The organism is Rhodococcus sp. IEGM 1409, from assembly GCF_030056735.1.
Lineage (GTDB): Bacteria > Actinomycetota > Actinomycetes > Mycobacteriales > Mycobacteriaceae > Rhodococcus_F.
Map to the genome: position 1 here is coordinate 227,016 of NZ_JASHKN010000008.1, position 56,249 is coordinate 283,264.

Below are 56,249 nucleotides of genomic sequence, written 5' to 3' on the forward strand. Positions count from 1 at the left end.
GAGGTCCAACAATCGATAGCAACGCAGTACGGCATACCTCCGACGCACGAGAATGTGGCGGGGATCGCGGACGACCACGTCTTCGAGCTCGGTGACCGCACTGCGACGGTCATTCATCTGCCAGGGCATACCCGCGGACACTGCGGTGTACTCGTCGAACCCGACGGCTTCTTCTACGTCGCCGACATCGACCTCACGTCCTTCGGCCCGATGTACGGCGACCTGGGTAGCAGCGTCAACGACTTCCTCGACTCCATCGATCACGTCGCAACGATCGACGCACGATGGTACGGGACCTTCCACCAGAAAGGCGTGGTCGAGGGCAGCGACGAGTTCCGACGCCGGTTGTCCGCCTACCGCGACAAACTGCTCAGCCGTGAAGAACGTCTCGTTCAATTCCTCAGCGAACCAAAAAGCTTGGAAGACATCGTCGCCCATCGACTCGTCTACCGCCCCCACGTCACGGCCCCGTACGTCGACGCCGTCGAACGACGGACAGCACAACTGCACCTCGAACGACTCATCGTGTCCGGCGCCGTCACCACAAACGAAGACAAGGTGTTTCGACGTGCCCGCTGACGTTCGAGCAGGCAGTCTGTCGTTCAAAGATCACTCGTAGGATAATCGTCGACATGAATTGGAACAGTTCCACAGAAGCCGGGTGGTCCGTAAATCTTGCCGAAGACGGCTCTGCCATAGTCATTTTCGATCCATCGGGAAGTCTGTACAGCAAACTGTTCCCCACGCACACGGACGAGAGCGATCGAACTCCCGGTAGCCGGAAGCGGGAATCGTCGGTAGCCGATCAGGATCGACAGGTACTCACGTTCCGCAAAGGTCATCCCGCAACACTTCACTTGGCCGACGGAACGATCGGAACCGTGACTGATCAGAAGCCCGGGGCTATGCGCCGAAAGAACAAGCGATGTGAGGTCGCCATCTCCGGCAGGACGTACACCTTCGCGCATTCCTCGAGCCGGAGAGCGACAGCCCTGCGTGACGGAATCGTTCTGGCACATATGGCCCGCGGCCGCTGGTCCAACCGGAACACGGTCACTCGGAAAACTGTGTCGGTGACCGACGCCCTCGACGAGTGCGTACTGACGATATTCCAGAAAGTAGTCACACCGGGCCGTACCGGCGCACTGGATCAGGTGATGACCGACCTCAGCAACGTCTGAGACAGCGGTGCCGCCAGGGGTTGACCCCGCCCTCGCCCGCTGTGACTCGAAGTGAACACAATGGACGGAATGTGCCGTACGCCACATTCAGTGGATCTCAACCGCACTCGAGACACTAGCTTCAACCACGAGGTCCACTCGCATACCCGGGATGAAAACAAGGCGCCCAGCCACATTGACGATGTCCACGCGGTCGGCGGGTGACCGACCATCGGTACCCCTCAGGTTCAACCTATTTCGGTAGAACATCTCGGATCGGAAGGCTGAAATTCGAATCATGGCCAATGTCGACGACTTGAATCTGCTCACCCAACGATTGTCACAGGGTGCGATGACCACCGATCCGGATCTACTCCAATCCTACCGACAGGACTGGAGTTTCGACCCCGCAGCAGGCACACCGGTGGCCGTCGTACGTGCATCGACGGCATCCGACGTCCAAGAAACCCTCCGATTCGCCGACAGCCGACGGATTCCGGTCATCCCACGAGGCGCAGGGACCAGTGTCGTCGGCGGATCCACAGCCATCGACGGCGCGATAACCCTCAGCCTCGAACGAATGCGATCGATTCGCATAGACGTGTCATCACGCACCGCAATCGTCGAACCGGGAGCCCTCACCAACGACGTCAAAGTCGCTGCCGCAAAAGAGGGTTTGCACTATCCGCCGGACCCGTCGTCGTTTGAAATCTGCTCGATCGGCGGCAACGCCGCAACCAATGCAGGTGGCCCTTGTTGCGTAAAATACGGCGTTACCAGCGACTACGTCCTGGGAATGACCGTTGTGCTAGCGGATGGGTCCATCGCTGAATTCGGCGGAGATCGCATCAAGGACACCCCGGGCCTCTCGTTGACGAAGCTGTTCGTGGGCAGCGAAGGCACACTGGGCGTGATAACCGAGTTGACACTTCGTCTCATCCCCCAGCCTCCGACACCTCACACAGTTGTGGCATTCTTCCCGTTGATGTCCGGAGCCGTCGCCGCAGCGAAAGACATCACAAATCTCGTGCGCCCTTCAGAACTCGAAATCCTCGACAACGCTGCCATCAAGGTGGCTGAAGAGTTTCTCCGCATGGAACTCGACACCGACGCCGGGGCACTCCTCATCGGGCGGTCCGATGCGGGCAACGCCGCAGAGGCCGAGATGGAACTGATGCGCACGCACTGCGAAAAACGGGGAGCCTCAGCTGTATTCGTCACCGACGACCCTCACGAAGGTGAGCTGTTCATCCGTCCGCGCTACGCCGTCTACGAAGCCTTCGAGCAGAAAGGCGTGGTTATCGGCGACGATGTCGCCGTCCCGATCGACAAGCTCCCTGCGCTCACCGACGGTATCGCCGACATAGCAAATCGCAACAACACCACTGTCGTCAGCTACACCCACGCCGCGGACGAGCTCACTCACCCCGTCCTCAACTATCCCGTCGGAGACGAAGCGGCCGCAGCATCTGCCGCCGCGGCGAGACAAGAGATCTACGAACTCGTGAGAACTCTGGGAGGAACCGTGACTACAGAATATGGCGTGGGACAACACAAACGAGGAGCCCTGTCGAATGCCTTGGACCCGGTCGTGGTCAAGCTGAACAGGGCAATCAAAAACGCCGTCGACCCCAACAACATCTTGAACCCGCGCGTTCTGATCCCCTAGAGGCCCCAAAGGTCGAGTAATCGGCGACCTGAACTCGCCTCACATCCTCCCGAATCTCGGCCTGAAGTCTCAGCCGAAAAATCTGGCACTCGAGGTTGCAGAGTGCCAGATTCACTGGTTATCATGTTCTCGCACAGTGAGTTCGGTCGCCGTCGAGGTGACGGTGACCTTTCTTCGACGATACGGGAGGTGTGTTGCTGTGCTTCGTTTCGATCCTTTCACCGACATCGACGCGATCACCAAATCCTTGCTTGCTACCGGAACCGGCAGCAGCCGAAGTCCTCGCTTCATGCCGATGGACCTCTACAAGATCGATGACCACTACGTCTTGCATGCCGATCTTCCCGGCGTCGACCCGGGATCGGTGGACGTACAGGTAGACGGCTCGACTCTGACCTTGACCGCGCACCGTAGTGCCCTCTCCGAAGAGGGAGTGACGTGGCTGGCCGGTGAACGTTTCACGGGAACGTACAGAAGGCAGCTGTCCATCAGTGAGGATATCGATTCCGAGCGGATCGTCGCCTCGTACGACAACGGCGTATTGACCGTGAGCTTGCCGATCGCAGAGAAGGCGAAACCGAGGCGAATCGAAATCTCGTCGGCGGCTCCTACCCGATCTGCACACTCCGAGGCCGAAGCTCAGGGACAGATCGAAGCCTGACCTGATCGGTCTGTAGCGCTACCCACGCCTGGATCACACTGCAGAATTCTGCAGTGCTTGGCGCGAAATCGCCTGCACAAGAACCTTTCACCCCAGGAGGTCTACTATGTCCGCGACAACCACGGTCCCCGCACCCACTCTCGCTGAACCGGTCGTCTGGAACGAAGACCCGCAGCGGCAACGGTGGTGGAAGCGCATTCTCTCGGCCAACCCGCCGGAAAATCCAAACAACGAAGAGTTTCAACCCTGACAAGGCGACACAAGTTTCGCCAAATATGCTGTCCAGCAAATGGCACGATGCCTTCCGCCCGGTCGACCGGACGGAAGGCATCGTGCCAGAGTTGGATTCTCTACTTTTACAGGTTGATGACGTCACCGACGAAGATCTGGTCGGGATCGACGATCTGAGGGTTCATGTCCCAGACCTGCTGCCAGGAAAGCCCACGTTCTGCACCGAGACCGGACAACGTATCACCGGCCGCGACGATCACCTCTTCGCCCGACACACGAGGTTCAATCTCCGGAATACTTTCTGCCGGTGCAGATTCGGATGACACGGGTTCGACAACCGGAGCGGAAGCCAGCTCTTGTGCGGATTCGATTGCCGTTTCCAGTGCAGGTGCAGGTGCAGGTGCAGGTGCAGGAACAATGCTCGAACCGGTATCGCACGCACCGACCGAACTCAGGAAGGCCATCGGATCGACGGCCCCGCCACTGTGGATCCGCAGATGCAAATGCGGACCGGTTGAGCTACCGGTGTTGCCGGTTGCCCCGATCTCATCGCCGACCTCGACGTGCTGACCCACTCCGACCCAAGTGTCGGAAAGGTGTCCCATCTGGATCTGCTCGCCGGTGTCTGCTTCCAATTGGATGTAAGTCCCGTATCCTCCTGGATCATTCGGCCCTGCAACAGAAATCGTTCCCGACGTCGGTGCATGGAGCGCAGTACCGACGCTTACGGCGAAGTCGACGCCGTCATGGCCCGCGTGGTAACCCTGCGAGAGTGATCCACCTACCGGCCACTCCCAGCCGCAACTGGCCGACCAGCCTTGTGCACCGGCGATACCTGCGTTGGCTACTGCTCCGGCACCCACGAGGGCGCTTACTCCCGCAGTTAGGGCGATGAATCGTTTTGTGTTGGAGGGCTTGTGTTTTCTGTGCTTACTCATTGTTTCCTGACTGGATATGGACGGTGAAGGTGCAGCCTCTGCCGGCTGACAGCACTCGAAACGTGCTGACTCATGGCGAACAGCACCGACTCCGTTGTGTAGAACTTTGCGAATGCGCCCAGAGCGAGGCGCGTAAATGACGACTCTCGCGATCGAGGGCGCCTGGCGATCAAACGGACCGATCAGACTCTGATGAGTTCTGACTTCGCGGCGGTTCGCTCTGCCGTGCGCTGTGAATGTTGCCGCACCGAACTTCAAGTTTTTCGGCAGACCGATCGAGGCGGGTGTCTACCCGGACGGTCGAGAAAGGGGTGGAACATGCAGATCCTTGCGTTGCGGATGAGGAATCACCTCATACGCTGTCGCTTCACGACGCTGCACGCGACGGTTGAACTACCTGGGTACGTACCTGTTTCTGCACGTTCGACCCGACCGGTCGTGACATTCTCCCGGGCTGACAACGCCGCCACCAGCAAAATGCCGAACGGGAGACCAGCGCACGTTCCGGTATCGGAAACGCGCGCTGATCTCCCGTCAGGTAGATCTATTGTGTGGTCGAGCTACCGCTCTGCGGCGTGATGGGCAGCGATGTAGCCGTAAACCAGCCCCTGGCCAATCGTCGCGCCGGCGCCCGGATAGGAGTGACCGAATGCGTTGGCCGCGGTATTGCCGATCGCGTAGAGGCCGTCGATGATGCTGCCGTCCTCACGAAGCACGCGGGCACGCGCGTCGGCCTGTACGCCACCGCAGGTGCCGAGGTCGCTCAATGTCATCTTCACCGCATAGAGTGAACGACCGTCGACCGGCCTCAGGTTGGGGTTCGGAGACACTGTCGGGTCACCGTAGTAGCGGTCGTACGCGCTGGCTCCACGGCCGAATTCCGAGTCGCTACCTGCTACTGAGGCCTCGTTGTACGTCCGGAAGGCCTCGGTGAACGCGTCCTCCGGCAGTCCGACCTTGCGAGCGAGTTCTGCCGGGTTGCTCGCTTTGTGCGCGATACCGGACTCGAAGAATGCCGGCGGAAGTGGCTGACGCGGGAAGATGCCGCCGGCGAACACGTAGCTGTTGCGGTACTCCTGGTCGAAGACAAACCACATGGACTCGGCCGGGTCGCCCGCCTTCTCCCTCTCGAGCACCCGCTGACCGAAGGTCATGTAGTCGGTTGCCTCGTTCACGAATCGACGGCCGGTGTGGTCGACGATGAACGAGCCAGGCAGCGCACGCTCCGCGAGCATCACCATCGGCGGCCGTCCCTTGATGCTCGCGACCGCAGGGAACCACCACGACTGGTCCATTGAACCGATACCGGCGCCCAGCTCCTGCGCGGCCTCGATGGCTTCGCCTATGTTGCCCTCGGCACCGAGGCTCTCGTGCTCTCCGAGGCTCTCCGACTGGTACTTGTGGCGCCACTCCATGTTGTGGTCGAACCCGCCGGCGGCCAGAACGACGCCGCGCCGGGCCGTCACCGTCACCTCGCGGCCGTCTTGAACGACGACTGCACCGGTCACGCGGTCGCCCTCGGTGACGAGCCGAACCAACGACGTCTCGGTCCACACCGGGATACCTGCTTGCACCACACCGGCGAACAGACCTGCTGCGAGCGCCTGACCACCGGCGATGTATTCACGATTGAGGACGTATTTACCGTAAACGCCCTGCGCCAATCGGCGAATGATGCGCGGAAAAGCCTTGGTCGGCTTCTTCACCATCAGGTTCATCCATTTGTAGTCCGCGCCGGTCACCGGCATCGGCAGCCCAGCTTCCATCAAGCCGGGACGCAGGCGACCGCGTTCCGCACCCAACACCGACGCGTCGAACGGCTGGCACTCACAGGTGCGGCCGGCGGCGCTACCGCCCGGCAGTTCGGGGTGGTAATCGGAGTATTCCTTGGCCCAGAAGAACTTCATGGGCGTCGTGCGGTGGAGCATGTCGACCGTGGCGGCACTGTTGTCGACGAACGCCTCACCACGTGCGGCGGGTGCCGTATCACCGACCGCCGCATGCACATACGTCTTCGCGCGCGCAATGGTGTCGCCCGCACCGGCTTCCGCCAGTACCGGGTTGGCAGGCATCCAAAACGCCCCACCGGACCGCGCCGTCGAACCGCCGACGTACTGCGTCTTCTCCACGATCAGCGTGGACAAGCCGAGCTCGTTCGCGGTGAGGGCCGCCGCCATGCCGGTGCCGGACCCGATCACAAGCAGGTCGACAGCGATGTCATGGGCTCGTGTCGCGGGGGGTGCCTGATTCTTAGCCATTGAACGAATCCCTTCACGTGGTTTATCGACGCAAACGCTAGGGCAGTCGCAGCGGAGTAGGGTCCGGATGCCCATTCAGCGGGACACTGCGAGCGGGTTGACTCGAAGAGCATCCGGTCGGAGTTGGCGCAGTGCGGCCGTCACCGCAGGACAGCCAGGTCCGTGAGTGACATGTTCGCGGCGGTTGATGCCGGGCGTCGGGAAGAACCGCGAGTGCGTTTGATCGTTTTTCGGCATTGTCGATCAGTTCGCAGGCCGATCCACCATCACACCAGCGCGGCCTCAATCCACGAAATTCTTCTATTCGAGCGGATATGGTGAGTCCGTCCCTTCGCTCACGACCGTGGTGGAAAGTGGTAACCACAAACGACATTGCCGGATACTGGAGGTCTCTCGTGGTGAATCTCGTTCGTCGACTCAGCGTCTGCGCATCCGTCGTGATCGTTTCGGCTCTGACGCCGGTAGCGCTCGCATCCGCGGCGGTAACCGTTCCATTCCAGATCAACCCTGCGCCCTACGGCAACCCGAACGGCAGTTTCGACGCGCCCGCAGTCCGCTGTGTGGCTGTAGTCGGCGAACAACCTGGCACGGTGACTATCACCGGCGGCAAGGAGGACCGCTGGGGATGCCTGCTCTCGTCCGAAGTGCGCTGGCTTAACCTCTCGACCGGGGCCTCGGGTTCCGCCCGGCTCTCGGACGGTCTGCACGGATTCCCGGCAGAGGCGGTCGTCCAGACCGGAACCGGCCAAGTCGCCGTAGCCGTCTTGTCTGTGGCAGGAACGATCACCCCAGGCGTCGCATCGTTTTACGTGCCCTAGCACCCGAAGTCCGAATCACCCGCACGGTGGGACCTGAGGTCCTGTTTGCCGGCCCGTCATCCCGGTTAGCCTGAAAAGACGCTACCGAGAGGACTCTCATGACTGCGTCTGTATACGAAACAATCTCCGTCGCTCCAGACCTGATCGACGTTTACAAGGATCTCCACAGCCACCCGGAGCTCGGGTTTCACGAGGATCGCACGTCCAAGATCGTCGAAAAACATTTGCATGCATTGGGATTCGACATCACAACCGGCGTCGGAACTACCGGAGTCGTCGGAGTCCTGAAGAACGGATCAGGACCCACTGCGCTGCTGCGTGCGGACATGGACGCCCTCCCGGTTCGGGAAGAAACCGGATTGGACTACGCCAGCACCGTGACAACGACCGACGATCAGGGGAAGTCCGTCTCGGTCAGCCACGCGTGTGGCCATGACCTGCACACGAGCTGCTTACTCGGTGCGGCTCGGATCATCTCGCAGGACACAACGACGTGGTCCGGCACTGTTGTCCTCGTCTTCCAACCGGCCGAAGAACTCGGCGCGGGTGCCCAAGCAATGGTCGACGACGGCCTGTTCGAACGATTTCCGAGACCCGACATCGTCCTCGGACAACACGTAGCTCCGCTACCAGCAGGCACGATCGCTGGGCATGCCGGCCCCTCGTACGCGGGATCGGATTCATTGCGCGTGCGACTGGTCGGAAAGGGGGCCCACGGTTCGATGCCGGAGAACTCGGTCGATCCCGTAGTCATAGCAGCCGAAACCGTGTTGCGTCTGCAAACTGTCATCTCACGCGAGGTGCCGAGCACTGCGACGGCTGTCCTCACCGTCGGCTCCATCCATGCTGGGGATGCCGCCAACGTGATTCCCGGCGAGGCAGAACTGCAACTCAACATCCGCAGCTACGACGCGGCTGTGCGTCAACGCATCCTCGACAGCGTCGACCGCATCGTCCGGGGCGAAGCGGCCACCGCCGGCGCACCCACCCCACCTACCATCACCGAGACAGAGCACTTTCCGATCGTCGTCAATGATCCGGCAGCGCTGGACAAGACCCTCGATGCTTTTGCCGAATGGTTGGGGACAAACAAGATTCTCGACCCCGGTGCGGGAGCAGGTAGTGAAGACGTCGGCATTCTCGCGACTAATGCCGGTGCGCCACTGTCATACTGGCTGTTGGGCGGCACCGACCCTTCACTGTTCACTACAGGTGGCATGACCGATCCGGCCCTGCGAACCGTGCCGTCGAACCACTCTCCGCACTACGCTCCCGTGATCGAGCCGACCCTGACAATCGGTGTGAACGCTTTGGTCGTCGCGGCCAGGACGTGGCTCCCAACTCCCTAGTGCGAGACGGGTCCGCAATCGATCGATCGTCCACACGATCAATGCTGCAAACGCGTAGGCACCGCCGAGAATGCTCGCAGCACCCCACCCTGCCGCGTCGAAAACCATAGTGGCGGAAACCGCTCCAGCCGCGCTGCCCAACGAATAGAACACCATGTAACTGCCGATGATCCGCCCAGCCGATTCCGGTTCGTCCGCGACGATCAGATTCTGGCTCGTAACATGAACAGCCTGTACGGCGAAGTCCAACGCGACAACACCGACTACGAGCAGGACAAGCGAATGCGTCGCCTGCGCGGTCAATACCCACGACAGTAAGAGAACGACCAATGACACCCCGGTGACACGTTGTGCCTTCCCCTGATCGGCCCAACGTCCGGCGCCGATCGCGCCCAATGCTCCGACCAATCCGGCGATTCCGAAGAGCCCGATCTGTGTGGTCGACAACCGCCACGGTTCCTCGCTCAACGGCAGGGCCATTCCGCTCCACAACGCACCGAAGGACGCGAACAGGAACAAGGTGATCAGAGCCCTCGTGCGAAATAGTCGGTCTGTAATCGCCAATGTCACGACCGACCCCATGGCACGCGCATACGAGCACCGATTCGAGTGCGAACGAATGTCTTTCGGCAGCATCGTCAACGCGACAGCCGCGATCACGACCGAAATCAAGGTGGATCCCGAGTAGACCGCACGCCAGCCTGCCAGATCCGCAACTGCGCCTGCGACAGTTCGAGCGAGGATGATGCCGACAACAACGCCGCTGGTGATTACACCGATGTTTGCGCCCCGCTCGTCCGGGTCGCTGATTGCCGCAGCGTACGCGACTATGACTTGAACGACGACGGAGAACGTGCCTGCGACAGTCATGCCGATCAACAGTTGCACATTCGTGGTGGCCAGAGCAACAACCATCGTTCCCGTTGCAGCAGCGACGATCTGGAGTGCGATCAGTCTCTTGCGATTCACGAGATCACTCAGTGGCACCAACACGATCAACCCCGCCATATAGCCGAGTTGGGCGAGTGCCACGACGAAGCCGAGACTGGCCGGAGGAATGGAAAGATCCGAGCCGATCTGTCCGAGTAGCGGCTGCGCGTAGTAGATATTGGCTACCGAGACCCCGCAGAGCACGGCGAGCAACAGGCGAAGTCCGCGAGGCATTTTCGGCTCTACCGGTGTGATCGCGACTGCATGACGTTCGGACACTTCCACCTCAACTTGGTTGCGTTTTGATACCATTCGAAGACTACGACAGTTCGGTTTCAAAACGCAACCAATGGGGGATCCAATGCCTGATCGCACACAGTGGACGGACTCGCGCTGCCCAGCGGCCCGAGCAGCCGACATCATCGGCGACCGATGGTCGTTGTTGATCGTGCGAGACGCCTTCGATGGAGCAACCAGATTCAGTCAGTTTCAACGAAACCTGGGCATCGCAAAGAACATTCTCACGGACAGGCTCAAAGTCCTTGTCGAGCAAGGAATCTTCGAGGTTCGATCAAACGCGCAAGGGACCCGCAACGAGTACGTCCTGACCGAACGTGGCATGGATCTGTTCGTGGTGATCACGAGCCTGCGACAGTGGGGCGAACGCCACGCTTTCGATGACGATGAACTCCATTCGACGTTGATAGACGACACCACGGGAGATCCGGTACCCAGACTTCGACTGGTCAACGCACGGAACATCGACCTGAATCCGACCAATACACATGTCGAGAAGGTCGTGGAAGGTTGAACGGCAACTCGGCACATTGAATGGTGGCCGCGCTGGGTTCGAAGTACGCGCATACTCCAGTCATGACAGTCGATCTCGAGTTTTCTTGGCCGCAGTTTCTCTGGAGCGTATTCATCTTCGTCGGCGTGCCCACGGCTATCGGTGCGAGCATCATCTGGACGATCTGGCGTTCGGAACGAACTGGCCTGGAGCACTCCACGACCGGCCCCGGCGCCGGGCACACGGGGTCGGGCTCACTCGGACTGTGGCGCACCGGTCTGTTGGCTTTTACGCTGGGCGTTCTGTCTTGCGTGGGCTGGCTCAGCTGGTCAGCCGACTACAAAGGCGGATTCCGCGGCCCCAGCCTGCCTGCCCCGACGCAGTTTCCTACCTGGCAGGTGGTTGCCTGTGGACTGACGGTGATTCTGGCGTGTTTCGTTTCCGCGCATTGCTCGCGATGGATGACGGCGGGCGGTCTGACTGCGGCCACAGGCACTGCTGCAGGATTCACCACAGCCTTCAGTATCGACGCCAGCACCGATGTCACCGGCCAAGCGGGCGTGGGCGTCGCGCTGTCCACCATCGGATGGGGGCTCACCCTTACCGCACTGATGCTTCTTCGCGGCAAATGGTCGCGACGACGCTGAATCTGGCCCTCAGTGCTGTTCACCCACGGCGCGATTCAGTGGCCACGACAGCGTCGTCAAGGCGACAGTCGAATCCTGACGAAGGAATGGAGGTGATGTCCAGACGGATCAGTATCGCGAGTAGTGCTGTATTTCCTCGCGATCAGCGGCGCAGATGCACTTTCGGTCGAGACCGCGGTCGGCAGTCACTGCGCAGAACCGAACTCCGAGCGGATCGTGGGATTCCATACTGTGCCGACACGCCGGGCAGATGGACGGCGTTTTCTGATCCGCGTCAGTCGACTCGGCTTGCCCTCGTGCATTCGAAACATCGGACGGGTTCGACGCCATACAGGCGCTCCAGTTCTCGGCCGTTCGACCACAGACCGGGTTGGCGCCGAGGACGACATGGCTTGACCGCGCATATTCGAATGACCCTCGACGTACCCCACGCTACTCGCTTCGGCGCACCGGTTTGTACCAATTTCTGCCCACGCGACAATCCCGGTCGAGCAGGATAGAACTACTGCACGCAGTAATTCCGTGCAGGATTCGATTTCGTGCAGCAATCGATGTGAAAGGGCTTCTCGTGAACACTTTCCAACGTGTATCCGCCGCCGTGAACGTAGTGGTCCAACCACTGATCGGCGCTCCGATCGTAGGCAAGCTTCTCGGCCGTTCGATGACCGTCATCACCTACGTCGGACGCAAGTCGGGACGCACCTTCAGCGCGCCCGTGTCCTACAAGCGCAAGGGCGACCATGTGACGATCGGCGTTGCCATGCCGGACAAGAAGAGTTGGTGGCGCAATTTCTATCCGGAACAAGGTCCGATCGTTCTCCAGCTGGACGGTATCGATCGTCCTGGTGAGGCGCTCGCACACCGAAAAGGCAAGGGTGTCTACGTCTCCATCGAACTCGCTCCCGTCGACTGAACGGTTCGAACAGCTACCGGCGCAACCACATTCAGCTCGCGCCCACCACCTCGCGAGATCGCGGTGATTCAGATCTCGTGACGGTCGGGACCTTTGGCCCTGTGCAATCGACACTCGCTCTCGCACCCTTCGACGCGGGTTTCTTGTCGATCATCGGTCGAACAATCCGACCCTGTCGGGACATTACCGTCCGGTAACATCGATGGCAGGCGTGAGATGGAAGAGGTGACCACCGTGACGATCGGCATCTATCTGGTCGACGACCACGAGATCGTCCGTCGTGGATTGGCAGACCTGTTGAATCAGGTATCGGGATTCAACGTTGTGGGCGAGGCGTCGTGTGTTCGCGAAGCCTCGGTCGGAATACCCAAATGCCGACCCGACGTGGTTGTCATGGACGTCAGACTTCCCGACGGCAACGGTGTGGAACTGTGCCGAGAATTGGCGTCGACCTACCCGGACGCGGCCACCTTGATGCTCACGTCGTACTCCGACGACGATGCACTGCTCGACGCCTTGATCGCCGGCGCACGTGGATTCGTCCTCAAGAACATTCGCGGCCATGACCTGGTTTCGGCGATCCGTACGGTTGCTACCGGGAAATCGCTGTTGAATACCCAGGCGGTGATCGGTTTGGTGCGGCGCATCCGTTCCGAGCAGGAGTCGGGTACTGCGGCAGCACTGTTGACCGATCAGGAATTGTTGATCTTCGAGTTGATCGGCAAGGGGCTGAGCAATCGAGAGATCAGCACGCACGCGGAACTCTCGGAGAAAACAGTCAAGAACTACGTCTCACGCATCCTCGAAAAACTGGGCCTCGAACGTCGAACTCAGGCTGCAGTTCTGGCGACGAAGCTTCGTGCGGGCACTGCTCACCCGGATCCTTCAGGACAGGCGACCACTCACCTACTGACACCGTCCGGTTCGCCATTCTCCGCCACTACGGGCACACACCATGCCAGGTAGCCGCGACGCGCTCATGCTCAGCCTTTTCGGCGACATCGCCGCAAGCGCCGAAGTCGCTGCTCTGAACCCGACTGCGATTCCCAAACTGCTCAGTGCCGTATTGACTGTCGGGTCCACGCTCCAGCTCGACGAAACCCTGCAACAGATAGTCGACGTTGCGCGGCATCTCCTCGAGGCGGATTACGGTGCCCTCGGCGTGAAGTCCCCCGACGGCCGCTTGTCGCGATTCATCCACTCCGGTTTGGATCAGGGTCAAGTTGCCGAGATCGGGCACCTTCCCGAAGGCCACGGGCTACTGGGCCTGGTCGTTCAAGAACCCTGCCCGGTTCGAACCGACCGCATCTCCTCCCATCCGTCCTCGGCAGGGTTTCCAACCAATCACCCACCGATGGACACGTTTCTCGGTGTTCCGATCTTCGTCAGGGGCGAGGTGTTCGGGAGCATCTACCTCGCGGACAGCTCGGACCGGACTGCATTCGACGACCGCGACGAGGCGGTACTCCAGATCCTGGCAAATGCTGCGAGCATCGCAATCGACAATGCGCGCCTGTTCGAGGAATCCCGCACGCGGGAAGCCTGGCTCAAGGCCGTCGCCGCCGTCAATGCCCGTCTGCTCGGCGGCGGATCCCGCGACGAGACGCTAGCCGAACTTGTTCGGACGACGCGGCATCTCACGGATGGAAATCTTGTGTGCGTCGTTCGCTACGACCTCGGCAGAGAGCCGGTAGTCCACGTCGCCGATGCTGCCGATTCCCAGCCTGCCGCCACGACCGGCTCAGCCGTCGATCTGTCCGGGACCGTGGTCGACGACGCTGCGCGCAGCCGGCGGCCGATCTCTGCCCTACGTGGCAGTTCCGTTCCGGCACTGAATGTTTCCGACGACGAATCGGTGATCGCACTCCCCCTCTCCGGGACTTCGTTCGGCGGCGGAGTTCTCTTCGCGTCACGCCGCAGCGACCGACCGTGGGGCGTCGAGGAGATCGAGCAACTGACGGCAATGGCAGACATCGCTTCTGTCACTGTCGAATTCGCAGAACAGCAACGGAAAGAAAGACTGGTCGACGTCCTCGAAGATCGCGACCGAATCGCGCGTGATCTCCATGACCACGTCATCCAACAGCTGTTCGCCACTGGATTGAGTTTGCAGGGGGTATTGCAACGTCCAGGCGACGAGGACACCGTTCGAACCGTATTGGACACATCTGTAGATCAACTCGACCGGACAGTCCGCGAAATTCGCACCGCAGTCTTCGACCTCCACACGAGCGAAATGTCCACTCCCGCAAGTCTGCGGCGGCGACTACTCGACGCGGTTAACGGCCTGTCCGGCCACTCGTCGATCACTCCCAGCGTCACTTTCGAGGGAACCATCGACAGTTCCGTCCCGGCTCGACTTGCCCCGCACGCCGAAGCCGTTGTGCGCGAAGGCTTGAGCAACGCTCTGCGACATGCGCATTCCGACGCCATCGACGTCACCATCCGGGCCACCGAGGAGCTTGTCATCAGCATCGTCGACGACGGTGTGGGTATCGACCAGGCAACCAGAATTCACGGACTCGACAACCTTGCGACCCGCGCTCGTCAGTGCGGAGGCTCGAGCAACATCACCAGCGAGAACGGTGTCACCGAATTGGTCTGGCGTGTTCCGCTGAGCCCCAAGCGAAGTCCGATACCGAGCCATGGCCGTTGAGCATCAGAGTGGATCGAGTTGAGCCTTCAGCAGGCAGAACTCATTACCCTCGGGGTCCGCGAGGACATGCCACTGTTCCTGCCCTGTCTGGCCGATGTCAGCCGGGCGAGCACCGAGACCCAGTAGGCGTTCGAGTTCGGCCTCCTGATCGCGATCGGTAGCATTGACGTCGATATGCAGGCGAGGCTTGCCCTTCTCCGGTTCATCTCTGCGACTGAGGATGATCGTCGGCTGTGGACCACCAAAGCCTTCGCGTGGGCCGATCTCCAACGAACCATCGTCCATTCGATCGAGGACGACGAAGTCCAGAACCTCGCACCAGAACCGCGCCAGCACCTCGGGATCCCGGCAACCGAACACCAGTTCACTGATACGACACGCCATGACAAACTCGCTTTCTTTCCGCCTGTGAAGACAACTCTCTCGACCGTACCGGACCACGTGATCTACGCCATGCCTCTGTTCCGATCCTAAGGACCTTTTCCCCTCGTCCGAGTTCCCTGCCGCCACGATCATTGCGTTATGTTCCACAGTCCCAGGCATTCTCGGTATTTCGTCACGTCGATTCGCGTAGGCGGCCGTCGTGGTTGATCTAGCACCCCGGCCGGTCGGTGAGGTCGATTCCCACGCCGATGCAATCCCCCGAACCGCTCCGAAGGGTTCGAAACTGGTTGAGATTCTCAGGACCACCGATCACAAGATGATCGGCCTGATGTACATCGTGACATCGTTTGCCTTCTTCTTGGTCGGCGGACTGATGGCGCTGCTCATGCGCATGGAATTGACCGTTCCGGGAATGCAATTCCTGTCCAACGAGCAGTACAACCAGTTGTTCACCATGCACGGCACGATCATGCTCCTGCTGTACGCGACCCCGGTCTTCTTCGGATTCGCCAACTACCTCATGCCACTGCAGATCGGGTCGCCGGACGTGTGTTTCCCGCGACTCAATGCCTTCAGCTACTGGCTGTATCTCTTCGGCGGCCTGATCGCCTCCGCCGGATTCGTAACACCTGGTGGTGCGGCGGATTTCGGCTGGACCGCCTACGTGCCACTCACCAGCGAACTTCACTCCCCCGGCATGGGCGCCGACCTGTGGATCATCGGTCTCGCGCTCGGCGGCGTCGGCACCATCCTCGGCGCAGTCAACATCGTTTCGACGATCGTCTGCCTGCGCGCCCCCGGAATGACGATGTTCCGCATGCCGATCTTCACGTGGAATGCGCTGGTCGCCAGCATGCTGATCCTCCTCGTGTTTCCGCTGTTGGCTGCCGCTCTGATCGGCCTCTGGGTGGATCGTCACCTGGGAGCGCACCTGTTCGACCCCGCCACCGGTGGAGTCATGTTGTGGCAGCACCTGTTCTGGTTCTTCGGCCATCCCGAGGTTTACATTCTTGCGCTACCGTTCTTCGGCATAGTCTCCGAGATCTTCCCCGTCTTCAGCCGCAAGCCGATCTTCGGGTACACCGGATTGGTCTACGCAACACTGGGAATTGCGGCACTGTCGATCGCGGTGTGGGCGCACCACATGTACGCAACCGGTGCCGTTCTCCTCCCGTACTTCTCGTTCATGACCTTCCTGATCGCAGTTCCCACCGGAGTCAAGTTCTTCAACTGGATCGGAACGATGTGGAAGGGGCAGTTAACCTTCGAGTCCCCCATGCTGTTCTCCGTCGGCTTCCTGGTCACATTCTTGTTCGGCGGACTCTCCGGCGTCATTCTTGCCAGCCCGCCCTTGGACTTTCATGTCACCGACACGTACTTCGTCGTCGCACACTTCCACTACGTCCTCTTCGGAACAATCGCCTTCGCGACGTACGCCGGAATATATTTCTGGTTCCCGAAAATGACCGGCCGGATGTTGGACGAGAAGCTCGCCAAGTTTCACTTCTGGTTGACCCTGATCGGCTTTCACGCAACATTTCTCGTCCAGCATTGGCTCGGCGCTCAGGGTATGCCTCGGCGGTACGCGGACTACCTGCCGTCGGACAATTTCACTCTACTCAACACGATCTCGACCATCGGCGCGCTTGTGCTCGGAGCCTCGACGATTCCGTTCATCTGGAATGTTTTCAAGAGCTATCGGTACGGCCGAATTGTGACCGTCGACGATCCCTGGGGATTCGGAAACTCGCTCGAATGGGCGACGTCTTGCCCGCCACCTCGACACAACTTCACCGAACTTCCCCGAATCCGCAGTGAGCGGCCCGCATTCGAACTGCACTACCCCCACATGGTCGAGAGAATGCGCGACGAGGCGCATGTCGGACTGCTTGGCCACAAGTCGGTTTCCGAGGTAAGCACTGAGGTGAAACAACATGAATGACGGCACGAAGTACCGAGCCTGGGCAAAAAACCAGCATCTCGAACGCCGAGCGAAACCCGGCCATCTTCTGGTGCCGTTGCTCATCCTCATGTTCGCGGTCACGACGCTCGTGTGGTTGCCCCTGACGACTGCCGCGTGCTCGATAGTAGTTGCAGGAATGCTGTTCGGCACTGTCCTGCAAGCCAGTTCGCGTTCGACAGACATAACTCGAGGAGTTCACGGAGAACACCGCAATCACTGCGCTGACAGCTGAGGCCGCCTTGATCGTCAACCCACAGGGCGATCTCGCGGCACCTGGCCCGACATGTTCGTTCGCAAGAGTTGGAACACCGCGTGAAAGCATGGCTGCGGCAGCCTTGCCGGTTGTCGTCGGTTTGGACGGAAGCGCCTACAGTGAAAGCGCTTTGGCAATTGCATTCACGGAAGCCGACGCCGCTGACGTGGCAACTGTCAGAATGGGCCACGCTCTACCCTGGCGTCGCCATCCAAAGCTCAGCGCCCGGTCATCGTTGCGAGCGAAGCCTGAATTCGTTTCTCACTCGGTCAGAATCCGTAGCTGTGGATGGGTGCGAGCTGACCGGCGTGGTGGGCTTCGATCACGAAACGCTCGTGGTCGACCAGCTTCTCCGGGAGTTCGTCAACCGGCCACCACCGCAGATCTGCAGATTTCAACGGCTCCATCCGGCGTGGTTCACCCGACCACGTACGGCATTCGTAGAAGAAGTCCACTCGATGATCCACCGGTTCGCTTCCTTCCGCGTGGCGGCGATGCAACACGGTCAGCGGCTTCAGTTCCGAGGAAAGCAACTCGACGCCAAGTTCTTCCGCAGCCTCCCGAACGGCAGCGTCGAGTGCCGACTCCCCCAGTTCGACGTGTCCCGCAGCAGCGTGAGCCCAGTATCCGTCCATGAATCCCGTACCCTCGCGCAGTTGCAACAGCACCTCCGGCCGTTGTACCGGGTTGCTTCGACAGAACATCACGTACACCGCTGGTACCAGCGCAAATTGATCGGCCACACGACCACGCTATCGTGGGCATGAAATGACGGCGCCCCGCGAGAACAAAGCTCGCGGGGCGCCGTCGACAATCTGCTGGATCAGTTGACGTCGAACCGGTCGAGGTCCATCACCTTGGTAAAGGCGGCGGCGAAGTCCTCGGCGAACTTCTGCTTGGCGTCCTCGCTGGCGTACACCTCGGAGAGTGCGCGCAGTTGCGAATTCGATCCGAAGACGAGGTCCACGGCAGTTGCCGTGTACTTCGGATCGCCAGTCGCACGATCAACCCCGTCGTAGACGTTTTCGTCCGTCTTCGACGGCTTCCACTCGGTACCCATGTCGAGAAGGTTGACGAAGAAATCGTTGGTCAACGTCTCGGGACGATCGGTGAACACCCCGTGGCCGGTCTTGCCGAAGTTCGCGTTCAGCGCGCGAAGTCCGCCGACCAGCACTGTCACCTCGGGCGGGGTCAGAGACAGCATGTACGCGCGGTCCACCAGCAGAATCTCTGCCGGAATCTTCTCCCCACCCTTGAGGTAGTTCCGGAATCCGTCGGCCCGAGGTTCGAGTACCTCGAACGACTCGACGTCTGTCTGCTCCTGCGTTGCATCCGTACGTCCCGGCGTGAACGAGACCGTGATGTCCTGTCCCGCGTTCTTCGCAGCCTGTTCGACGGCCGCTGTGCCACCCAGAACGATCAGGTCGGCAAGTGAAACCTTGGCTCCACCAGCCTGGTTGAAGTCCTGCTGAACCCGATCGAGAGTCTGAAGCACCGCCGACAGAGCTGCGGGCTCGTTGACTTCCCAGTTCTTCTGCGGCTCCAGTCGGATTCGCGCACCGTTGGCGCCGCCGCGCATGTCGGTGCTGCGGAAGCTCGCAGCCGACGCCCACGCGGTCGACACCAACTGCGAGATGGACAGCCCGGAGTCCAGAAGTCGACTCTTGAGGATCGCGATGTCTGCGTCCCCGATCAGTTGATCATCGGCCGAGGGAACCGGGTCCTGCCACAGCTGCGGCTCGGGAACCCAAGGCCCCAGGTAGCGCGTGACCGGTCCCATGTCACGGTGAAGGAGCTTGTACCAAGCCTTGGCGAACTCTTCGGCGAATTCTTCCGGATGATCGAGCCAGCGCCGGGTGATCTTCTCGTACGTCGAATCCAGGCGTAGGGAGAGGTCGGTCGTCAGCATCGTCGGTGTGCGTCCGGCCGACGAATCGAACGGATCCGGGATCGTGCCCGCCCCCGCACCGTCCTTCGGTATCCACTGCCAAGCACCCGCTGGGCTCTTGGTCAGCTCCCAGTCGTAGCCGTACAGAATTTCCAGGAAGGTGTTGTCCCACTTCGTCGGAGTGGGAGTCCACACGACTTCGAGACCACTGGTGATCGCGTCCTTACCCACACCCGTGCCGAAGGCACTCTTCCAGCCCAGCCCCTGCTGCTCGATGGGTGCGCCTTCGGGTTCCGGTCCGACGAGGTCGGCCGGTCCGGCTCCGTGTGTCTTGCCGAAGGTGTGGCCGCCTGCGATCAGCGCGGCTGTCTCCACGTCGTTCATCGCCATGCGCGCGAACGTTTCTCGGATGTCGCGGGCGGCCTCTACCGGATCCGGTTGCCCGTTGGGTCCTTCGGGATTGACGTAGATCAGGCCCATCTGCACGGCGCCGAGCGGTCCGGACAGCTCACGGTCTCCGCTGTAACGCTCGTCGCCGAGCCAGGTGTCCTCAGGGCCCCAGTAGATCTCCTCGGGCTCCCAGATGTCTTCTCGACCGAAGCCGAAGCCGAAGGTCTTGAACCCCATCGACTCCAGGGCGCAGTTGCCCGCGAACACCAGCAGGTCGGCCCAGGAAACCTGCTTTCCGTACTTCTGCTTCACGGGCCAGAGCAGGCGCCGCGCCTTGTCGAGGCTCGCGTTGTCCGGCCAACTGTTGAGCGGGGCGAAACGCTGAGCGCCTTGACCGCCACCACCGCGACCGTCTGCGATGCGATAGGTGCCGGCAGCATGCCAGCTCATACGCACGAAGAGTCCGCCGTAGTGCCCGTAGTCGGCCGGCCACCAATCCTGCGACGCCGTCATCAACGCGATAACGTCGCGCTTGAGTGCCTCGACATCGAGTTTGGCAAATTCCTGGACGTAGTCGAAGTCGGCACCCATCGGGTTCGACTTCGACGAATGAGAATGCAGGACCGACAGATCCGGCTGATTCGGCCACCAGTCGCTGTTCGTTCTCGGACGATTCCCACTGGGTGTCGGCGACGGGATTGCGGGGTTTTCACTTTCGCTGGTGCTCTCGGTGTTTCCATCGTGAGCAACCGGGCAACTATCGGACACGGTAATCCCTCCATGAGCAAGTAGAACGGACTTCGATCACGTTTGTGATCGCAAACTCTGAGTTGTCGAGCAGTCGGGACACAGCCCCCAGTAAATGACCTCGGCTTCGTCGAGAACGAAGCCGTTGTGCGCCGACGGCGTCAAACACGGCGCTTCGCCTACGGCGCAGTCGACGTCCTCGACTACGCCACACGACCTGCAGACCACGTGATGGTGGTTGTCACCGACGCGAGACTCGTACAGCGCCACCGATCCGGGCGGTTGTATCCGCCGTATCAATCCGGCGTCGGTGAGAGCGTGCAACACGTCGTAGACCGCCTGCCGTGACACCGCCGGCAGAACAGCCCGCACAGCATCGAAGATTGTCTCGGTGGCTGCATGTGGGCGTGTATGCACAACCTCGAGCACCGTGACTCTGGGACGAGTCACGCGAAGCTCAGCGGTACGCAGTTGGGCTGCATAATCCGGCGTCGAAGGCACCTTTCCACTATTGCGCAATCTTCTGGACTGAACCCAGACTTTCGCGAAAATCCTCGTCGACGCAGATTTACCGACCGATTCGTCTACGCTCCGACCGGGACGAACGGGCCTGGGAATCATTGGAGATGAAATACGCCGCCTCGTCGGTGCGCGCGAGGTTCCTGAGCGTTCGAGATCAGCGTTGCGTAGAGGCTGCCACCCCCTGGTTCCACAAACTCCAACAATCTCCCGTTTGTCCAACTACCGTGAAAGAGAGAATCCGCCGAGGTCAGGAGTGATCGTGCCCAAATTGGAGATCAAAAGGAAGTCAGAACTCTCGCGGCAGGAAGTCGCCGAACGACTCATCGCCCTCGGCCAAGCCCTCGCCAGTGGATCGGAAGTGGAACTGGGATCGGGTGGGGACTCGATCGAAATCAGTGTTCCGGAACAGGTTCGGTGGGAACTCGAGATCGAAGTCGACGGCAATGAAGTCGAGATAGAAATCGAGATCCACTGGCGCGACGCCCCTCAGGAAGAATCAGAAGAGAAGTCTCCGCCTCCCGCCAAAGCCGTTCGTCGCAGCCGACCACGCAAGAGCACTGCCAAATAGGCCAACTCGAACACGGTTGTCAGGCAATTACGGAGACGCCGACACCTCGAGGGACACAACGCGTAGCAGTGCTCGGAGATCTCTTTCGATTCGTCGAAACAGTTGGTAGACAACGATGAATCCGGCGATCCCGCCCAAACACAGCGCGCGGACGGTTGCGTTGAGTTCTTCACCGGCACCCGAACCGACAAAACTGAGCCCCGCGATTCCCACCAGGGGAACCGAGGCTGCCACCGCGAGGTACCGCGTGCTACTCCGACCCAGTGAACGAATATCGCGGCCGTCGTCGCTTCGTAACTCTCCGTGTGACAACAAGATCGGATACAGACATCGAACCGAGTAATAGGTCAGGATGAAGAACGGATAGGCGACTGCGACGGCACCACACACGGCCAACGACGACATCAGGTGCACGTAGGCTCGCTGCGGAATGCCTCCGGCCGCAATCTGCAATGCAACTGGATATGCGATGCCGGCCAGAACCCACAGACCGAAAGCGATCACCACTGCGCGGTGTCCGACGTTCAGCGTCGCGGTACGCGCCTTGTTCAAGACCTCCGCGCTGTACGTCTGACCGTTACGCAGTCCGTGAGGCACGGTGAGCGCGAGCCGACACCAATACAGGATCGCCGCGGCGCCGAGAGAGAACGCAGCCACCCCGATGACCAGATGAACCTGCTCGAGATGCTGTTGAGCCTGCGGCGAGAGCTCCGAGATGATCAGCATCTTGTTGTAGTAGTAGTTGTAGCCCGCCGCCAGTAGATTCGGAATTCCGATCGCGGCCAGCAGAATCGGCAGTGCCCACTTCCACAACGTGGAACGTGGGCTCCCTTCCGGTGGGTCCACCAGATTACGGGCAGACCGGTCCAGACACAGTGCGAATTGACGGGCCAGCTTTCGGCCACCAGACCACCTTCCGTCTTTCTCCGGCGAGAGAGACTTCACCAGAACTCGGCGCAGCGCCGGTGGACAGTCGTCAGGTAGCCGTGCCTCCGCCGCGGGATCCACTCCGCGCCGGCGGGCCTCGAGCGCCTTCTTGGGCGACGGTGGGTTCTCCCCCGTTCCGTCGTCCGCGAAAGGCCGACTCCCGGTGAGAAGTTCCCAGAGCATCACGCCGAGTGCGTAGATGTCGCTGCGAGTGTCCAGGGTGCCAGGCACCCCGACGGCACAGGCCTCCAACTGCTCCGGGGACATGTAGGCAAGCGAGCCACCGACAAAACATGCAGCGTCCTCGGTCGAGACCTCCTCGCTCGAGCTGACGTTGAAGTCGGCGAGTTTGGGGATGCCTTCGACGCTGAGCAGTACGTTCGCCGGCTTGATGTCCCGATGCAGAACGCCGTGCTCACGCGCGTACTCCAGGGCGTCGGCCAGTCTCATTCCCATCCAGGCCACGGTCTCCGGCCACGACATCGCAGCGATCTCGCCCCGCAAACTCGTCTCGCTCGGCTTCATCTCTCCCTTCTTCGCCAAAGTCTGATCGATGGCGTCGAGAAGAAGCTGTCCGGAGCGCTGGGGCTGCGGTGTCACACGGACAAGTTTGACCACGTCGAGCAGAGTTCCACCTGGCACGTATTCCATGAACAGGACTCGCAGCGCGCGTTCCTCGAGCAGTCGCTGATCGAAGACCCGGACGATGTTGGGATGGTCGAGCTGGGCGAGAGTTTGCGGCTCGACTCCGACGTTGCGCGAGATTTTCAACGCAACCCACCGCTGCATCGAGAGTTGCCGAGCGAGGAACACTCGGGCAAACGCGCCGTGCCCGAGTTCCAACACCAGTTCGAAATCGTCCAGGTGCTGCCCGATTTCGAACTCGTCGAAACCCGAGAGACCCAGCATCATGACGTCTTCGCGACCGGCCATCGAATCACGGTCGAACATCTGCTCGAAACTCTCTGCCTGCAAAGGGAACTCGGTGACGTACTCGGCCGCCACGACGTCCTCGCCGCCCTGCTTCCGTAGCCGGAACTCCTCGTACAGGAGCTCGGCCGGTAGTGGTTCTTCGAGTAATTCCGGATACTCGGCGCAATACTCCGTGAGCCGCTTGAGGCGATCACTTTTCAGCCAGCGGTACTCCATGTCGATTCCGACCAGTTCGATCAGCGCGGCCCGACGAATCTTGGCGGGATCGGGCAGATAGTCGCTCAGCTCGGACGGGGTTCCCGCCTCCCAATCTCCGACCAGGCGCCCGAGCCCGTCGGCACCGTTGCGCCCGTCTTGCCCTACTGGCAGTGTGGACGGGCGCAACTCGGTGACGGTGCCCCGTTCGGTCAGGGGCCCGCTCGCGATTGTCGCGTCACTGGCCTGCGCACCACGTTCATTCATGACACTTCTGCTCCGCACCTCGAGCACGATGAATCGAGGTGACTCACTTCAGCGTAACCCCGGCGGTACCCCAGACCCCAGCGAATCTATTCGGGGTGAACCGGCAGATTCGTGCCGATGCGGACCAGGTCTTCGCGATCTTTGATCTTGACGCGATCACGCCCGTGCCTGACACCGAGGTCACGTTCGGCGGCATCGATGCGAAGCCATCCTTCCCAATCGACGGGCAGCAGATTTCCGGCCGCGAGGAGTGCAGCGATCGGGCTACGGTCTATTCGACGTTCGCCTACCGAATCCAGCTGTCGCAGCATCGTTTCGACAGTTTGGCGAGCATCGGGCCGCGCCGCACCGATCAGACCGACGGCACCTCGCTTCATCCATCCGGTCACGAACAGGCCGGTGATCGGTAGGCCGCTCTCGTCGACCACCGCGCCGCTCCGGTGCGGAACGATGCCGCGTCCGTGATCGAAGGGCACCCCGGCAAGCGGTGTGCCGCGAAATCCGATTGCCCGGTACACAGCTTGAACCGGATAGTCGGTACAGGCCCCCGAAGCGGTGACGTGACCGTAGCCGTCAGGGTCCGTGTGCTCGACGCGCAGTGCTTCGACTTTCCCGTTACCCAGAATCTCCGCAGGCTGTCGGTAAAAGTGCAGGTGAACTCGGCGCTGGGCAATTCGGTCGGCAGAAACAGCGTCCGCGAAAGTGCGGAGCGTTTCGACAGCCAGTCGGGTGTGGACCAACTGTTTGGTCATCCGCTCGATATGCCGATCCGGTGCGACATCGGCAGCGTCGACGACAACATCGACACCGGGCAGTTCACCGAGAGCGCGCAACTCGTTCGGGGAGAATCGAGCGTCGGCGGGTCCGCGCCGGACGAAGATGTGCACCTCCCGAACGAGACTGTCGGCGATCCCTTCCTGAACCTCGGCGGATACGTCCGTGGCCCGTAGCGATTGTGCCTCGGCGAGGAGCATCCGCGTGACATCGAGTGCGACGTTGCCACCTCCGATCACTGCAACCGATTCGGCGTTCAGCGGCCACTGCGGCGAACTGTCCGGGTGATCGTTGTACCAACCGACAAAATCGGCGCCACCGAAAGAGCCTGGAAGCTCGACGCCGGGAACGTCGAGCGGCGCATCCTTCAGCGCGCCGGTGGCAATGATCACGGCGTCGTAGGAAGAACGTAGATCCTCGACGGAAAGGTCCTTTCCGATCTCTACGTTGCAGAACAGCCGGAAGTCACTGGCGCCCAGCGCGGTGTGCAGAGAATGGGCGAACTTTTCGGATTCGGGGTGCCCTGGCGCGAGGCCGTAACGCACCAGTCCGTACGGCGTGGGTAGACGCTCGAACACGTCGGTCTTGGTGCCGGGCGCCAGTTCAGCGAGGGCGCCCGCAGCGTAGATTCCCGCCGGCCCCGCTCCGACGATCGCAACACTGCGCGGAGGTGAGAACACCCGGGGCGACGCAAGCGGGGATACCGCTCTCACACTGATCATGCACCGAGGCTAGGAGCTCAACTGCGCTAGAGATCAAGTCCTCCGCTTTTCAGTAACCCTGCGATGCGGGCTTGTGCTCGGTTGTGTAGCGGTAGAACTCCGCGAGTTCGAGTTCACCGGCAGCTGCCTCGTCGACGATGACGGTCACGTGTGGGTGCAGCTGAAGCACTGACGCCGGGCAGAACGCCGAGACCGGACCTTCGACCGCCGCCCGGACCGCGGGCGCTTTGCGTGCGCCGTTCGCGATCAGGACGAGATGCCGTGCATCACTGATGGTTCCGAGACCTTGTGTGATCACATGATGCGGCACGTCGGCCGGGTCTGCGAAGAACCGTGCGTTGTCGGCGCGGGTCCTCTCGGTCAAGGTCTTCACTCGGGTGCGCGACGCGAGCGAGGAGGAGGGCTCGTTGAAACCGATGTGTCCGTTGAGGCCGATGCCGAGGATCTGCACGTCGATGGGACCGTTTTCGGCAATGGCAGCGTCGTAGCGCCGGGCAGCTTCACTGGGATCCGAGGCTCCGCCGTCAGGGCTGAACACTCGCGCATTGTCGATGTCGAGGTGATCCACGAGTTCCGTGCAGATGGTGTGCGCGTAGGACTGTGGCTGATCGGACGTGAGACCTACGTACTCGTCGAGAAGATACGCGCTCATCGCAGCGAACGACACTCCCGATTCCCGATGCCGCCTGATCAGCTCTCGATACGTGTGCAGCGGTGACGATCCCGTCGCGAGGCCGAGCGTCCGCGCTCCGTTTTCCATTGCGCCGCAAACAATATCGGCAGCGATTCGCCCGCCGTCTTCCGGACTGGGAACTATGACGATTTCCATTCAGGCTTCCTCTCTGCTCTTGCCGGCTCCGACGATGGCATCTCGTACCGAACCCGAAGCGCGAGCCAACAATTCGGTTGCTTCGGCGAAGTCGCATTCGGCCAACAACATGACGACCGCTGCCTTCACATGACCGTCGGCATTCTCGATGGACTCCGAAGCGATCTCGGTATCCACTCCGGTGGCTGCCGCGACGATCCGGTTTGCACGATCGACAAGTTTGGCATTGGTCGGCCGAAGATCGACCATCAGATTGTGGAATGCCTTCCCGGAGCGGACCATACTGGCCGTGGAGAGCATGTTGCACACCATCTTCTGCGCAGTCCCGGCCTTGAGCCTCGTCGAGCCGGTGAGGATCTCGGGGCCGGTCTCCACTTCGATGGCCACGCCGGCGTGAGAACTCATTGCCGCACTCCGATTGCACGAGACTGCCACTGTTGCGGCGCCGAGTTCGCGGGCATGATCCAGTCCCCCGATGACATAGGGGGTACGACCACTAGCCGCCAAGCCCACCACGACGTCCGTGGCGTTCAACGAGATTGCGTCCAGGTCGCCCCCAGCCGCTCTCGGATCGTCTTCTGCTCCCTCGACTGCGTTCAGAAACGCTCCCGGGCCACCGGCGATGATGCCGATCACCTCGCCCGGATCTGTCCCGAACGTCGGAGGACATTCCACTGCGTCGAGAACTCCCAGGCGCCCACTAGTCCCGGCTCCCAGGTAGATCAGTCGACCACCTTGTGCCCGTGCGGCGACGATCAAGTCGACTGCGGCTTCGATGGCGGGTAGTACCGCCGCGACCGCGTCGGCCACGATTGCGTCCTGCTGGTTCATCACGGTGAGCAGGTCCGACACCGACATGACGTCGAGATCGCGGGTGAGAGGGTTGGGTCTCTCGGTGGAGAGCATATCCAATTGCATTGTGGCGCGTCCTCCTCGATCAGATTTCACTACGAAGACTCCTCGTCAGTATTCACGGTGACGACTCCTCGTCAGTATTCACGGCGACGACTCCTCGTCAGTGACGCTTCGAAGCAATGGCATCATGGCTTCGTTGTAGAGCAGAGAGTGCGCTGGGCAGCGAGTGCGCCACCATCGCAAAAATTGTGTCGACTACCAACAGCTGACCGGTGCGGCTTGCCATCGCAGCCGATCGGAATCCGAATTCTCTACCGGCAGTGAGTAGAACGTGGTGTGACTGCACGGCGAGCGTCGATCGCGCCCCACCGGTGATCGCAGCGGTCGACGCCCCGGCACGACGGGCAAGGGCAAGTGGCTCGACAACATCGGAAGTCTCACCTGAATGTGAGATTCCCACTGCGATGTCGTCCGGTCCGAGCAAGCTGGCACTGACCATCGCCGCGTCTCGGTCGAGATGAACCCGGCAATTGACGTCGATACGCGAGAGCTTCAACGTGAGGTCTTGCGCGACGATGCCTGACGCACCGATGCCGTACACCTCGACGCGGCGGGCGGATCGAATCCGGGACACAACTTCTTCGAGCGCAGCAGGATCGGTCAATTGCGCCGTGCCCTTGAGCTGTTCGGATTCGAACTCGGCGAGCTTGGCCATCACCTCGCCGGCCGAGTCGGCGGCAACGATGTCCACACCGAGCGGGATCGTGTCCCCTGCGCCAGACCCGCTGATCGCCGCCAGCGCGAGACGAAGCTGTGGATAGCCCTCGAAACCGAGCCGTTTGGCTGTGCGGACCACTGTTGCCGTGCTTGTCGACGCTCGCTCGGCGAGATCGTTGACCGTCAGGGTGGAGGCCAGACTGGGGTCGGCTTCGATGATTTCGGCGATCCGCAGCTCGGCAGGCGAGAGGCTGCTCAGTGATGCGCGAATACGAGCAAGCAGGTCGACGGACGCCGGAGCACTCCGGTCCAAAGTCATAACGCCTCGATTCGCATCGTTTTCGGAGCTGACGGCACCGATGTGATTCTAGGCAGCCCACGGCTTCCTGGCGTCAGAGATCCGAGCACACTGGCGTGACGTGCGCCGGTGCACGAAGCAATGCTTCCGGGCAATCCGTGTGCGGTGAGGAAGCCGAGAACCGCGAAAGCCAATGCTTCCTTGATGTCGGAGGTGACGCCGAGTTCGTCCGAAGAGACAAGCGCGATGTCGCCCAGTTCGTCACGGAGCATCGCCATCAACGTCGGGTTCTTGGTACCACCGCCTGACACCACCACTTCGGTGGCTGCCAGTCCTCTGACGGAATCGGCGACGGTCCGGGCGGTCAGTGCAGTCAGTGTCGCGACGATGTCGGCCAGAGACAAGGATTCGTAGCCCCGCAGAGCGGCGAGTAGATAGTCCCGATGGAACAATTCCTTGCCCGTGCTCTTGGGAGCGGGCTGCGCATAATACGGTTCGCTCAGTAGATGTGCGAGCAGATCGACGTTCGGTGTGCCGGCCGCGCCCAGAGCGCCACCGAGATCGAACCACTGCTCCCCCGCGGTGAATTCGCTTACCGCAGAGTCGATCAGCGCATTTGCGGGGCCTGTGTCGAAGGCAATCGGTACTGCGGCACCATCTGCCGTCGATGTCGGGGCGCCACCCGGAGCAGTGACGTTCGCGATGCCACCGAGATTGAGCGCGACGGAACCCGAAGTTCTTCCGTTGAGCCACAATACGTCGAACGCGCTGACCAGTGGTGCACCCTGACCACCTGTCGCCACGTCGCGCGAGCGCAGGTCCGACACGACCGTGCATCCGGTCTTCTCGGCTATCCAGGCCGGCTGCCCGAGCTGAAGAGTGCCCTTTACCTGCGCTCCTTCGACCCAGTGGAACATCGTCTGACCATGTGAGGAGATCAATTCCGCACTGCCACCGCACAGTTCCGCGTTCGCCCGCGCAGCCACGGCCGCGAATGCCTGCCCGATCTCGGTGTCGAGTTGGCAGATCTGACCGACAGTGGTGGACGCAGGCGGTACCGCAGCCGCCACCGCAGCCCGCAACTCACCGGAATATGGTTCGCTGACCATCCCCAGTGGGGTCAGCACAAGAGTGTCCCCGTCGATCCGGATGTCTGCCGCGGCAGCATCGATAGCGTCGTACGAAGTACCGGACATCAGACCGATGACTCTCATGAAATATCCCTTACTCGGATCGTTTCGGCATTCGGAAAAGCTGCGTTCAGTCGACGAGTGCCCGCTTGTGGGCATTTCCTCGCAAGGTACTCAAGGCAATCGCGCTGACGGCACACGTTGCCATCACGAAGTAGGCCGGAATATCGAGATTGGAAGTTTCCTTGATCAGCCACGTGATGATCAGACCGGCGCAGCCCGAAAAGACCGCGTTGGACAGGGAGTATGCGAGTCCCAATCCGGTGTACCGAACCGACGTGGGGAACATCTCGGAGAGCATGGCGGGTCCGGGTCCGGCAACAAGTCCCACTGCAGCGCCGGCGGCAAACACTGCAAATCCCTTGGCTGTCAAAGATGTCTGCTCGTTCTGCAGGACGTTGAGCAGCGGCAGAGCCAGGACCAGAATTATCAAAGTGCCGGTGAGCATGACCACGCGTCGTCCGATGCGATCGCTGAGTCCACCCGCGATCGGAATGGTCACCGCGAAGCCAGCATTGGCGAGTACAGAAGCAACAAGTGCCTGATGGAAAGTCGCGTTGAGCGAACTCTGAAGATAAGTAGGCATGACGACGAGGAAGGTGTAACCGGCAGCAGACCAACCCATCAACCGCCCGATTCCGAGCAGAATCGCCCTGGCTGTCTCGCCGACAGTCGGCTGCACTACCGGCGCCGCTGCATCAGCCGTCGGTTCGGACTGAACTGCGCGGGAGCGCTCGAACGACGGCGTTTCTTCGAGCCGGAGCCTGAGCCACAGAGCGACCAGACCCATCGGAAGTGCAAGGAGGAACGGGATGCGCCAGCCCCAGTCACTGAGCTGTGACGGGTCGAGGACAGTAGCGAGGAGTGCTGCGATACCCGCACCGGCGAGCAGTCCGAGTGCGACGGTGAACGACTGCCACGAGCCGTACAGCCCACGTCGTCCGGGCGGAGCGAACTCGGTCATCACCGACACTGCACCGCCGAACTCACCACCGGCCGACAATCCCTGCAGAATTCGGAGGACCGTCAAGAGCAGCGGTGCCAGAATTCCGACACTCTCGTAGGTGGGGAGCACACCGATCAGGGTCGTCGCACCCGACATCAGCAGAAGAACGATCACTAAGGTGGGGCGTCGGCCGATGCGGTCACCGAGTCGACCGAACAGCGCGGCACCCACTGGGCGGAAGAAGAACGCCAGCGCAAACGACGCATAGGTCTTGATCAGGCTTTCGAGATCGCCGGAGCCGTCGGCGCTGAAGAAGTTCGACGCGATGATCGTCGCGAAGAACCCGTACACGCCGAACTCGTACCACTCGATGAAATTTCCGACGGAGCCGGCGACGAGCGCCCTGCGCCGTTTGAGCTGCACACCATCGTTCCGTGTCTGCACTGTGATGCCCATGCCGTCCTCCGTTGACGAAACCCGAATATGCAACAAAGTTTCATCTGTACGGAGTGTAAATGTCAAGAAGTTTCACGATTGGATCTTTGTGGCCCCGGAATCCCTATGCTCCCGCGAACGTGAATGCCTCCGCCTGTTCGAACTGGCCAGTGGAGTCACCGGAATAGACGATGCTCTCGTTCGGGCCGAGCCCGAGCTTACGGACGGGCGTCCCCTCCGCGAGATCCATCGACGCCACGTCCACCCAGAAAGTATTCGGTGTCATCGCCGACTCGAAGAAATAGAGCGTGCGTTTGTGATCGACGACCGTACGCCAACGGGTCGACGAGATGTTGGGCTCGTCGGGAGTCGAAATACCCAGGGGCACCGATACATTCCGAATAACGCTGAAGGTGGATGCCAATGCCGACCGCGGATCGTCCGTTTGCGGTATCGCATCCACATAGAACGATGCCCGCGCGAATCGGTCAGCGGCACGGTTGGTTCCGGGCAGCATGACGGTTCCGTTGATCTGCTTCCAGTACTCGTTGACGGCGAGTTGCTGATCGAAGATCGGCGAATTGGTCATCACTTGGTACTCGCGGCTGTGATGAATCGTCGGGCGTCCGCCGATGTACTCGATGATCGCGCTGTCTCCTCCAGCATCCGAGAGCGACATGTGCAGCGCCGCGAGGCGGTCTTCGCCGGGAACGGCAGCGGTCACCACGGTGAACGGTTCTGACGCCAACACGTCGACCGCTTCCTGAACTGTCGCAAAGCAATCCAGGACGTATTGTGCCCACGCCGCGATCGACAATCCAGGGCTCGAACCGTCGTAGGTCGGGTACTCGGACTCGACCAACCACAAGAGATTGGCAGACAGCCCAGCCTCGTTGACCCCATCGGTCGTGCACATGTCGTACGCCGTCGCGACAACACTTCCGTATTTCGACGTCCACTGTATCGAGTTCGGACCCGCGCAGCCCTCTCTGGTCATGCCGCGCGGGAATGCCCAGAGGTTTGTTCCGAGGTCGACCTTCCAATCCATCGATCGAGCAGTGATCACAGTGTCGTTGGGCCCCAAGTAGACCAAGCGTGTACACATCGAAAACTATCCCTTCTTTACGGCGTGACGATATTGAAGCTGGGATCGAAAGTGTCCAGCACCCCTCCCAGCGTCTCCAGCGCCGATTCGTCTCCGTCGAGCGAAACCTTCCCAGCCTTGGCCAGTTCAGCGGCCGCGCCCAGCTGTAGAAGCGCTCCCGCCAGTGCAGCTTTCCCACCCCATCATCTGTATCGGTTGGGCATGCGCTTGGAATCACCCGCGCAGGGTGAAGCTCGCACGGACACGCGAGGTGGTCAACCGGGGAGTTCCTCGGAATTACGAGATACGAGTGCAATTGCCAGGACTGCGATCCCACATCCGGCAACCAGGATCCATCCCGGCCTCGATGCTTGCGCGACATCTACCGGTGCACTGCCGCCGATAATGCCACCAGCCAGCGCCACACCGAGAGCGGCACCGAATTGGCGTGCACTGGAGGTTATTCCACCTGCAAGCCCCGCCTGCGATCTCGGCAGCCCGTTGACGGCGGTGTTGGTGATGGGGGCATTCGAGAAGCCGAATCCGATACCGAGAAACAGGTAAGCGGCCAACAGCATCGGAATCGCCGTGTTGTTGTCGAGCGAGACCAGGCACAGCCCGCCGAGTGTCGTGAAGCTACCAGCGATCAGCAGCGGCCGCCGCGGGCCGAAGCGTCCGACGAGTATTCCGGACAACGGCGCGCAGACCGTTGCCGCAACAGCCATCGGGAGGGTGATCGCGCCGGCCAGGGCCGGACTCATACCGCGGGAGTGCTGCAAGTAGAACGTGCCGAGCAGTAGCGTCGCGTTCAACGCTACGAACACCACGACGGCGCCGACCACAGCCGACGAGAACGGTCTGCGGCGAAAAAGAGCGAGATCCATCAGTGGCTCGCGCTTGCGTGATTCGACGCGAATGAAGGCGGCCAACGCTGCAGCAACAACGACGTACCCTGCCGTCGCCGCAGCAGAGAACCATCCGATTCGCGGACCCTCGATCAGAAGGGCGACCGCACCGCCGACAAGAATCACCAGCAGCAACTGACCGGGAAGATCGAGACGTCGCGACTTCTGCGCTCGGGACTCCGGTACAAACACAGCAGTCAAGGCGAGCACGGCCAAGATCACCGGCACGTTGATCCAGAAAACCGATCGCCAGCCGAAACTTTCGATGAGCACCCCGCCGACTATCGGCCCTGCCGCCATACTCAGGCCGAAGACCGCGGCCCACACCCCGATTGCCTTGGCCCGCTCCTTCGGGTCGGTCATCACGTTGACCACGATCGCCAAGGCAACCGGGCTGAGCATCGACCCGCCGACGCCTTGGAGGATCCGCGCCGCGATCAGCACCCCCACGGACGGAGCGAGTGCGCAGGCAATAGACGCCACCCCGAAAACGACGAGACCGATCTGAAAGACTCGTCTCCTGCCGAAACGATCGGCCACCGCGCCGGACGAGATCAGCAAGCTCGCCAAGACAAGTGTGTACGCGTTGACGATCCATTCGAGACCACGGGTTCCGACGCGAAATCCCTCACCGATCGTCGGCAGGGCTACGTTGACGATGGTCGTGTCCAACCCGACGACGAACAGGCTCGTGCAGCAGATCACCAGGATGCCCCATCGCCGCCCTGCATCAAGTCCGATCACTTGCGATTCGTCGATCCCGCTCGAAGGTTTCATGGTCGGACTCCATCTCTCGAAGTGCTCTGCCGTACTCGACTGCCGAAAGGATCGTTGCCTTCCAGCGTCCGAAGCCGGTAGAAAATTTGCGGAAACTGCAAAGATGGGCGGCATGGATGCTGAATTCGAGCAGTTGATCACCGGTATCGGACCGAGGCTGCGCACGCTTCGACGCGATCGTGGATTGACTCTCGAGGCGCTGTCCGAGTCCACCGGCATCTCCGTCAGCGCACTCTCACGCCTCGAATCGGGTAAGCGTCGTCCCACCCTCGATCTGCTGTTGCCGCTCGCCCGAGCGCACCGGGTCGCGCTGGACCAACTCGTCGGCGCTCCCGCTACGGGCGATCCCAGGGTCCACCTCACCCCGAGCCGACGCAAGAACGGCAGTGCCGTTGTTCCGTTGACGCGCTATCCCGGCCGCGTGCAGGTCTTCAAGCAGGTGATCGGTCCGCGTCCACCGAAGCTCGTCACCCATGCCGGTTACGAATGGCTCTACGTCCTCGCCGGGGATCTGCGCCTCATTCTGGGTGCGAACGAGGTTGTCCTGCACCCAGGTGAAGTCGCGGAGTTCGACACTGCCGAGCCCCATTGGTTCGGGCCTGCCGATGAACAGGTGGTGGAGATCTTGCATCTGTTCGGCCCGCAAGGCGAGAAGGCACATGTGCGTACGAAGGTAAAGCATGCTCCTGCGCAAGGCATGGTTCCCGAAAGTTAGTTCACTGCATGTGTTTTCAGTCGGTTCGACAGTGTATGAGCGTACTCGAGGAGTAGCGTTCCCAACTCGGCATGACGCGCAGGCCGGAAGCGTGTTTCCACTCCGGTCAGGCTCAGCGCCCAGGCTGGTCGACCGTTGCGGTCGAACACCGCGGCACCCATCCCCCAACTTCCCTCGACGATGAGAGCTGGATTGACGGCGTAGCCGGTGACACGCGTCGACTCGATTCGTTCGCGGATTGATGTCTCACTGTGGATCTGACCCCATTCCGATTCCAGATTCACCCGGGCGAAATAGTCGTCGACGTCCCGCGCAGGTAGGTGGCTCAAGATGGCAAGGCCGGCCGACGCGACTCCTAGAGGGAAACGCTTCCCCTCGTGCAGAACGTGAGATCGCAGCGGAAAACTGCCTTCCTGACTCAGGACGCAGACGGTCTCGTCACCGCGACGTGCCGACAGGAATGCGCTCTCCCCCGTGACCCGGGCAAGTTCGTCGACGACGTCGCGAGCGCGGTCGGTGATGTCGTACCGATTTCCGGCCGCCGCCCCCAGGAGGTACAACTCCGGACCGAGAGACCACCGACCGGTTCGTGCGTCACGGTCGACCAGTCCTTCGGCAGCCAAGGACGTGAGCAGTCGGTGCGCGGTGGGCCGAGCGAGGCCAGTGACCTTGCCCAATTCCGTGGTGGAAGTGCCCGTTGGTTCGGACGCGCCGAGGGCTCGCAGAAGTGCCGCCACCCGCGCGACCATGGCCGGCGATTGCTCGTGAGTTGGCATGTCTTCATCCTAGCGTCCACTCAGTGAACGAAATTCCTTCAGATGGTCAGTAGTCGATCAGTTCCCTGTCGATGTTCGAGATTGCTTGAACCTGTGAACTGGAGATAGTTCACTGGATACAGAAGTGAGTGAGTGTCTACTCAATGAACGCCTGGCAGGGAGAGAACATGACAGCAAAGGTGTACGAGTCCGCAGCGGACGCGGTCGCCGACATCGTCGACGGCGCAACGCTGGCAGTCGGCGGATTCGGTTTGTGCGGCATCCCCGACATATTGATCGACGCGATCGCAGCTACGAGTGCAACCGACCTCGAGGTGTTCTCCAACAACTGCGGCGTCGACGATCACGGTCTCGGAATTTTGCTGAGCGCGGGACGTATCCGACGGGTGACCGCGTCGTACGTCGGTGAGAACAAGGAGTTCGCCCGGCAGTACCTGGCCGGCGAACTCGAAGTGGAACTGACACCGCAGGGCACGCTCGCGGAGCGTCTGCGCGCCGGCGGCACCGGAATCCCGGCGTTCTTCACACCGGCCGGAGTGGGTAGCCCGATCTCCGACGGCGGAATGCCGTGGCGTTACGACGCCGACGGCTCGATCGCAATCGCCTCTCCCCCGAAGGAGACTCGCGTCTTCGGAACCAAGCGTTACGTGATGGAAGAGGCGATCAACGCCGACTACGCACTCGTGCACGCTGTTCTCGGAGACACCGACGGCAACCTCGTGTTCGACAAGACCGCGATGAACTTCAACCCCCTCGCCGCAATGGCCGGTCGCATCACGATCGCACAGGTGGAGCGCCTGGTCGAGCCCGGCGCGATCGATCCGGCGTCAGTGCATCTGCCTGGGGTGTTCGTCCAGCGCATTGTTCACACCGGACCTCAGAACAAGCGAATCGAAAAGCGAACCGTCAGCGCTTCGGAAGGAACCACACGATGACCGCACCAGTGACAGTGACGGGTTGGACGCGTCAGCAGATGGCAGCCCGGGCGGCCGCAGAGATGATCGACGGCGAGTACGTCAATCTCGGAATCGGCCTTCCCACACTGATTCCCGGATACCTGGGCTCGGACGTTCGTGTGGTCCTGCACTCGGAGAACGGAATTCTCGGCACGGGACCGTATCCCACCGAAGACAACGTCGATCCTGACCTCATCAACGCCGGCAAGGAGACGGTTACCGTCAATCCCGGTGCGGCATATTTTGATTCGGCCCTCTCGTTCGGGATGATCCGCGGCGGCCACATCGACACCGCAGTCCTCGGCGGTATGCAGGTGTCGAAGACGGGCGACCTCGCCAACTGGATGGTGCCAGGCAAGATGGTCAAGGGCATGGGCGGCGCGATGGACCTGGTCCACGGCGCCCGACGCGTCATCGTCGTCATGGAGCACAACGACCGCGACGGCAACCCCAAGATCGTCGACGCCTGCACCCTGCCGCTCACCGGCCAGGGAGTGGTGAATCGGATCATCACCAACCTCGCCGTCATCGACGTGAGCGAGGACGGCCCTCTCGTCCTGCGCGAACTTGCCCCCGATGTCAGCGTCGAAGACGTTGTCGCCGCCACCGGCACCGAACTGAAAGTAGAACTGGCATGACCGACACGACCACTGTGATTGTTGCGGGAGCTCGTACCCCGATGAGTCGACTCCTCGGATCGTTGAAGGACCTCTCCGGGTCCGACCTCGGCGCCGTCGCCATCAAGGGCGCCCTGGACAAGTCCGGAGTCGCACCCGAACAGGTCGAGTACGTCATCATGGGACAGGTCCTCACCGCCGGCGCCGGCCAGATGCCCGCCCGCCAAGCCGCCGTCGCCGCCGGCATCCCCATGAACGTGCCCGCCCTGAGCATCAACAAGGTATGCCTGTCCGGCATCGACGCCATCGCCCTCGCCGACCAACTCATCCGCGCCGGCGAATTCGACATCGTCGTCGCGGGCGGGCAGGAATCGATGTCCCGCGCACCCCACATGCTCGAAAAAAGCCGCGAAGGCTTCAAATACGGCGACGTCACGATGCGCGACCACATGGCCTACGACGGCCTCCACGACATCTTCACCGACCAGGCGATGGGCCTGCTCACCGAACAGGTCAACCAACACGAGACCGCCCACATCACCCGCGCCGAGCAGGACGCGTTCGCTGCGGCCTCGCACCAGAACGCGGCCCGCGCCTGGAAAGACGGCTACTTCGACAACGAAGTAGTTCCCGTCTCCATCGCGCAACGCAAGGGCGACCCCATCGTCTTCGCCCAGGACGAAGGCATCCGCGCCGACACCACCACCGAGTCCCTCGGCAAACTGCGTCCCGCGTTCAGCAAGGACGGCACCATCACCGCCGGCTCCGCGTCCCCGATCTCCGACGGCGCCGCCGCCGTCGTGGTGATGAGCAAGACGAAGGCCGAAGAACTCGGCCTGACCTGGATCGCGGAAATCGGTGCCCACGGCGTCGTCGCCGGACCCGACTCCACCCTCCAGTCCCAGCCCGCGCGTGCCATCGCCAAGGCCTGCGCCAAGGAAGGTATCGACCCCACCGACCTCGACCTCGTCGAAATCAACGAAGCGTTCGCCGCCGTCGGGATCGCCTCCACCCGCGAACTCGGCCTCGACCCCGCCAAGGTCAACGTCAACGGCGGCGCCATCGCCGTCGGACACCCCCTGGGCATGTCCGGTGCCCGCATCGCCCTGCACCTCGCCCTCGAACTGCAGCGCCGCGGCGGCGGCATCGGCGCAGCCGCACTCTGCGGCGGCGGCGGACAAGGCGACGCACTCATCGTTCGCGTCCCCAAGGCCTAGGTCCACAAGGCTTAGGTCCCCAGGGCGTAATCACTTCCTGCCTGCCCAGACAGGTCGCCGAGCCCTCATCGCGCTCGGCGACCTGTCTGTTTCACGCCGGAGGTTACGTCGGATCGCGTGTCGTCAAGCGGTTGCGCAACAACTTCTCGATCTCCGACCGTCGGTATCTCCGATGTCCGCCAAGCGTTTTCAGAGTTCCGACTTTGCCCTCCCTCGCCCATCTGGATACCGTCGTCCGGTCGACGTGGAACAGTGCCGCAACCTGTTTGGTCGTCAGCCACTCATCGACAGGTGCTGTGTGCTCTTCTTCTCGGCTCATTGACAGACATTCGTAGCCGCAGCCCGTATGGACGGGTCCGATGCCGAATTGGCTACCCCCAGTGCGCTGTGAAAGTCTCGCTACAAAACTTTACTATTCCGTGGGGAAACTATGTCGAAGTCGGTAACTCTGATCCGTTCCACATCACTCTCGTCAGTCGCTGAATATGCCTATGCAGCAACGGCTCCTGCCGAGGCCCGACTGATCTTCCTCGCAGGATCTTGCCCGTTGAACGAGGACGGCTCTACCGCCGCCGTCGGCGACTACGCGGGACAGGCAGCCAAGGCCGTCGACAACCTCAGAACAGCTCTCTCGGACGCCGGCGCGTCCATCACCGATGTGACCAACACCCGCGTTCTGGTGGCGTCGAGCAGTCAAGCCGACCTCGTTGCGGCGTGGGAGGTAGTCCGCGACGCGTTCGGCGATCATGACGCCCCGAGCACTCTGATGGGCGTGACCGTTCTCGGCTACGACGATCAGTTGGTCGAGATCGAGGCAATCGCGGCCGTCGTCGACTGAAGTCGAACCCGGCTGGACGTTCCTACCGTGGATCTTCATGAGCAAGGGCCCGGTAGCCCTTTGCCCCCGCACGATCCACTGCGGCTCGCACAACGGCGAAGATGGCTCCCTGCAGGGCAGCGGCAATCAGGACTTCCCTACTCGACCTGCTCAAGTCCTTGGGCTCGGGCGCATTCTTGTCGTCACCGATGCGCTTCCACACCTGTTGGAAAACAGCGCCGGCCAAAATGCCGCCCAGAACGCTCGTCGCCAGTGAGAGTGGCTTGTACATCGCTTTCGATACTGCGCTCATTGCGCGGATCCTCCGTAGTTCGACACGTACCGCCTGAGCGGCTGACCGACTCTCAATACCCCGCAGGTGAGTTGTTGAAACATCGCAACGGCGAGGCGCGAAGTCGACTGTCGCACGTTATGTTCCACGGGTTTGCCACTTCTCGAGCCGGGTAAGATCGTCTTAGCGAAAGAAGGTTGTGTAAGTCATGGAAAACTACAGAATCGAACTACCGGACGGTACAACGGTGATGGAAGATTTCGTCTCGGATCGCGCCGCGATCGCATACGCGGTCGATTTGAATCACGGTTGCAGCGAGAAAGTATCGGTATTCCGTATCACCGACGAAGGGGAAACGATCCCGACTCGGATGTGCCCCAAGCCGAACCCTGGTTCGCGGCGTCACGCGCGAGCCGTCCGATAGAAGCGAGTCAAGAAGCGTCGAGCCGAGGGAAGAGAGTTTCCCTTGCGAGCAGCAGCAAGGCCGCAGCGACCGGAATCGCCAGCAACGCACCGACAATACCGAGCAACGCTCCGCCCAACAGAACCGCGACGACGGTCACCAGTGCCGGGACCGCCACCGTCTTCCCGATGATCTTCGGGACGAGAAGGTAGTCCTCGAGCAGGCGTAGTGCGACGAAGAACGCAACTGTCGCCAATGCCGTTGGGACAGAGACTGTCAGGGAGACCAGGGCGACGATAACCCCTGCGATGGTGGAACCGACTATCGGGATCAAATCGAGCAGAGCGACCAGCAGTGCCAAGATCAACGGGTACGGCACGTCGAAGATCACCAACCAGGCGAAGGTGCATCCTGCGGTGATCACAGAGATCAGAACATTGCCGAGGACATACCCGCCCACACCTGCCAGTATCTGGTCACCGATGGCGATTGCTCTAGGCCGGCGTGAATGTGGCACCAGCCGATACAGATTCGTGCGGATTCGTGGATAGTCGATCAAGAAGTACGTCGTCAGTACAGCAACGATTCCGGCGTCGGCGATTGCGCTGAACACCGCCCGCCCCGCACCGAGCAAACCCGTCGCGAGCGCAGAACCCGAACCATCCATTTGTGTGGTGAGGTGCTGCTCGAGGTGATACTTCTCGTCGAGGTCGCTGAGGATCGGATACCGGTCACGAATGTGTGTCAGGAGTTCGGGAGCGTGCGATGCGAACTGGCGTCCCTGCTCGACCAGCGGAGTGATCGCTGCAACGAGAAACAGCGCCAACATCACGGCAATCGCAAGGAGCACCACGGTGACTGCGATCCAGCGCCGGAAATTTCTCCGCTCCAGCCAGACGATCACCGGTTCTATGCCCACTGCGAGAAACAATGCGACCACGATCAGGATCAGCATGCCCCGCGCCGCAAGCAGCACCTCGATCACCGCGTAAGTCACGGCAACTCCGGCCGCGGCCGTCAGACCGATGAAGAACGGTGAACGACGATCGAATCTCGGTCCGGGTTCGCCCAGCGGCCGGACGGGCGTCGCCAATGCTGCGGCTTCGCGTTCGGCTTCCGCTATCGGATCTACCGCTTGAACTTCGCTTTCGGAATCCGGTGATGTGTCCGCGGAACTGGGATCCATCCAAGCCACCTCACGATCCGCGCGACTTCCCGGCTCGAGGGTGAGTACCCGTGCCGTAGTCGGATCAACCTCGAGGCTTCTCCGCTCCGCTTCGTGTCAGCGCAAGCCCGGTTCCCACAACTCCGATGATCGACACCGCGATGGCGATGCTCGGCCAACCGTCGCTCTGCCAGTAGACGTCGTCGAGAGTGATCAGTAACGCGGCCTCGTCAGCGATGAGTCCGAGCGCAATGCCCAACGCGATACCCATCCATGTTCTTGCGCGAGGACTTCGATCTACGAGTCCGAAGATCGCTACTCCCGCCAACAGGAGAATTCCCCACAGGTAGTGATGCAGATGAGTGCCACCGGCGCTGATATCGCCGACATCCCTGGTGTCGATCTGGATCAACCAGGTCACCAGACGTGCTCCACCGAACGTCAGTGTGAAGGCCACCCACGCCAGCACCAAGCCGCGGCGCGATTCGTCAACTTGATTCCATCTGCGAGGGAATCCGAATCTCTCTGCAGATTTCTCTTCGTCATGATCTCGAGAAAGCATCCTTCATGTTTACCCGACGCCGCTCAGAGTCAGGTTTTGGGGTGGATGCACCAACACGTAAATCGAGAACAAAAAAGCGGCACTCGATCTCCGAAGAGATCGGGTACCGCTTTCTCAGCTACTCACGCAGTATCGATCAATACCAGACTTTTCGTCCGCCCACTGCACGCCCGGTAGCACCGAGGATAGACAAAACTGCACCTACGACGACCAAGATGATGCCGACAGTGGTCAGAATGCTCAACCCCGTGAAAAAGCCGATCAACGCCAGAATAATGCCGAGAACAATCATGTGAGAACCTCATCCGGTATGCGTATAAAAATGATCTACTCAACTGACGCTACTACAGAAACTTCACAATCGATAAATCCGATAAAAACATTCATAAATACGAAACTCGTATTACTACCCAATAATGTCGCCGTTAAAACATCAGCTTTTCTTCTACTCCTCCGCACCCTTTTCGCCGAACCGTGCCGGTGTACATCTGAGGGTTCGAAACAGTCCGAGACAGCCGGGTACAGCCTGGTTCTCAGCACCGTCCGGCGGTGAACACCGCACTAGATCGCAGGACGGAAAGCGTCTTCAGCTGTCTTCGTGGGTGAGTGAGTTGGCGATGCGTTCGGCAACAGCACGCCGCAGTTCGGGGGTCAGTCGCTCGCTGGTCAGGGACTCGTAGAGCCACAGTCCGTCAGCTGCGAGACGGGCGATGAACTGGTCCAGCGCTCTCGGATCGTCAAGGTCTGTGGTCGGGGGCAAAGCCCACCGTTCCAGCACTGCGTCCCACGGCGCCGCGTGCTCGGGGTTTGTCGAGCCTTCGAGCATGAAGAGAAGTTCGGCCCGTGTGGCGCTGTGGGCCGCGACGCGGGTGTAGGCGGTGAGCCGTTCGGTGGGGGTGGTCTCGGAAGCGGACTTTCCTGCCGCTGCGGATAAACCCGCTTCCCACTCGTCCGCGAGGTACTGATGGATCGCCTGCACGAGATCTTCACGAGATGCGAAATGGTAAAGAAGTCCACCTTTGGTCATGCCGGCTTCGGCCGCGACGGAATCAAAGGTGACGCTCTTGACACCTTCGCGTTCCACGACTCGAGTTGCCGCTTCGAGGATCTGGGTTCGTTTACTGGTTCGCACGGGATTCCTGGGTCGAAGTGTCAGTGGTGAGGCGCAACGGACAAGGCCGATCCGGGTCCGTGGCGACGTAGCAGAAAACCGGTCACAGCTGCGCCGACTGCCATGACGGCGGTAATCACGATCATCACGGCGAAGTAGGCGCTGTCGAACGCTTCCGATGCGGCGGCGATCAACGAAGGATTACCGTCACCGGCCAGACCGAGCGCCGCGTCGAGGCTATCGCGTGCGGAGTCCGGCACGCCGGCAGGCAACGAGATTGTCGCGGTGTAGATCGCGGTCAGGAGACTTCCGAGCAGTGCGACTGCTATGAGACTGCCGAATTCGTAGGACACTTCTTCAACGGAGGATGCCATTCCCGCCCGACGAGCGGGTACGTTGCCCATGATCGCGCTGGAAGCGACGGCCATGGCTGCTCCTAGACCGGCGCCGGTGACGAGTAGTCCGGCAACAAGCAAACCCATGCTGGTGTCGAAGGTCGTCAGAACCAGCACGGAGCCCACCGTGCTGAGAGCGAGGCCACCCGCGATGATCGGAAGAAGGCCGACCTTGTGCAGAGTCGCACCGGCAACCATGGCAGTCGGCAGCGCTCCCAGAGCGACTGCGGCGACGAGGAGGCCGGCATGTAGTGGTGAGAAACCTTCTACGAGCTGGAAGCGCTGAGTGGTGATCAGTTGGATACCCGCGATGGCGAACATCGAGAAACCGGCGGCCAGGACTCCGGCCAGGAAGGCTCGATTGCCGAAAATCGCGAAGTCCAGCAGTGGGTAGGGCAGGCGGCGCTGCCGTCGCACGAAGGTCCACCCGCCGACGACGGTGGCGAGCAGAGCGATGGAAATGACGAGGGACGAGGAGTCGGTTTTTGCTGTCTCTTTGATCGCGATCACGAGACCGACCAAAGCTACGAGTGCGAGCAGCGAGGAGAGAAGATCCCAACGTTTTGTGGGGTCCGCGTCGTTGGGTGGTGCAACGACCTTTGTGGCGATGAAAGCCACGATGACAACAGGGACGTTGACCAGAAACACCGACCCCCACCAGAACCAGTGGAGCAGAAGGCCTCCGATGATCGGACCTAGCGCGCTGCCCACAATGGCCAGGCTTCCCCAGACCGCAATGGCGACGTTGCGCTCACGCTCGTCCTCGAAGGTGACGCGGATCAGGGCGAGCGTGGCAGGCATCATCGCAGAAGCACCGACGGCCAGGAGCGCTCGCGCCGCGATCAAGGCTTCGGGCGTCGTGGAGAACGCGGCAGCGAGTGAGGCGACCCCGAAGAACACCAGACCGATCAAGAACATACGTCGATGCCCGACCCGGTCTCCGAGCGTGCCACTGCCGAGAAGCAGCCCGGCCATCACAACCGGATAGGCGTTGATGATCCACAGTCCCTCAGAACTACTTGCACCGAGGTCCTCCACCAGCGTCGGCAGCGCGGTATAGAGGATGGAGTTGTCGAGGGTGATGAGTAGAAGTCCTGCGCTCACCACGGTCAGCAGCATCCAGCGCCGTGTATCCGTAACCATTCCGAAGCCTCTCCAAAGTTGCCGAGACTCATAACTGTACCTTACGAAAGGTACAGTTATGGGTCTCGGCGTCCGAAGTCGACTTTGATCGGGACTTCTCGGTGACGTGCGTTCAATCGAAGTCGGAAGCACGGCACTGATGACGCATCCCCGAGAAACTTCTTGAAATGTTCAGCCGCACAGGGTTTCCGGTTCCTTCACGGTTCGATGTCCCCGATCTTCGCCTCGACCGCCGGCGTGATGTGGCTCAACACGCAGCGCCAACGACCGTCTCGCCGGGCGAACACGTCGGTGGTCCACTCGTCGGCGTCGTACTGCTTGCCTTCGTAGTGCGCAGTATTGGTGATCCGCGTGGTGAACAGTGCAACGTCACCGAAGAAACGCACGCGAGCGCTCCCGACACGGTCCATCGCCGAATGAGTCAAGTCACCCGAGGCCACGAAGCCCAGAAACTCCGCTTTGGTCGACAACCCGGATTCCGAGACGATCACCCAGTCGTCTGCCATGAAGTCGCCGATCCGTTCGGCGTCGTTCGAGCACATCGCGACGTTCCACTCGTCTGCGACAGCGATCAACGCCGCACTCTCCTGATCCGACATGTCTTCTCCCTGTCGTCGGGGCGTCCCCCCTGGCGGACAATGCCCCGACGACAGGGTTCCCGCAAGGTGGACTTCGAACCGACGTGAACGACGGGACGGCAAGATGACCGACGACAGTCGCACCGAGCTTGCAGCTCAGGCGTATATCTACGGATTTCCCCTCGTTTTCAATCTCGACCAGGTCCATCGGCACCTTCACGACGGTGTCGAAGCGAACCCCGCCGCACCTTTCAACACCTTCAGCCACGCCCCACACTCGCCGGCCCGGCAGACACTTTTGTCCCGAAGGCAAACTGGCTGACCACACCGCGCGGAGATTTCCGACCGGCACTGAGAATGTACGAACCTTCGCCCGCCGTACTCGATCGGTCCTACGTCGTCCCCGCCATCACTCGCTCGCGAGAATGACGGCTCGCGTCTGACGGCCTGTCTGGGGGTAGGCCGTCAGACGGACGCAGAATCAGGCGTGTGTGCCGCCGTCGACGCGGATCTCCGTGCCCGTGATGAAGGCACCATCGTCGGATGCCAGCATCGCGATAACTCCCGCAACACTTTCCGGCCCGGCCATGGGGGCACCACCGGACTCCAGATCAGTGCTCAGAATCGGTGACAATTTGCCGAAGAGCGACCAGTCGGTGTCTTCCGGCAAGTACGACGCAGTGGTGTCGGTGATCCCGCTCTTCACGCTGCCCGGAGCCACCGCGACGGCACGCAGACCCTGCTTGCCGTATTCGAGAGCCAGTGCGTGAGTGAAAGACTGGATTCCTCCCTTACTTGCGGCATACGCGGCCATGTAGGGGTGCGCGAAGGCAGCGGAGGTGGAACTGAAATTCACCACGACTGCGTTGCCTGTGGCCAGGAGAGCCGGCAGTGCCTGACGAGTGACGAGGAAGGTGCCCGTCAAGTTCACGGAGATCACCTGATTCCACAGGTCCAGCGAGGTCTCGTGGGTGTGCCCGCCACGCAGTATCCCGGCGGCGTTGACCAGTACGTCCAATCCCCCGAGAGCCGAAATTGCCTGACCCACAACCTCGATGACGGAACTCTCGTCACCGATATCGACGACGACGGTGTCAAGGCCACCCTCCGTCGAGGCATGTTCTGCCGATTTCCGGGTGTCCGCCAAACCCTTCTCGGAGATGTCGGCAGCGACCACTCGGCCACCTTCGGCGAGCAACCGCAGCGCGGTGGCCTGCCCGATTCCAGATCCTGCGCCGGTGACGAGAACACGACGACCTTCGAAACGATTCATTGCTGTGTACCTTTCACGAAAACGAGTTGGTTGGTAATCCAGGCTCGGCGGCGCCGACACTCACAACTCACCCGCGAGAAACTTCAGGTACGGAAAAACGCAGCACTGCAACAGGTGTGGCACTGCGAAGTCTCAGCGAGGCAATGCCCGCCGAAGTGGCGAATGTCAGACGGATCCGGCCGGTGCGGCCAAGGCTCTTTCGATCCAGACGAGACCAGAGGGGCGGCGGTCGATCGCCTTGCGCCCCCGCCGGAAAGTCGCTACGCCGAATCGGGCCGTGCGCAGTGCACGGCCGGAAGCGAGAGAACAGCGGCGTATGGACATCACAAGCACGGTAGCAGCGCCGTCGGACTCGACAAAGACGACGTTGCGATATTCGGATACTGGAAGCAGGGCATCAGCAACACCGAGATCGACCTCCGACCTGACCGGCAGTGCACTGCGGTGATAAGTTCCTCTGTGCCAGCAGACCTCCACACAGGGGGTCAGGGAATCCGGTGTGAATCCGGAACTGACGCGCAGCGGTGAGGGTGACCGCCCGGGCTTACGCCACTGGATGAGAATCTGGGAAGGCGCTCGGGTGGGGCGATCTCGAGTCCGAATACCGGCTGGCAGCAGGGGTCAACAGACGCCTGTTCACACGGTAACGGGCTCCGCGAACGAGCCCCTACGAGAACGAGATTCCATGCGTCTGTCCAGACTTCGCCTACCCGCCGCTGCCGTTGCAGCCCTGTTGGGCGCATCGTTGGTTGCCTGTTCCTCCGACGACAGTTCTGCCGAACAATCCGGCGCCTCAGTCCAGAACTGTGGCCGAGACGTCACGGTGGAGCGACCGATCGAGCGGGCGATCGCGGTAAATCAGCCTGCGGCCGAGATGCTCTTCGCGCTGGGAGTGCAGGACCGGATGGCCGGCTACGCCATGAGCGATGACGATGTCCTCCCCGAGCTGCGCGAGGCGCGTGGTCAGGTGAAGGCCTTCGACACCGAGTTCCCGTCATTCGAGAGTGTCCTCGAACGCGAACCGGACTTGGTCTACACGACCTTCAACTACACGTTCACCTCGGAAGGCATCGCCGACCGGACCAAGTTCTCCGACCTCGGGGTCGCGACGTATCAGTCGCCCAGCGAGTGCACCGGTCAGGATGCCGAGCAGAGCAAGGCCCTCACGCTCGACGACCTTTACGCCGAAATTGGCGATGTGGCAACACTGTTCGATGTCAAGGACAAAGGTGTCGAGCTGACCGAGAGCTTGAAGGATCGCGCGGCCACCGCCACGGCGTCACTGGGAGCCGAAAACGTGACGCTGGCGTGGTGGTACGCAGCCACGAAGACTCCGTACTTTGCCGGATGTTGCGGCGCACCGGGAATCATGACCGACGCGGTGGGTGCGAAGAACGCCTTCAACGACAACAAGCAGTACTGGCCCGAAATCGGTTGGGAGAGTGTGCTCGATCGAGACCCGACCGTGCTGGTGCTCGCTGATCTCGACCGCGGCGGAGACGGCGACAGTGCCGCAGACAAGATCGCGTTCCTCGAATCGGACCCGGTCGCCAGCAAGCTCACCGCAGTGAAGAACAAGCGTTACATCATCCTCGAAGGCACGACGATGGATCCCTCGATCCGCAATGTCGGTGGCATCGAGCAGCTCTCCGACGGTCTGCGCCAGTTGGGTGTGGTCTAGATGTCCGCGGAGATCAGTGAACTGGTGCGGCAGTGGGACGAGCAGCAGGCGGCATACATCGCGGATCGCGAGAAGCGCTTCGACGTGATTCTCGACGTTCTCGAATTGCAGTACGCGCACAGTCCGTTCACGGTCGTCGACCTGGCCTGCGGGCCGGGTTCACTGAGCGCCCGGATCCTCGAGAAGTTCGAGCACGCCAGCGTTGTGGGGATCGATTACGACCCGATGTTGCTGGAAGTCGCCCGTCAGTCGTCGGCTCGTTTCCGTGACCGGCTGGAGCTGGTCGACGCAGACCTGGCAGGAGCCGATTGGCCGGCTTCGGTGACTTCGCCGGTTCAGGCGATCGTGTCGACAACCGCACTGCACTGGTTGCAACCGCAGCAGCTCGTAGAGGTGTACCGGCAGTGCCGCGAACTGCTGAGCCCTGCCGGAGTCCTGCTCAACGGTGATCACTTTCGCTTCGACAGCCGCTCCCCCGTCATCGGTCGGTGGGCGAAGGCTCACGACGAGCAGACACAACGCTCCGCTTTCGCTGCCGGTGCTCCCGAGTGGGACAGCTGGTGTGACGGGTTGCGGGCCACTCCCGGTATCGGGGCACTGACCGACGAGCGTGAGCGCAGATTCGCCGGACGCGACGCCACCGCGCCCACTGCCGTCGACTTCCAGTTGGCGGCGCTCGCGCAAGCAGGTTTTCGGGAGTCGGGAACAGTCTGGCAACTGTTCGACGACTACGTGGTCTACGGCGTGAGATGACGACAAGAGTTCGGCTGCGTGACAACCCGAAAGCCGTCACCCTGCTGTGGGTGATCGGTGTTGTCACGCTGGCCGGGTCGGCCGCCGTGGCGATCACGTTGGGGCCGGCCGGTCTGTCGGTCGGCGAGGTGGCCTCGATCGTCGTCGGTCATCTCGGCGGTACCGCGGCGGACGTCACCCCTATACGCGACGGCATCGTGTGGAATCTCCGTCTGCCGCGTACCTTGCTCGCCGCGCTCTGCGGTGCGGGCCTCGGGTTGTGCGGAGCGATCATGCAGTCTCTGCTTCGCAATCCACTGGCCGATCCCTTTGTCCTCGGTATCTCGTCCGGCGCCTCGACCGGTGCGGTTCTGATCGTGATCCTCGGAGTGGGGTCAGGGGTGATCGGATTGTCGAGCGGCGCCTTCATCGGCGCGGTGATCTCCTTCGCCCTGGTGCTGCTGCTCGCCCATGCAGCCGGCGGCACGCCGGATCGGGTGATCCTGGCCGGTGTCGCCGCGACCCAACTGTTCTCCGCGCTCACCTCGTTCATCGTCATCACCTCGGCCGATCCCGAGCAGACCCGCGGTGTGATGTTCTGGCTTTTGGGCTCACTCGGTGGCGCCGATTGGCTCGATGTCGCGCTCTGCGCTGCGGTGGTGACAGTCGGCCTCGTGGTCTGTCTGACTCACTCCCGTGCACTCGACGCCTTTGCCTTCGGTGAGGACGCGGCGTCGTCGCTGGGAGTGAACGTGTGGCGGGTGCGCGTGACCTTGTTGTTGGCAACAGCTTTGATGACCGCAGTGATCGTGAGCGTCGCAGGCGCCATTGGCTTTGTGGGCCTCGTCCTCCCGCACGCGGCGCGGGCTCTTGTCGGTCCGAGCCACCGGCGACTGCTGCCCGCGTCCGCACTGATCGGCTCGATCTTCCTCGTCTGGGTCGACGCCGTGGCACGCACAGCCATTGCGCCGCAGGAACTCCCGGCCGGTGTGGTAACCGCGCTGGTCGGCGTGCCCGCGTTTGCCGTCATCCTCTGGAGACGGAAGGCCCAGCCATGACACTCGAAGCAACCGGTATCAGCTGGCGAGTCGGCGGGGCACTCATCGTCGATGACCTCGACGTCTCCCCCACAACCGGCAGTACGGTGGGGCTTCTCGGCCCCAACGGTTCGGGAAAGTCGACGCTGCTCAAACTTCTTGCCGGACAGAATCGTCCGACAGCCGGAGTGGTGACCCTGGACAAGACTCCGTTGTCCGACTGGAAACGCCGCGACGTCGCGCGCCGGATCGCCACCGTCGACCAGCACAGCAACACCGAGATCGATCTGACTGTTGCCGAGGTCGTCGAACTTGGACGCACACCGCACCGCGGACTGTGTGGCGGGCAGTCCGGTTCCGATCGTGACGCCGTCCGCGCAGCGATCGAACACACCGACCTCGCCGGCATGCTGGACCGGTCGTGGCACACCCTGTCCGGCGGAGAGCGCCAACGCGTCCAGATCGCGCGCGCCCTCGCCCAAGAACCTCACGAACTGCTACTCGACGAGCCGACCAATCACCTCGACATCAATCACCAACTCGAATTGCTCGCGCTCGTGCGACGCCTGCCCACCACCACGATCATGGCATTGCACGATCTGAATCTGGCCGCCATGTTCTGCGATTCGATAGTGATGCTGAACGGTGGATCCATCGTTGCCCACGGAAGCCCGACCGAGGTCCTCACCGCCGACCTGATCGCCGAGGTCTACCAGGTCGACGCCGAAGTACGCCTGGATGGTCCCGGGGGCGTACCCACCGTGAGATACCTTCCACCCGGCTCGGATTAGACGCGCTCGGAACTGTCATTCACGCGAGAGCATCGCCACTGCTTCGCGTTCGAGGTCGACGTACGGTTCACCACTGACGTCGATCGCCACCCGGTTGAGTGTTCCACCGGTAAACGCCCATGGTGACGCCCCCGGGTAGTCGTCGGTGACGGGCTCCCCGCTGTCACGGCCTGCATTGAGCCCTTCGCCGCCGCCGATGCTGAACTTGCCCGGCTGAGTGCGGATTCTGCCCTCACCGACTTTCCGGTCGCCGTAGTAGAGGCCGAGGACCCCGTGCGCAGTGCCCGGCGGATCCTCAGCTTCTTTGTCGAAAGTTGCTGCCAAGATCACGTTTTCACCGATCGGCAGGTCCTCGGTCGCATCGATCTTCTGCTGTTCACTACCGAGGAAGTTGTACACGTAATGCAGTCGGTTGTCCTTGACGTACAGCGAATGACCACCGAACCTTCCGCCATGCGAGAAGAGCACACCGGTCGCACCTGGTTCGGCCAAGTCGACAACTGCCCCGATCGAGAAGGAACGATTGCGAAGGTTGACGGCAACGGCCTCCGGTACCTCGGCTCCCCCCGGACGGTAGACGTACCGGTTGCGCGGCGGAGCCAGCTGGGGGCGAGGCGTGGTGAGAAGTTCGACACCGGACCGATCGTCCAGTGGCAGAGCTTGATTGGCACCGGCCTCGTGGAACCACAACCCCACCAGCTCGGCCAGCCTGCCGGGTTCTTCATCCGCAAGGTTCCGGAGCTCGGCTCGGTCCACCTCCGTGTGGTAGAGCTCCCAGGTGTCTTCCGGGAAATGACCCCACCCGCTCAGAGTCGGGTGCGTGGTGACGGCCTTCCAGCCGTCATGCCAAATCCCCCGTCCTCCGAGCATCGAATAGAACTGGGTGTGCTTGGCGGTGGGGATGTTGCCGGCGTCGAAGCTGTACCGCATGCTCACGCCTTGGATCGGGTGCTGGGTGTATCCCTTCACCGTGTCGGGCAAGTCGACGCCGACGCAGTCGAGCAGAGTCGGGACGACGTCGATGGCGTGGTGGTACTGATCTCGAATCTCGCCACGGGCGTCGATGCCCGCCGGCCACGAGATGATGCATGGGTCGCAGGTTCCACCGTTGAACGAGTATCGCTTCCACATCTTGAAGGGCGTGTTGAACGCCATCGCCCACCCGTTGGGATAGTGGTTGTATGTCTCGGTGCTGCCCAACTCGTCCAGCTTTGCCAGGTTCTCGGCGAGGTCGTCGGGTACGCCGTTCGCAATCTTGTTCTCGTTGACAGATCCGTCGGGTCCGCCCTCACCGCTGGCACCGTTGTCGGAGACCACCACGATGATCGTGTTGTCGAGCTGCTCGATTTCTTCGAGGTATTCGAGCAGGCGTCCGATCTGATCGTCGCAGTGCGAGAGGAAGCCCGCGTACACCTCCGCCATCCGTGAGAACAGTCGCTGCTCGTCAGCGGAGAGAGTGTCCCAGGGGCGGGTGAAATCCAGCGGCGGGAACGGTTCGCCGTCGGGTCCGGTGCGGGTGTCAGGAGTGCCTATCGGGTTGAGTGAGGGCAGAGTCGTGTCGTTCGGGACAAGTCCCATTTCCTTCTGCCTGGCCAGAATCTCATCCCGCATGGCTTCGTACCCTGCGTCGAACCTGCCTGCGTAGCGATCGGCCCATTCGCGGGGCGCGTGATGCGGAGCGTGTGCGCACCCGGGTGCGTAGTAGAGAAATACAGGCCGGTCCGGAGCTATCGACTTCACGTCACCGATGTATTCGAGCGCTCTGTCGGTGATGTCGACGCTGAAGTGATACCCCTCTTCGGGCGTCGACGGCTGTTCGACGGGGTGGTTGTCGTGGACGAGGTCGGGATACCACTGATTGGTCTCGGCACCGAGAAAGCCGTAGAACCGCTCGAATCCGCGGCCGACCGGCCAATTCCGTTTCGTGGAAGCAAGATTCATCTCGTCTTCTGCGCACAGGTGCCATTTGCCGACCATCGCGGTGCTGAATCCCTGCTCGACCAGAACCTCGGCGAGCGTGGCACATTCGGGAGGAATGTGACCGTTTCCGCCGGGAAAACCGACCGCGCACTCGCTGATGCAGGCCATGCCGTTGGTCGTGTGGTTTCGCCCGGTGAGCAGACACGATCGCGTCGGGGAGCACAGCGCTGTGGTGTGCCACTGCCCGTACCGCAATCCGTTGCCCGCGATGCGGTCGATGTTCGGCGTCTCGATCGGTCCCCCGTAGCAACCCAAGGCGCCGAATCCGACGTCATCGAGAACGATGTAAAGAATGTTCGGTGTACCGGCGGCAGCCTTCGGCTGCTCGTACGGGCTCCAGTCGGGAATCGAATCGCGAATATCGAGGTTGACGACGCCTTTGAATGCGTTGGCCATGACCTGGCTCCTTGTAGGTGATCTGATTTCCGGCCTCTACGGCCGCATGGTGAATCGCATACCCCGATTGTGGTCACCGAACCTCTGTCGCCCGAAATGGGCGATGCCATCTTCGGCAAGAGATCCGAGGATGAGAGTGCCAGGTTTGTCATCGTCTCACTGAAAGCCAGGGAACCGCATGAGCAGTCAATTCGTCGAAGCCTCCAACTCCGATAACCCCGACCCGCTTCCGAGCTGGCAAGACGGCATGCCGAAACAAGCCATCAGGCAATTCGTCGAACGCGCCACGACTGAGGGAAGTCCGGACGAAATCGCACCGGACGACAGGATCGCAGTCTTCGACAACGACGGAACCCTGTGGTGTGAGAAGCCGATGCCGATCCAACTCGACTTCATCTTGCGCCGCCTCGTCGAGATGACCGCCCAGGATCCGTCTCTTCGCAACCGTCAACCGTGGCAGGCGGCGTTCGAAAAGGACTACGCCTGGTTGAACGATGTGATCTCGAAGCACTATCGCGGCGACGACAGCGCACTGAAGGTGCTCGCGGCCGGTGTCCTGGCGGCATTCGCCGAAATCACAGTCGACGAATTCGAAACCCACGCCGATACTTACCTGCGCACTGCTTCGCATCCCACTCTCGGTCGCGAATACCTGCACTGCAGCTATTCACCCATGGTCGAGTTGCTCGATTACCTTGCAGCCAAAGGATTCTCGAACTACATAGTCTCTGGCGGCGGACGTGACTTCATGCGGCCGATCAGCCAGGAGGTCTACGGCATCCCCCGAGATCGCGTCATCGGCAGCGGCGTGGCATTGACGTGGAAGGACGACGGTCACAGCGGCACGGTCCTTCGTCAGCCCCAATCTGATGTCGTCGACGACGGGCCGGCCAAGCCCGTACAGATCTGGAACAGAATCGGCCGACGACCTGTTCTCGCGGCCGGAAACAGCAACGGTGACCTACCTATGTTGAAGTTCGCCGAACACCCGAACGTTCCGACACTTCGTCTTCTGGTGCTCCATGACGATCCGGAACGCGAGTTCGACTACGCGGACGGAGCCGAACACGCACTCGACACCTCGCGCGCAAACGGGTGGACAGTGGTGAGCATCAAGAACGACTGGAAGACAGTCTTCGAGCCACTCGCCGAATGACATTATGGATACGTGACCTTCGATGATGTCGCCGACGAACTCTACGGCCTCGACCCCGGCGAGTTCGTCGAGGCGCGTACGAATCATGTGAAGGCTGCCCGGGAGGACAACGACCGCGCACTGGCCGCGGAGATCGGAAAACTTCGGAAGCCGACCACCGTGGGATGGTTGGTCAATCTCATTTCGCGCGATCTACCGGAAGATCTGGATGCACTTCTCGCACTTGGTGAATCGCTACGCGACGCCCAACGCCATCTGTCGGGCCCGGATCTGCGCCGACTGACGACACAGAGGCAGCAGGTGGTGCGAAGTCTCGCCTACAAATCCGGTGAGATCGCGGCCTCACGGGGAAAAAGCGTCGGCGAGGATTCGTTGCGTGATGTCGCGCAGACGCTCAATGCCGCCCTGGCCGACGAGGAGACTGCCGCGCAGGTTCGACTCGGACGGGTTGTGACCGCTGCCAGTTACAGCGGTTTCGGCCCCGCCGGGCTCGCAGTGGTGAAAGAGAAATCACCGCAGCACGCCCCAGCTGAAGAGCCGCAGACTCCGGAGTCGAAAACTCCGGACCTGAAGGCCGAACGTGCCGGGGTAAAAGCAGAATTGAAGGAAGCCAGGGCAGGCGTCGAGAAGATCCGACGCCGGGTGAAGGCCGAGACCGCCCAGTTCGAGGATGCCAGGTCAAAGCTGTCCGACCTCGACCGTCGCATCGAAGAACTCCGCGCCGATCTCGAACACGCAGAACAGGAACGACAGTTCGCCAAGAACACCGAGAAGGCGGCCGGCGTCGCGGTTCGAGAATCCGAGGAGAAACTTCGCGAGGCCGAGCGCCGGGTCGATGAAGCAGAAGAGGGCCTCGACTAGATGGAATGAGTTGTACGTTCGGAGATCTTGACCTCTACAGCAGTTCAGGTTCTAGCGTGTTTTCATGACATTCACCCGAATCGAACTCGACTACCTGGCCACACAGACTCTCGGACGCCTCGCAACGGTTCAACGGAATGGAACGCTGCAAGTCAGTCCGGTCGGGTTCCACTTCAACCCGGATACAGCCACGATCGATATCAGCGGTTACAACATGACGGGCAGCCGTAAGTTTCACAATGTCGCGGAGAACGGGCGGGTCGCGTTCGTCGTGGACGACATCGCATCTGTAGATCCATGGCGGGTCAGGTGCATCGAAATCCGTGGACGGGCAGAGGCTTTGGATGCTACGGGTGCTGCCACGCATGGTCTCGACGCGCCGATCATCCGTGTCCACCCCGAACGCATCATCAGCTTCGGCCTCGACGACCGAGAGTTGGACGTCCACCAGTTGGTCGTGAACGGACGTGACGTCTGAATGCCCGAATCGAATTGATCAGCCTGCGGCGGCTTCGAGTTCACTCAGTGATTCCTCGAGGTGACCAAGGAGTCGCTGCAGGTGAGGGACGTTACGGCGGCAGCCGACGAGCCCGAACTGCATGGTATCCGCGTAGCCGATGACGGTGATGTTCATTGCCTGCCCGTCCAACGGAATCGACGCCGGATAGCAGCTCTCGAGCTTCGCGCCGTTCCAGTATCGCGTTGTCGTCGGGCCTGGGACGTTGGAAATCACCAGATTGAACACCGGACGCCCAGTGATCAGTCGGGAGGAACCAGGGATCAGCGGTAACCCGAGACCCGCGACGTTCAATGCACTGAGCGCTGTGATCTGCAAAGGCGTCAGGCCTGACATCAGGGACTTAGCGCTACTCATCGAGTCGTGAACTCTCTGAAGTCGGGCCGCCGGATCCGCCAATTCGGTTGCCAGATCGCACAACACCGCGCCGACGGCATTGCCGGAAGCCTCACCTGTTTCGCCTTTACGAAGAGATACCGGCACCATCGCGATCAACGGTTTGTCCGGCAACTCGTCCAGTTCGATCAGATAGCGCCGTAGCGCGCCCGCGCACATTGCCAACACCGCGTCGTTGAGCGTCACGTCTGCAACGCAACTGACCTTGCGCAGGCGCTCGATCGGCCACGACTGCGCGGCGACGCGCCTCGCTCCGGTGATCGGGACGTTGAAGATCGATTTCGGAGCAGCGAACGGCAACGGCGCGACGTGGTCCTTCACTGCCGAGGCAGCGGCGTTCACTATCGCAGGGCCCACCCCGACCACATCTTGCACGGTGTCGATCACCGAGCCCACCCGCCTTTGCAAGTCCAGCCCGCGACTGGCTCGGACCCGCCCCGAGGAAGGTCGCTGCGCCCACGGCGGCATCGACTCTCGATCGAGCGGATCCGACGAGAGGCTGCGGTACCACGCCTGAACAGCAGACACACCATCCATGAGCGCATGGTGTGTCTTCATGTACACGGCAACTCGGCCGTCGGCGAGGCCTTCGATCACATACGCCTCCCATAGCGGCCGATGCCGATCTAGCAGCGTGCCGTGCAGCATCGAGGTCAGCTCCAGCAGCTCGCGAACTCGACCGGGCCTGGGCAGCGCAAGCAACCGGACGTGATATTCGAGATCGACGTCCTCGTCCTCCGTCCAACGCACCGGCGCGAAGTTCGACAGGAACTGCACCGGCTTGCGGCGAAAGAGGGGGCGGATCGACTCGACGTCGGTGAGCGAACGGTAGAGCGACCTGGCGAATTCGCCGTCGTCCTCTTCCGGTGGAACGAACAGTGACAGGCCTCCGACATGCATGGGGTGCTCCCGTGACTCCATCAGCAGGAACATCGAGTCGAGCGGCAGCATCAGCGTCATGGCGATCCGTTCTCTCGGGCAGCTGTCCGGAGAACCTGTCAGCCGCTGTTCGACAAGTTACTCGCCCTGACTCCCCGCATTGGTGACTCCGACCAAACACTGCCCCCTCAATCTCGGCGAGAGTCAAGATGTT

At 61.5% G+C, this 56,249-nt stretch carries 58 protein-coding genes, 2 pseudogenes and 1 riboswitch (1 of these 61 only partly in view); of the genes and pseudogenes, 29 read left to right on the plus strand and 31 right to left on the minus strand.

Annotation, left to right across the window (positions count from 1 at the left end; translation table 11 throughout):
* The 5 genes from QM716_RS21155 to QM716_RS21175 form a co-directional block, all read left to right on the plus strand.
* Window positions 1-579 carry the 3' portion of an MBL fold metallo-hydrolase gene (locus QM716_RS21155; RefSeq protein WP_283306048.1) on the plus strand. It extends 306 nt beyond the left edge of the window, so the window shows 579 of its 885 coding nt (coding positions 307-885); its start codon lies off the left edge, out of view; its stop codon occupies window positions 577-579.
* Window positions 580-632: 53 nt separating this feature from the next.
* Window positions 633-1,181, plus strand: coding sequence for a hypothetical protein (locus QM716_RS21160; RefSeq protein WP_283306050.1), 549 nt, complete (start codon window positions 633-635; stop codon window positions 1,179-1,181).
* 277 nt (window positions 1,182-1,458) lie between these two features.
* Window positions 1,459-2,829, plus strand: coding sequence for an FAD-binding oxidoreductase (locus QM716_RS21165; RefSeq protein ID WP_283306051.1), 1,371 nt, complete (start codon window positions 1,459-1,461; stop codon window positions 2,827-2,829).
* Between the two features lie 199 nt (window positions 2,830-3,028).
* Window positions 3,029-3,490: an Hsp20/alpha crystallin family protein gene (locus QM716_RS21170; protein ID WP_283306052.1), complete on the plus strand. Its 462-nt coding sequence runs from the start codon at window positions 3,029-3,031 to the stop codon at window positions 3,488-3,490.
* Between the two features lie 106 nt (window positions 3,491-3,596).
* Window positions 3,597-3,740: a hypothetical protein gene (locus tag QM716_RS21175; RefSeq protein ID WP_283306053.1), complete on the plus strand. Its 144-nt coding sequence runs from the start codon at window positions 3,597-3,599 to the stop codon at window positions 3,738-3,740.
* A gap of 106 nt (window positions 3,741-3,846) precedes the next feature.
* On the opposite strand, the gene QM716_RS21180 is transcribed toward QM716_RS21175, so the two are convergent.
* A complete protein-coding gene (locus QM716_RS21180; protein ID WP_283306054.1) occupies window positions 3,847-4,659 on the minus strand; it encodes a M23 family metallopeptidase in 813 nt (270 codons plus the stop codon).
* A 560-nt stretch (window positions 4,660-5,219) separates the two neighbouring features.
* Window positions 5,220-6,917 carry a 3-ketosteroid-delta-1-dehydrogenase gene (locus QM716_RS21185; RefSeq protein ID WP_283306055.1) on the minus strand — a complete coding sequence of 566 codons (1,698 nt, stop codon included), beginning with the start codon at window positions 6,915-6,917 and terminating at the stop codon, window positions 5,220-5,222.
* Window positions 6,918-7,315: 398 nt separating this feature from the next.
* On the opposite strand from QM716_RS21185, the gene QM716_RS21190 reads away from it, so the two are divergent.
* Both QM716_RS21190 and QM716_RS21195 read left to right on the plus strand, forming a co-directional pair.
* Entirely contained in the window at window positions 7,316-7,735 is a 420-nt protein-coding gene (locus tag QM716_RS21190) for a hypothetical protein (RefSeq protein WP_283306158.1), read from the plus strand.
* A gap of 98 nt (window positions 7,736-7,833) precedes the next feature.
* Entirely contained in the window at window positions 7,834-9,084 is a 1,251-nt protein-coding gene (locus QM716_RS21195) for an amidohydrolase (protein WP_283306056.1), read from the plus strand.
* Window positions 9,085-9,108: 24 nt separating this feature from the next.
* Here QM716_RS21195 and QM716_RS21200 read toward each other — a convergent pair.
* Window positions 9,109-10,437: pseudogene (locus tag QM716_RS21200) on the minus strand (MFS transporter); the annotation flags it as partial.
* Between QM716_RS21200 and QM716_RS21205 the strand changes: the two are divergent.
* On the plus strand, window positions 10,376-10,825 hold the full coding sequence (locus tag QM716_RS21205; RefSeq protein WP_283306057.1) for a winged helix-turn-helix transcriptional regulator: 450 nt from the start codon (window positions 10,376-10,378) through the stop codon (window positions 10,823-10,825). The pseudogene QM716_RS21200 and the gene QM716_RS21205 sit on opposite strands and share 62 nt — an antisense overlap.
* Window positions 10,826-10,887: 62 nt before the next feature.
* Window positions 10,888-11,451 (plus strand): hypothetical protein, encoded by a 564-nt coding sequence (locus tag QM716_RS21210; protein ID WP_283306058.1) that lies wholly within the window; start codon window positions 10,888-10,890, stop codon window positions 11,449-11,451.
* 108 nt (window positions 11,452-11,559) lie between these two features.
* Here QM716_RS21210 and QM716_RS21215 read toward each other — a convergent pair whose 3' ends face one another.
* Window positions 11,560-11,781 (minus strand): RGCVC family protein, encoded by a 222-nt coding sequence (locus QM716_RS21215; RefSeq protein ID WP_283306059.1) that lies wholly within the window; start codon window positions 11,779-11,781, stop codon window positions 11,560-11,562.
* A 238-nt stretch (window positions 11,782-12,019) separates the two neighbouring features.
* On the opposite strand from QM716_RS21215, the gene QM716_RS21220 reads away from it, so the two are divergent.
* From QM716_RS21220 to QM716_RS21230, 3 genes are all read left to right on the plus strand, one after another.
* Window positions 12,020-12,364: a PNPOx family protein gene (locus QM716_RS21220; RefSeq protein WP_283306060.1), complete on the plus strand. Its 345-nt coding sequence runs from the start codon at window positions 12,020-12,022 to the stop codon at window positions 12,362-12,364.
* 216 nt (window positions 12,365-12,580) lie between these two features.
* Entirely contained in the window at window positions 12,581-13,330 is a 750-nt protein-coding gene (locus QM716_RS21225; RefSeq protein WP_283306061.1) for a response regulator transcription factor, read from the plus strand.
* Window positions 13,320-15,020: a GAF domain-containing sensor histidine kinase gene (locus QM716_RS21230; protein ID WP_283306062.1), complete on the plus strand. Its 1,701-nt coding sequence runs from the start codon at window positions 13,320-13,322 to the stop codon at window positions 15,018-15,020. Before QM716_RS21225 ends, QM716_RS21230 begins: the two co-directional genes overlap by 11 nt.
* 3 nt (window positions 15,021-15,023) lie before the next feature.
* Here the strand turns inward: QM716_RS21230 and QM716_RS21235 are convergent, their stop codons facing one another.
* Window positions 15,024-15,404 (minus strand): VOC family protein, encoded by a 381-nt coding sequence (locus QM716_RS21235; protein WP_283306064.1) that lies wholly within the window; start codon window positions 15,402-15,404, stop codon window positions 15,024-15,026.
* A gap of 199 nt (window positions 15,405-15,603) precedes the next feature.
* Between QM716_RS21235 and ctaD the strand changes: the two genes are divergently transcribed.
* On the plus strand, window positions 15,604-17,346 hold the full coding sequence (ctaD, locus tag QM716_RS21240) for an aa3-type cytochrome oxidase subunit I (RefSeq protein WP_283306065.1): 1,743 nt from the start codon (window positions 15,604-15,606) through the stop codon (window positions 17,344-17,346).
* On the plus strand, window positions 17,339-17,599 hold the full coding sequence (locus tag QM716_RS21245; protein ID WP_283306066.1) for a hypothetical protein: 261 nt from the start codon (window positions 17,339-17,341) through the stop codon (window positions 17,597-17,599). Before ctaD ends, QM716_RS21245 begins: the two co-directional genes overlap by 8 nt.
* A 290-nt stretch (window positions 17,600-17,889) precedes the next feature.
* Here QM716_RS21245 and QM716_RS21250 read toward each other — a convergent pair whose 3' ends face one another.
* From QM716_RS21250 to QM716_RS21260, 3 genes are all read right to left on the minus strand, one after another.
* Window positions 17,890-18,363: an NUDIX domain-containing protein gene (locus QM716_RS21250; protein WP_283306067.1), complete on the minus strand. Its 474-nt coding sequence runs from the start codon at window positions 18,361-18,363 to the stop codon at window positions 17,890-17,892.
* Window positions 18,364-18,443: 80 nt separating this feature from the next.
* On the minus strand, window positions 18,444-20,666 hold the full coding sequence (katG, locus tag QM716_RS21255) for a catalase/peroxidase HPI (protein ID WP_283306068.1): 2,223 nt from the start codon (window positions 20,664-20,666) through the stop codon (window positions 18,444-18,446).
* A 36-nt stretch (window positions 20,667-20,702) separates the two neighbouring features.
* Entirely contained in the window at window positions 20,703-21,146 is a 444-nt protein-coding gene (locus tag QM716_RS21260; RefSeq protein WP_283306070.1) for a Fur family transcriptional regulator, read from the minus strand.
* A 280-nt stretch (window positions 21,147-21,426) separates the two neighbouring features.
* Between QM716_RS21260 and QM716_RS21265 the strand changes: the two genes are divergently transcribed.
* Entirely contained in the window at window positions 21,427-21,735 is a 309-nt protein-coding gene (locus tag QM716_RS21265) for an amphi-Trp domain-containing protein (RefSeq protein ID WP_283306072.1), read from the plus strand.
* A gap of 27 nt (window positions 21,736-21,762) precedes the next feature.
* On the opposite strand, the gene QM716_RS21270 is transcribed toward QM716_RS21265, so the two are convergent.
* The 10 genes from QM716_RS21270 to QM716_RS21315 all read right to left on the minus strand — a co-directional run bounded on the left by QM716_RS21270 (window position 21,763) and on the right by QM716_RS21315 (window position 33,589).
* Window positions 21,763-24,057 (minus strand): serine/threonine-protein kinase, encoded by a 2,295-nt coding sequence (locus tag QM716_RS21270; RefSeq protein ID WP_283306073.1) that lies wholly within the window; start codon window positions 24,055-24,057, stop codon window positions 21,763-21,765.
* A gap of 86 nt (window positions 24,058-24,143) precedes the next feature.
* Complete coding sequence (locus QM716_RS21275; protein WP_283306075.1) at window positions 24,144-25,553, minus strand: FAD-dependent oxidoreductase; 1,410 nt, start codon at window positions 25,551-25,553, stop codon at window positions 24,144-24,146.
* 49 nt (window positions 25,554-25,602) lie between these two features.
* Window positions 25,603-26,382 carry a glucosamine-6-phosphate deaminase gene (nagB, locus tag QM716_RS21280; RefSeq protein WP_283306077.1) on the minus strand — a complete coding sequence of 260 codons (780 nt, stop codon included), beginning with the start codon at window positions 26,380-26,382 and terminating at the stop codon, window positions 25,603-25,605.
* Complete coding sequence (murQ, locus tag QM716_RS21285) at window positions 26,383-27,300, minus strand: N-acetylmuramic acid 6-phosphate etherase (RefSeq protein WP_283306078.1); 918 nt, start codon at window positions 27,298-27,300, stop codon at window positions 26,383-26,385.
* Between the two features lie 97 nt (window positions 27,301-27,397).
* The gene (locus QM716_RS21290; protein ID WP_283306079.1) at window positions 27,398-28,273 is read right to left on the minus strand and encodes a MurR/RpiR family transcriptional regulator; all 876 of its coding nucleotides are present in this window, start codon (window positions 28,271-28,273) and stop codon (window positions 27,398-27,400) included.
* Window positions 28,270-29,466 carry an anhydro-N-acetylmuramic acid kinase gene (locus tag QM716_RS21295; RefSeq protein ID WP_283306081.1) on the minus strand — a complete coding sequence of 399 codons (1,197 nt, stop codon included), beginning with the start codon at window positions 29,464-29,466 and terminating at the stop codon, window positions 28,270-28,272. Before QM716_RS21295 ends, QM716_RS21290 begins: the two co-directional genes overlap by 4 nt.
* Before the next feature lie 46 nt (window positions 29,467-29,512).
* Window positions 29,513-30,844 (minus strand): MFS transporter, encoded by a 1,332-nt coding sequence (locus tag QM716_RS21300; protein ID WP_283306082.1) that lies wholly within the window; start codon window positions 30,842-30,844, stop codon window positions 29,513-29,515.
* Between the two features lie 103 nt (window positions 30,845-30,947).
* Window positions 30,948-31,928, minus strand: coding sequence for a linear amide C-N hydrolase (locus tag QM716_RS21305; protein ID WP_283306083.1), 981 nt, complete (start codon window positions 31,926-31,928; stop codon window positions 30,948-30,950).
* A 17-nt stretch (window positions 31,929-31,945) separates the two neighbouring features.
* Window positions 31,946-32,092 (minus strand): alkyl sulfatase C-terminal domain-containing protein, encoded by a 147-nt coding sequence (locus QM716_RS21310; RefSeq protein WP_283306159.1) that lies wholly within the window; start codon window positions 32,090-32,092, stop codon window positions 31,946-31,948.
* A gap of 90 nt (window positions 32,093-32,182) precedes the next feature.
* Window positions 32,183-33,589, minus strand: coding sequence for an MFS transporter (locus QM716_RS21315; protein ID WP_283306084.1), 1,407 nt, complete (start codon window positions 33,587-33,589; stop codon window positions 32,183-32,185).
* Window positions 33,590-33,701: 112 nt separating this feature from the next.
* Here QM716_RS21315 and QM716_RS21320 point away from each other — a divergent pair, with 112 nt between their 5' ends.
* Window positions 33,702-34,304, plus strand: a complete 603-nt coding sequence (locus QM716_RS21320; RefSeq protein WP_502942110.1) for a helix-turn-helix domain-containing protein — start codon at window positions 33,702-33,704, stop codon at window positions 34,302-34,304.
* Here the strand turns inward: QM716_RS21320 and QM716_RS21325 are convergent.
* Window positions 34,301-35,080, minus strand: a complete 780-nt coding sequence (locus QM716_RS21325) for an IclR family transcriptional regulator (RefSeq protein WP_283306086.1) — start codon at window positions 35,078-35,080, stop codon at window positions 34,301-34,303. The two genes, QM716_RS21320 and QM716_RS21325, sit on opposite strands and share 4 nt — an antisense overlap.
* 167 nt (window positions 35,081-35,247) lie before the next feature.
* Here QM716_RS21325 and QM716_RS21330 point away from each other — a divergent pair, with 167 nt between their 5' ends.
* Genes QM716_RS21330 through QM716_RS21340 form a run of 3 tightly spaced genes read left to right on the plus strand, consistent with a single transcriptional unit; the run spans window position 35,248 to window position 37,870 of the window.
* Window positions 35,248-36,015 carry a CoA transferase subunit A gene (locus tag QM716_RS21330; protein ID WP_283306087.1) on the plus strand — a complete coding sequence of 256 codons (768 nt, stop codon included), beginning with the start codon at window positions 35,248-35,250 and terminating at the stop codon, window positions 36,013-36,015.
* The gene (locus QM716_RS21335; protein WP_003941451.1) at window positions 36,012-36,674 is read left to right on the plus strand and encodes a 3-oxoacid CoA-transferase subunit B; all 663 of its coding nucleotides are present in this window, start codon (window positions 36,012-36,014) and stop codon (window positions 36,672-36,674) included. The genes QM716_RS21330 and QM716_RS21335 overlap by 4 nt, the downstream gene beginning before the upstream one ends.
* Window positions 36,671-37,870 (plus strand): acetyl-CoA C-acetyltransferase, encoded by a 1,200-nt coding sequence (locus QM716_RS21340; protein WP_283306089.1) that lies wholly within the window; start codon window positions 36,671-36,673, stop codon window positions 37,868-37,870. Before QM716_RS21335 ends, QM716_RS21340 begins: the two co-directional genes overlap by 4 nt.
* A gap of 103 nt (window positions 37,871-37,973) precedes the next feature.
* Here the strand turns inward: QM716_RS21340 and QM716_RS21345 are convergent, their stop codons facing one another.
* Complete coding sequence (locus QM716_RS21345; RefSeq protein WP_283306090.1) at window positions 37,974-38,189, minus strand: BldC family transcriptional regulator; 216 nt, start codon at window positions 38,187-38,189, stop codon at window positions 37,974-37,976.
* A 111-nt stretch (window positions 38,190-38,300) separates the two neighbouring features.
* On the opposite strand from QM716_RS21345, the gene QM716_RS21350 reads away from it, so the two are divergent.
* On the plus strand, window positions 38,301-38,708 hold the full coding sequence (locus QM716_RS21350) for a RidA family protein (RefSeq protein WP_283306091.1): 408 nt from the start codon (window positions 38,301-38,303) through the stop codon (window positions 38,706-38,708).
* A 22-nt stretch (window positions 38,709-38,730) separates the two neighbouring features.
* Here the strand turns inward: QM716_RS21350 and QM716_RS21355 are convergent, their stop codons facing one another.
* Complete coding sequence (locus QM716_RS21355) at window positions 38,731-39,000, minus strand: DUF4235 domain-containing protein (RefSeq protein WP_209448388.1); 270 nt, start codon at window positions 38,998-39,000, stop codon at window positions 38,731-38,733.
* A gap of 187 nt (window positions 39,001-39,187) precedes the next feature.
* On the opposite strand from QM716_RS21355, the gene QM716_RS21360 reads away from it, so the two are divergent.
* Window positions 39,188-39,403 carry a hypothetical protein gene (locus QM716_RS21360; RefSeq protein ID WP_283306092.1) on the plus strand — a complete coding sequence of 72 codons (216 nt, stop codon included), beginning with the start codon at window positions 39,188-39,190 and terminating at the stop codon, window positions 39,401-39,403.
* A gap of 7 nt (window positions 39,404-39,410) precedes the next feature.
* On the opposite strand, the gene QM716_RS21365 is transcribed toward QM716_RS21360, so the two are convergent.
* From QM716_RS21365 to QM716_RS21390, 6 genes are all read right to left on the minus strand, one after another.
* The gene (locus QM716_RS21365; protein WP_283306093.1) at window positions 39,411-40,568 is read right to left on the minus strand and encodes an AI-2E family transporter; all 1,158 of its coding nucleotides are present in this window, start codon (window positions 40,566-40,568) and stop codon (window positions 39,411-39,413) included.
* A gap of 64 nt (window positions 40,569-40,632) precedes the next feature.
* Complete coding sequence (locus tag QM716_RS21370) at window positions 40,633-41,109, minus strand: hypothetical protein (RefSeq protein WP_283306095.1); 477 nt, start codon at window positions 41,107-41,109, stop codon at window positions 40,633-40,635.
* A gap of 136 nt (window positions 41,110-41,245) precedes the next feature.
* On the minus strand, window positions 41,246-41,401 hold the full coding sequence (locus tag QM716_RS21375; RefSeq protein WP_003945564.1) for a DUF6131 family protein: 156 nt from the start codon (window positions 41,399-41,401) through the stop codon (window positions 41,246-41,248).
* Between the two features lie 294 nt (window positions 41,402-41,695).
* Window positions 41,696-42,241: a TetR/AcrR family transcriptional regulator gene (locus QM716_RS21380; RefSeq protein ID WP_283306096.1), complete on the minus strand. Its 546-nt coding sequence runs from the start codon at window positions 42,239-42,241 to the stop codon at window positions 41,696-41,698.
* A 20-nt stretch (window positions 42,242-42,261) separates the two neighbouring features.
* A complete protein-coding gene (locus tag QM716_RS21385) occupies window positions 42,262-43,758 on the minus strand; it encodes an MFS transporter (RefSeq protein WP_283306098.1) in 1,497 nt (498 codons plus the stop codon).
* A gap of 197 nt (window positions 43,759-43,955) precedes the next feature.
* Entirely contained in the window at window positions 43,956-44,357 is a 402-nt protein-coding gene (locus QM716_RS21390; RefSeq protein WP_283306099.1) for a nuclear transport factor 2 family protein, read from the minus strand.
* A 103-nt stretch (window positions 44,358-44,460) separates the two neighbouring features.
* On the opposite strand from QM716_RS21390, the pseudogene QM716_RS29415 reads away from it, so the two are divergent.
* Window positions 44,461-44,639: pseudogene (locus tag QM716_RS29415) on the plus strand (DUF1254 domain-containing protein); the annotation flags it as partial.
* Window positions 44,640-44,817: 178 nt separating this feature from the next.
* Here QM716_RS29415 and QM716_RS21395 read toward each other — a convergent pair.
* Window positions 44,818-45,609 (minus strand): SDR family NAD(P)-dependent oxidoreductase, encoded by a 792-nt coding sequence (locus tag QM716_RS21395; protein ID WP_283306100.1) that lies wholly within the window; start codon window positions 45,607-45,609, stop codon window positions 44,818-44,820.
* Between the two features lie 165 nt (window positions 45,610-45,774).
* Window positions 45,775-45,933 carry a hypothetical protein gene (locus QM716_RS21400; protein WP_155419158.1) on the minus strand — a complete coding sequence of 53 codons (159 nt, stop codon included), beginning with the start codon at window positions 45,931-45,933 and terminating at the stop codon, window positions 45,775-45,777.
* Window positions 45,934-46,055: 122 nt separating this feature from the next.
* A riboswitch (cobalamin riboswitch) is annotated at window positions 46,056-46,236 on the plus strand.
* A 58-nt stretch (window positions 46,237-46,294) separates the two neighbouring features.
* Between QM716_RS21400 and QM716_RS21405 the strand changes: the two genes are divergently transcribed.
* Genes QM716_RS21405 through QM716_RS21420 form a run of 4 tightly spaced genes read left to right on the plus strand, consistent with a single transcriptional unit; the run spans window position 46,295 to window position 49,850 of the window.
* A complete protein-coding gene (locus QM716_RS21405; RefSeq protein ID WP_283306101.1) occupies window positions 46,295-47,290 on the plus strand; it encodes an ABC transporter substrate-binding protein in 996 nt (331 codons plus the stop codon).
* A complete protein-coding gene (locus tag QM716_RS21410; RefSeq protein ID WP_283306102.1) occupies window positions 47,291-48,043 on the plus strand; it encodes a class I SAM-dependent methyltransferase in 753 nt (250 codons plus the stop codon). It abuts the gene before it with no gap.
* Window positions 48,040-49,080, plus strand: coding sequence for a FecCD family ABC transporter permease (locus QM716_RS21415; RefSeq protein WP_283306103.1), 1,041 nt, complete (start codon window positions 48,040-48,042; stop codon window positions 49,078-49,080). The genes QM716_RS21410 and QM716_RS21415 overlap by 4 nt, the downstream gene beginning before the upstream one ends.
* Window positions 49,077-49,850 (plus strand): ABC transporter ATP-binding protein, encoded by a 774-nt coding sequence (locus QM716_RS21420; RefSeq protein ID WP_283306106.1) that lies wholly within the window; start codon window positions 49,077-49,079, stop codon window positions 49,848-49,850. The genes QM716_RS21415 and QM716_RS21420 overlap by 4 nt, the downstream gene beginning before the upstream one ends.
* Window positions 49,851-49,865: 15 nt before the next feature.
* Here QM716_RS21420 and QM716_RS21425 read toward each other — a convergent pair whose 3' ends face one another.
* On the minus strand, window positions 49,866-52,226 hold the full coding sequence (locus tag QM716_RS21425; protein ID WP_283306107.1) for an arylsulfatase: 2,361 nt from the start codon (window positions 52,224-52,226) through the stop codon (window positions 49,866-49,868).
* Between the two features lie 178 nt (window positions 52,227-52,404).
* Between QM716_RS21425 and QM716_RS21430 the strand changes: the two genes are divergently transcribed.
* The 3 genes from QM716_RS21430 to QM716_RS21440 all read left to right on the plus strand — a co-directional run bounded on the left by QM716_RS21430 (window position 52,405) and on the right by QM716_RS21440 (window position 54,721).
* Complete coding sequence (locus tag QM716_RS21430) at window positions 52,405-53,382, plus strand: HAD family hydrolase (RefSeq protein ID WP_283306108.1); 978 nt, start codon at window positions 52,405-52,407, stop codon at window positions 53,380-53,382.
* A 12-nt stretch (window positions 53,383-53,394) separates the two neighbouring features.
* The gene (locus tag QM716_RS21435) at window positions 53,395-54,243 is read left to right on the plus strand and encodes a hypothetical protein (RefSeq protein ID WP_283306109.1); all 849 of its coding nucleotides are present in this window, start codon (window positions 53,395-53,397) and stop codon (window positions 54,241-54,243) included.
* Between the two features lie 64 nt (window positions 54,244-54,307).
* On the plus strand, window positions 54,308-54,721 hold the full coding sequence (locus tag QM716_RS21440) for a PPOX class F420-dependent oxidoreductase (RefSeq protein WP_283306110.1): 414 nt from the start codon (window positions 54,308-54,310) through the stop codon (window positions 54,719-54,721).
* Window positions 54,722-54,739: 18 nt separating this feature from the next.
* Here QM716_RS21440 and QM716_RS21445 read toward each other — a convergent pair whose 3' ends face one another.
* The gene (locus QM716_RS21445; protein WP_283306111.1) at window positions 54,740-56,116 is read right to left on the minus strand and encodes a WS/DGAT/MGAT family O-acyltransferase; all 1,377 of its coding nucleotides are present in this window, start codon (window positions 56,114-56,116) and stop codon (window positions 54,740-54,742) included.
* Window positions 56,117-56,249 lie beyond the last annotated feature (133 nt).

Bases quoted from the DNA above. Each gene is read 5' to 3' on its own strand.
- QM716_RS21300 (WP_283306082.1), bottom strand. From the start codon at position 30,844: ATGGGCATCACAGTGCAGACACGGAACGATGGTGTGCAGCTCAAACGG.
- QM716_RS21245 (WP_283306066.1), top strand. From the start codon at position 17,339: ATGAATGACGGCACGAAGTACCGAGCCTGGGCAAAAAACCAGCATCTC.
- QM716_RS21185 (WP_283306055.1), bottom strand. From the start codon at position 6,917: ATGGCTAAGAATCAGGCACCCCCCGCGACACGAGCCCATGACATCGCT.
- QM716_RS21330 (WP_283306087.1), top strand. From the start codon at position 35,248: ATGACAGCAAAGGTGTACGAGTCCGCAGCGGACGCGGTCGCCGACATC.
- QM716_RS21385 (WP_283306098.1), bottom strand. From the start codon at position 43,758: ATGGTTACGGATACACGGCGCTGGATGCTGCTGACCGTGGTGAGCGCA.
- QM716_RS21365 (WP_283306093.1), bottom strand. From the start codon at position 40,568: ATGGATCCCAGTTCCGCGGACACATCACCGGATTCCGAAAGCGAAGTT.
- QM716_RS21395 (WP_283306100.1), bottom strand. From the start codon at position 45,609: ATGAATCGTTTCGAAGGTCGTCGTGTTCTCGTCACCGGCGCAGGATCT.
- QM716_RS21215 (WP_283306059.1), bottom strand. From the start codon at position 11,781: ATGGCGTCGAACCCGTCCGATGTTTCGAATGCACGAGGGCAAGCCGAG.
- QM716_RS21405 (WP_283306101.1), top strand. From the start codon at position 46,295: ATGCGTCTGTCCAGACTTCGCCTACCCGCCGCTGCCGTTGCAGCCCTG.
- QM716_RS21350 (WP_283306091.1), top strand. From the start codon at position 38,301: ATGTCGAAGTCGGTAACTCTGATCCGTTCCACATCACTCTCGTCAGTC.
- murQ (WP_283306078.1), bottom strand. From the start codon at position 27,300: ATGCAATTGGATATGCTCTCCACCGAGAGACCCAACCCTCTCACCCGC.
- QM716_RS21210 (WP_283306058.1), top strand. From the start codon at position 10,888: ATGACAGTCGATCTCGAGTTTTCTTGGCCGCAGTTTCTCTGGAGCGTA.
- QM716_RS21340 (WP_283306089.1), top strand. From the start codon at position 36,671: ATGACCGACACGACCACTGTGATTGTTGCGGGAGCTCGTACCCCGATG.
- QM716_RS21375 (WP_003945564.1), bottom strand. From the start codon at position 41,401: ATGATTGTTCTCGGCATTATTCTGGCGTTGATCGGCTTTTTCACGGGG.
- QM716_RS21390 (WP_283306099.1), bottom strand. From the start codon at position 44,357: ATGTCGGATCAGGAGAGTGCGGCGTTGATCGCTGTCGCAGACGAGTGG.
- QM716_RS21205 (WP_283306057.1), top strand. From the start codon at position 10,376: ATGCCTGATCGCACACAGTGGACGGACTCGCGCTGCCCAGCGGCCCGA.
- QM716_RS21325 (WP_283306086.1), bottom strand. From the start codon at position 35,080: ATGCCAACTCACGAGCAATCGCCGGCCATGGTCGCGCGGGTGGCGGCA.
- nagB (WP_283306077.1), bottom strand. From the start codon at position 26,382: ATGGAAATCGTCATAGTTCCCAGTCCGGAAGACGGCGGGCGAATCGCT.
- QM716_RS21320 (WP_502942110.1), top strand. From the start codon at position 33,702: ATGGATGCTGAATTCGAGCAGTTGATCACCGGTATCGGACCGAGGCTG.
- QM716_RS21360 (WP_283306092.1), top strand. From the start codon at position 39,188: ATGGAAAACTACAGAATCGAACTACCGGACGGTACAACGGTGATGGAA.
- QM716_RS21370 (WP_283306095.1), bottom strand. From the start codon at position 41,109: ATGCTTTCTCGAGATCATGACGAAGAGAAATCTGCAGAGAGATTCGGA.
- QM716_RS21295 (WP_283306081.1), bottom strand. From the start codon at position 29,466: ATGAGAGTCATCGGTCTGATGTCCGGTACTTCGTACGACGCTATCGAT.
- QM716_RS21290 (WP_283306079.1), bottom strand. From the start codon at position 28,273: ATGACTTTGGACCGGAGTGCTCCGGCGTCCGTCGACCTGCTTGCTCGT.
- QM716_RS21225 (WP_283306061.1), top strand. From the start codon at position 12,581: ATGGAAGAGGTGACCACCGTGACGATCGGCATCTATCTGGTCGACGAC.
- QM716_RS21440 (WP_283306110.1), top strand. From the start codon at position 54,308: ATGACATTCACCCGAATCGAACTCGACTACCTGGCCACACAGACTCTC.
- QM716_RS21445 (WP_283306111.1), bottom strand. From the start codon at position 56,116: ATGACGCTGATGCTGCCGCTCGACTCGATGTTCCTGCTGATGGAGTCA.
- QM716_RS21175 (WP_283306053.1), top strand. From the start codon at position 3,597: ATGTCCGCGACAACCACGGTCCCCGCACCCACTCTCGCTGAACCGGTC.
- QM716_RS21270 (WP_283306073.1), bottom strand. From the start codon at position 24,057: ATGAATGAACGTGGTGCGCAGGCCAGTGACGCGACAATCGCGAGCGGG.
- QM716_RS21275 (WP_283306075.1), bottom strand. From the start codon at position 25,553: ATGATCAGTGTGAGAGCGGTATCCCCGCTTGCGTCGCCCCGGGTGTTC.
- QM716_RS21180 (WP_283306054.1), bottom strand. From the start codon at position 4,659: ATGAGTAAGCACAGAAAACACAAGCCCTCCAACACAAAACGATTCATC.
- QM716_RS21165 (WP_283306051.1), top strand. From the start codon at position 1,459: ATGGCCAATGTCGACGACTTGAATCTGCTCACCCAACGATTGTCACAG.
- QM716_RS21305 (WP_283306083.1), bottom strand. From the start codon at position 31,928: ATGTGTACACGCTTGGTCTACTTGGGGCCCAACGACACTGTGATCACT.
- QM716_RS21355 (WP_209448388.1), bottom strand. From the start codon at position 39,000: ATGAGCGCAGTATCGAAAGCGATGTACAAGCCACTCTCACTGGCGACG.
- QM716_RS21235 (WP_283306064.1), bottom strand. From the start codon at position 15,404: ATGGCGTGTCGTATCAGTGAACTGGTGTTCGGTTGCCGGGATCCCGAG.
- QM716_RS21410 (WP_283306102.1), top strand. From the start codon at position 47,291: ATGTCCGCGGAGATCAGTGAACTGGTGCGGCAGTGGGACGAGCAGCAG.
- QM716_RS21160 (WP_283306050.1), top strand. From the start codon at position 633: ATGAATTGGAACAGTTCCACAGAAGCCGGGTGGTCCGTAAATCTTGCC.
- QM716_RS21400 (WP_155419158.1), bottom strand. From the start codon at position 45,933: ATGTCCATACGCCGCTGTTCTCTCGCTTCCGGCCGTGCACTGCGCACG.
- QM716_RS21315 (WP_283306084.1), bottom strand. From the start codon at position 33,589: ATGAAACCTTCGAGCGGGATCGACGAATCGCAAGTGATCGGACTTGAT.
- QM716_RS21425 (WP_283306107.1), bottom strand. From the start codon at position 52,226: ATGGCCAACGCATTCAAAGGCGTCGTCAACCTCGATATTCGCGATTCG.
- QM716_RS21230 (WP_283306062.1), top strand. From the start codon at position 13,320: ATGCCAGGTAGCCGCGACGCGCTCATGCTCAGCCTTTTCGGCGACATC.
- QM716_RS21195 (WP_283306056.1), top strand. From the start codon at position 7,834: ATGACTGCGTCTGTATACGAAACAATCTCCGTCGCTCCAGACCTGATC.
- QM716_RS21335 (WP_003941451.1), top strand. From the start codon at position 36,012: ATGACCGCACCAGTGACAGTGACGGGTTGGACGCGTCAGCAGATGGCA.
- QM716_RS21430 (WP_283306108.1), top strand. From the start codon at position 52,405: ATGAGCAGTCAATTCGTCGAAGCCTCCAACTCCGATAACCCCGACCCG.
- QM716_RS21415 (WP_283306103.1), top strand. From the start codon at position 48,040: ATGACGACAAGAGTTCGGCTGCGTGACAACCCGAAAGCCGTCACCCTG.
- QM716_RS21345 (WP_283306090.1), bottom strand. From the start codon at position 38,189: ATGAGCCGAGAAGAAGAGCACACAGCACCTGTCGATGAGTGGCTGACG.
- QM716_RS21420 (WP_283306106.1), top strand. From the start codon at position 49,077: ATGACACTCGAAGCAACCGGTATCAGCTGGCGAGTCGGCGGGGCACTC.